Here is a 54,318-nt window from a genome sequence, read left to right on the forward strand (position 1 = left end):
GCTGCGATGACGATTCCGGCGCGAAGGGTTGCCGCCGCCTAAGGTCGTCGCCGCGATGGCGATTCCGGCACGAAGGGTCGCCGCAGCCCGAAGTTTCGTCCGCCGAACAGCATCAGAACGCCGGCATCCCGCCGGACTGAGGCCGACGGCCTGTGCCGGAATCGGTCACCGGCGCCCGCCCGGGTGACACGGGTCACACCGCCGGCCGGGCCCTTCAGCATGTTTCCCCAAAGCCCGTAATTTCCCGTATATTGGGGCGCATTGGACCCCGGCCTCGATGACATGACCGCTGAATTGCCGCCGAATTCGCAAGCGCCGCGTGCGTTCTCCCTCTCGATTGGCCAGCTTACGTTCGGCAGTTTCCTGCTGGTGCTGGCTGTGATCATCATCACATCCACGGCCAGTGTGATCGCGATTCGCCACATCGATACGACCTTCGCCGAGCTACAGCGGCTGCAAAGCGTCGGCGACATTGCCGAGGATATCGACCGTCGCACCAACGAGCTGAGGTTGGCGGCGCGGGACTTCGTCACCGAGCCCGGCAACCAGTCGGCCCAGGTCGCTCAGGCGGCCCAGTCGCTGAGCGAGATCCTGAAAAAGACCAGGATCGAGCTGGCGCCCGAGCAGCAGGACATGATCGACGGCGTCACCCAGCGGCTGGCGACCTATCGCAGCGGGATCGAGCGCATCTCGGCACTGCTCAGCCGCCGCGCCGAGATTGTCGCCGGGCTGCCGCCGCTGCGCGACGCCTTCGACAAGGCGGTCGCCGAGAGCAATGATGCGGCGCTGGCCAACACGCTGTCGCGGATCCAGAGCGGCATTGCCACCGCGCTGCTGGCGCACAACACGTCCGCAGCCGAGCATGCCGCGCAAAGCATGCGGGCGATGACCATCGCCGAACCGACCCTGCGCAGCGCGGTCGACAATTATGCCGAGGCGATCAGCGCGATTTCGGTGCGCGAGGGCCAGATCGCCGACATCGACCGCGAGGTGCTCGGCGCCGAGGGCCGGCTGATCCAGAAGGTCACCGAGCTGTTGCGCGAGCTCAGCTCCCGTCGCGGCCATGTGCTGTCGCGCGATTTTGCGCGGACGCTGGCTGAAGCAAAATGGCAGAGCATCGTGCTCGGCACGGCGGGCGTGCTGATCGGCCTGTTCGCCTCGGTGCTGGTGGTTCGACGCACCGTCCGTCCGCTCGCCAGGATCGCCGGCTCGATCCGCAAGGTCGCGGGTGGCGAGAAGAGCGCGTTCATCCCCGGCGCCGATCTCGACAACGAGATCGGCGACATCGCACGCGCCGCCGAAGTGTTCCGCCAGACCCTGGTCGACGCCGACAGCGCGCGCGAGGCCGCGTTGCGTGCGCTCGCCGAGCAGCGGCTCGCCGAGGAGAGCTACCACAAGCTGTTCGAGGCGTCGGTGGACGGCATCTACGTCACGACGCCGGGCGGCGCGTTGCTCAACGCCAATCCGGCGCTGGCGCGGATGATGGGCTATGCCACGCCACAGGACCTGATCAAGGGCATCGATGACATCGCCACCACCGTCTATGTCGATCCGGCGGCGCGGGAGCAGTACCAGCAGCTCATGCAGCGGGACGGCACGGTGCGCGACTACGAGTATCAGGTGCGTTCGCGCGACGGCACGGCGCTGTGGCTGTCGGATTCGGCGACCGTCGTGCGCAACGACGAGGGCGAGGTGATCCGCTACGAAGGCACGGTGCGCGACATCACCGACCAGAAGCGCGCCGAAGACGCGATCGCCGAAGGCCGGCGGCTGTTGCAGATGGTCATCGACACGGTGCCCGCCGTCATCAACGTCAAAGAGCGCAACCTGCGCTACGTGCTGATGAACCGCTACATGGCGGGGATTTTCGGCATCGAGCCGCAGGACGCGATCGGCCAAACCACCGCCGAGCTGATGTCGCGCTACGGCGCTGCCAAGACCGACGAGAACGACAAGCGCGTCCTGTCCGCGCGCCGCGAACTTGGTTTCTATGAAGAAGAGTACAAGGACGCCGCCGGCAACATGCGGCAATGGCTGGTCAACAAGCTACCGATCCTCGACGCACAGGGTGAGATCGAGAACATCGTCACCGTCGCGCTCGATATCGGCGACCGCAAGCGCTCCGAGCAGGAGATGCGCAAGGCGAGGGATTCCGCGGAGGCCGCGCTGCGCAATCTCCGGGAAACCCAGAATTCGCTGATCGAGGCCGAGAAGCTCGCCGCACTCGGCCGCCTGGTGGCCGGCGTCGCCCACGAGGTCAACAACCCCGTCGGCATCAGCCTGACGGTAGCGTCCACGCTGGAGCGCAAGACCGCGATTTTCGGCGCTCAGGTCGAACGCGGCGACCTCAGGCGCTCGAGCCTCAACGACTTCCTCAACACCGCGCGCGATGCCTCGTCGCAGTTGGTCGCCAATCTCAACCGTGCCGCAGAACTGATCCAGTCGTTCAAGCAGGTCGCCGCCGACCGCAACTATTCGGACCAGCGCACCTTCGATCTCGGCGATCTCACCGAGCAGGTGGTGATGAGTCTGCGGCCCGGCCTGCGCAAGCACAATCTGACGCTCAACGTCGATTGCGAGCCGAACCTGATCATGAATTCCTATCCCGGACCGTATGGCCAGGTGCTGACCAATCTGTTCCTCAACGCAGTCGCGCATGCGTTTCCGGACGGCAAGGCCGGCGAGGTCGAGATCCAGGTTCACGCGTCCGGCGGCGACAATGTCGAGGTGATCTTCGCCGACAATGGCTGCGGCATGAGCATCGATGTGCGCCGCCGCGCCTTCGACCCGTTCTTCACGACGCGACGCGATCAGGGCGGCACCGGGCTCGGCCTGCACATCGTCTATAGCATCGTCACCAACCGCCTCGGCGGGCGGCTCTCGCTCGATTCCGCGCCGGGCAACGGCACGCGGATCCAGATGATCCTGCCGCGGGTCGCGCCGCTGGAGCAGGCCGCGGAGTAGGCGGGCTGGGCTCAATCTCCGTTATCCTGACCCGGCGGTCCGACTATCGCTTTGTCTCGTTGGCAAGCAGGTTCTTGTAGACTTTTCCGCCCTTCATGATGACCACAAAGCTCTTCGCGGGATCTTCGATGAGCTTGATGTTGTCGATCGGATTGCCGTCGACGAGCAGCAGGTCGGCCAGCGCCCCTTCCTCCACGACGCCGAGCTTGCCGGGATATGGATTTCGCAGGCCGGATAGATTCAGAAGCTCGGCATTCGTCGATGTTGCCATGATCAATGCCTCGGCCGGCGTATACCAGCGAGTGAGGCTGGCCAGCATCGCGCCTTGCCGGTCCGCCAGCGCCTTCGAGAACAGGATGTCGGTGCCGAACGCGGTCTTGAGTCCGTATTTCTTGGCGAGCGCATAGACCCGGTCGGTTCCCGCAACCACTTGCCGCAGCTTCTCCTGCTCCGCGGGCCCAAGGCCGCTTGCGCCGGTCAGATCGAGAAAGGGTTGCGTGCTCAACCAGATTCCTTTCTCGGCCATCAGTCGGGCCGTCGTGTCGTCCATCAGGTGCCCATGCTCGATGCACCTGACACCGGCCGCGATCGACCGCTGGATCGCAACCGAGGTGTAGGCATGCGTGGCGACATAGGTACCCCAGTTCGCGGCGGCTTCGACGGCGGCCCGCAGCTCGGGCTCGGTGAACGTGGACACGTCGATCGGACTGAACGGCGACGCCACGCCACCGCCGGCGGTGAGCTTGACCTGAGAGGCTCCTTGCATGAGTTGCTCACGTGCCCGCACGCGAACCTCGTCCGGACTGTCCGCAATCATGCTGCCGCCAATCTTCTCCATACGGCTGAGCATGCCGCCGATCGTGCGTGGCAGATCAGACAATTGCCGGAAATCGCCATGGCCGCCGGTGATCGAGATCACCGCGCCGGATGGATAGATACGTGGACCGGCCACGAGATCCTCGTCGATGGCTCGCTTGAGCCCAAAGGTCGGTCCGCCCATGTCGCGAACGGTGGTGAAGCCCCGCATCAGCGTGTCGGTCGCTTCGGCGGCCGCCTGCAGATTGTTGTAGCCGACGTCGCCGGCGATCGCAGACGCCGGCGTCGGGCGCACCAGCATCGCATGCCAATGTGCGTCGATCAGCCCGGGCATCAGGACGCGTTCGCCGCCTTCGATCACCTGAGCATCGACCGTGATCGCCGCAGTCGAAATCTTCTCGATCTTGTTGTTCCTGACGAGGACATTGGACGGCGCGGAGAGCGCGCTGTTCTTCCCGTCGAAAATGCGGACGTTCCGGAACAGGATCGCAGAGTCCTGTTGCGCCTGCGCGGCAGGCCCGACGCCGAGACTGGTTCCGATCGCGGCGAGCAGCGCGAAAGCTCTGACGAGTCCACCCGGAATTCTCAAACCTGACATATCCGATCTCCGCTGTCGCAGTACCGGCGTCTATTCCACCTTCTTCCTGTGAAGGAGGGGCGGTCCGGTGTGTCACACGTTGATGAATTGGTCGGCCGCTACGCGGGTCTGGCGGCGGGCAGCCAGGCGTAGGTCAACCATCCGATGCCGTGGGAGAGGAGGTCGATGCCCAGCAGCATTCCGAGCACCCACAGCCCCGTTGCCGGAAATCCCGTCAGGATGATCAGGCCGGCCAGGATGCCGAACGCCCCTGACGCCATCATGATCCAGCCGGCCTGTTGCCGATGGCCGATGCCGATCAGCACGCGGACGAAGCCCGAGACGAGCAGCATCAGGCCGAGCACATAGGTCAGGATCAACGCGCCGGTCACCGGCTGGCTCAGGAGGACGATGCCGGCTGCAACATAAAGGGCGCCGAGCAGCAGCTGCCACATGAAGCCTCCCCATCCCTTGGTCCAGAAAGCGTGCACGATCTCGAAGCCGCCGGCGAAGATCGCTGTCCAGCCGATGAAGATGGCACTGATGACGGTGAAGAACACGACATCCCCGAGCACCAGGAGGCCTGCGGCGATCATCGCGATCCCGAGCAGAATACGCGCCCACAGAGGCGGTGTCGGCAGGCCCGTCAGGCCCGCCGTCGAACTGTTGTCATAGGTCGTCATGTCGTCCTCCTTGCGGACCTCCGCTCAGGCCGCTCGCTCGCGCTTCTCTGCCACGTCGTCGTCCGGAATCTCTCCCGGCCGATAGTTCGGCAAATGTCCGGCTGGAATGACTGCCAGCAGGGCCAGGCCGGCCATGATCAACAGCCCGATCTTCAGGGCCCGCAGCCGGGCTTCGGTGTTGACCCGAACGGCTTCCTCGACCTGCTGCGGCGTGCCGCTTGTGCCTTCCAGCACGCTGCGCAGCCGGTCATTGCTGACGAAGGTGATGTTGTTGAGATCAACCTGGCTCTGCAGCTCCTTGGTCAGCACCGGGCTTGCCGTGATCTTGCCGAGGGCGATCGTGCTCAGGAGACCCACGAGAAGAGCGCCGGCGACGGCGGTGCCGACGGCGGCCGCCAGGTTCTGCGTGGTTCCGCGCAATGACCCGACATCTCCAGCCGATGCCTTGGGCGAGGCCGTCACCAGGACGTTGAACAGCAGCGTCACCAGGGAGCCCTGGCCGATCCCGAACAGGATGAGGCCAAACAGCACGGGAACCTCGCTCCAGTCGTTGCGCACGACGAATGCGAGCCAGAGCAGCGCGACGGTGCAGAGCGCAAAGCCGAAGCGGCCGATCTGGCGCGGTGTCAGCCTGTCGTAGACATTGACGATGAGCATCGCCGAGAAGAAGACCGTAAGGTTGAACGGCATCATCGCGATTGCGGTCGCGATCGGCGAACGTCCCTGCACGATCTGGATGTAAAGCGGCACCGTGAAGTTCAGCGCCGCCTCCAGCGCGACCACTGCGAACAGCGCATAGACTGCACAGCGCTCTTCGGGCGATTCGATCACCTCCAGCGCCAGCAGCGGCGTCTTCCCCGCGGCCTGCTGCCGGTGCGTCCAGCTCAGGAAGGCCTGCCCGAGCACGACACCGAGCACGATCATGATCGGTGCCGGCGAAGCGCCCAAAAGATCGAACGGCGCGTTCGGCGTGGCGAGCGCCAACCCCCAACGGTTGAGATTGTTGAATCCGAAGCTGATGAGAATGATCGCACTTGCGGCAAGGGCGACGCCGACCAGATCGATCTGGACATCCGGGCGGCCGCGGTCGGCCCTCAGGCGGAAGCTGAGGACGAAGACGATCGCCGAAGCCGCGATCAGGATCCCGAACGCCGGGCGCCACCCGATATAGGTTCCGAACACGCCGCCGATAACGAATGCCAGCACGCCCGCCGCGGCGCGCGCCGAGCCGAGCGCACCAAGGGCGGTCGCCTGCTGGCGTCCGGCATAGTTCTCGGCGATCAGGGCGACCAGCGACGGCACGATCACCGCGCCCGCGGCCCCGCAAAGTGCCTGCGCGGAAATCATGACGGCGGCCGTCGGGCTGAACGTCATCGCGAGCTGCGATACGAGGAAGAGCACCACCGCGACGCGAAATACCTGCACAGCCCCGAACCTTTGGGCGAGCTTCGCGCCAAGCATGACGAACCCCGCCACAAGCATGGAGTAGGCCACGATCCCGGTCGCCACCGTGGTCGGCGGCACGCCGAAGCTCGCCACCATTCCCCCCAAGGCGACAGGCAACGATGCAACATTGTACGACATGATCATCTGACCAAGCGCGATCGCGATCATCGGAACCCATGATGCCCGCTCTTCGTGGTGGACGCCGTCGAACGACATTGTTTGTGTTGCCATCGCATCCTCCGACCTGATTGAGGTAGCGATCGGTCGGGCCGCGGCTCCGCCGATCCTGCGCGCATTCGTTCATTATTCCGGTTGCGATACGAACAGATCCATGCCCAGCCGCTGCGACAGGAATTTTGCAGCGAGCTGGCCCCTCACGCTGTTGCCGGCCGCATCCAGCGGTGGGGCGAACGTGCCGAAACCACCTTTGCCGGGGGACACCGCGACGATACCGCCGCCAATGCCGCTCTTTCCCGGCAGGCCGATGTCGTAGAGCCAGTCGCCCGATGTCTCGTACAATCCGGCGGTGACCATCACGGCCAGGACGTAGTGGCACACATCAGCGTCGACCACGCGCTGCCTGGTCACCGGGTTCACGCCGCCGTCAGCCAGCGTCGCGCCCATCACGGCCAGATCCCTGGCGCTGACATTCAGCGAGCACTGCCGTGTGTAGAGGTCGGTCGCCTGTTTGGCGTCGCTGTAGATCCGGTCATAGCTTTCCAGCAAGCGAGCGATGCTTCGATTGCGGAAATTGGTCTCGGACGCGGATGCGTAGACCTCCTCGTTGAGCGGGAGGTTGCGGCCGGCGAAGCGCGACAGCCCGTCGTGGATGAATTGCCAGCGCTCCTCGATGGACTTTCCCGGCGCGAGGCTCGTGGTCGCGATCGCGCCGGCGTTCACCATGGGATTGGTCCGCCCGTTTCCCTGCTCGATCGCCGCGAGCGAGTTGAATGCCAGTCCGGTGGCGTTGGCGCCGAGCTTTTCGCGTGCCGCCTCAGGTCCGATCGTCTCGCAGATCAGCGCGAACAGGAACGGCTTCGAGACGCTCATGATCGAGAATTCGTGGTCGACGTCTCCCGCGCCATAGACACGCCCGCTGGTGCCGACGACACATATGCCGAACAGCTCGCTCGGGACCCGGGCGAGGGCCGGATAGACCTGCGATGTGGTTCCGTCGGTGTTGGACTTGAAGCGTCGATGGGCGTCGTCGACAAGCGACTGCACCATCTCCGGGCCGGGCAGGTGGCCGGTCGAGATATAGGCTTGCTCTCGCTGATCGAACGAATGCGACGCCATCGCATCACTCCGTCGAACGGACTGAACTCCGATCGGCTCCGTTCTAGAACACGATGCGCTTGCGGGAAGTCAGCGCTTAAGTTTCGATCAAGTCAACGTACAACCAAAGCTTGGTTCTGTAACCCTGCCATCAAATATGTGCGAGGATTGCACTTGGGCCGATGCCGGCCGGCCCGATTGAGTGAGCCAGACTGACGCAATTGCGTTCAGTTTGAATTGAAACGGCCGATATCGGCGCGAGGTGCCATCAACGACAGATTGCAACTTTCCCGTCCGGGAGTAGCATCGTGCACATGAGCCGAGGCTAAGCGAGAACGACATGGGGCATCATTGGAAGTGAGGCATACCATGGTGACACAAACAAGTGACGGACAGTTGTTTCTGCTCAAGAAGCTTGGCGGCCTGATCTCAATCATTGTCGGATGCCTGCTGATCGCTGTTGGCGTGACATTCGAGTCCACCGATACGACCGTTGTCGGTGTGCTGCTCCTGCTGCTTGGCGCCGTCCTGCTGGTGCTCAAGATCATGAGACGAAATCAGGACAGCTCGCCCGGATAGCCCGGGCATCAGCGTCTCCCCGCCGGTACCAGCGCCCGAGTAGGGCACAATCGTTGCGGCGCGTCGCAGCCGCGGCCAAGATCGATATTGGATCAGCATGGATCGATGCCCGAACGGCATTGGACCGTCGGTGGCAACGCTCCCACGGCTCGCTCGGCCGACCCAGTGATCAATGGGGGCGACGAGCAGGGGAACGACAATGGTTTCACGGCGCAATCTGGTGGCCGGCATCGGCGCCAGCGTGGCGAGCACCGCGGCCAATCGCGCGATGGCGCAGTCGTTTCCGTTCAAGCCCAATCAGCGCTATCCGGATCCGGCGGTCGAGATCCTCGATCCCGGCTTTGCCAAATACCGGCTCTACAGAGCTACGCTGGAGCAGGTCGCGACCGGCATGCGTTGGGCCGAAGGGCCGGCCTACTTCCCCGAAGGCGGCTATCTCCTGTTCAGCGACATCCCCAACAACCGCATCATGAAATACAGCGAGAAGGACGGCAGCCTCAGCGTCTTCCGCAGCCCCGCCAATTTCGCCAACGGCAACACCCGCGACCGCCAAGGGCGGCTCGTCACCTGCGAACATTCGGTGACGCGGCGGATCACGCGCACCGAGAAGAATGGCAAGATCACCGTGCTTGCGGACAATTTCGAGGGCAAGCGCCTCAATGCGCCGAACGACATCGTGGTGAAGTCCGACGACACGATCTGGTTCACCGATCCGGTGTTCGGCATCGCCGGCGAGTGGGAGGGCTTCAAGGCCAAGCGCGAGCAGGACAACACCAACGTGTTCCGCATCGGCACCGATGGAAAGCTGACGGCCGTCATCACCGATCTGGTCAATCCGAACGGGCTTGCCTTCTCGCCGGACGAGAAGAAGCTCTACGTGGTCGAGTGGAAGGGCACGCCGAACCGCAGCATCTGGAGCTACGACGTCAATGTGGACGGCACGGTGGGCAACAAGTCCAAGCTGATCGACGCCGCTGACCAGGGATCGCTTGACGGCTTCCGCGTCGACCGCGACGGCAATCTGTGGTGCGGCTGGGGCAGCAACGGTGCGCTGCAGTCGGAGCCGACTGACACGGGCGGCCGCAAGGTCTATCAGCTCAAGGGAAGACCGGAGGATCTCGACGGTGTGATGGTGTTCAGCCCGCAGGGCAAGCCGCTCGGCTTCATTCGCCTGCCGGAGCGCTGTGAGAACCTGACCTTCGGCGGACCCAAGAACAATCGCCTCTACATGGCATCCTGCCACTCGATCTACGCACTCTATGTCGAGGCGCACGGCGCGACGTGAGACGGCGCTTTCAACGGCGTCATTGCGAGGAGCAATAGCGATGAAGCAATCCATGGCTCCGCTTGTCGCAGTATGGATTGCTTCGCTTCGCTCGCAATGACGTGGATCGGCCGATGCAGTATCCCCGTCATCCCCGCGCAAAGGCTTCGCCTTTGTCGCTGGAGGTGCGAGCGCAGCGAGCCTCGAAGGATGCACGGCCCGACTGGTGGCCGTCGACCCTTCGAGACGCGCGCAAGGACGCGCTCCTCCAGCGACAAAGGCGAAGCCTTTGCGCGGGGGTGACGGGTCAAGCAGCGAGTCTCGAACCGCTAATTGATATCCGCGAGCTTGTGCAGCGTTGCGCCGAAGATCAGGCTTGCCTTGCCGACCAGCGCGGTTCCACTCATGGTGCCGCGGGTATCGGTGAAGGTGCCGGAGACGCCGATGCCGACCGGCGTGGGTCCGCCGAACAGCGGGTTGTCGGTGTCGCGTGGCGTGGTGTGGCGTTGGACCAGGACCTCGCCCTTGAATGTGTCGCCCTTCACCGTGTAGCTGCCGGTGTAATACAGATAGGCATCGCCGCCGAGGATTTGCCCGTCGCGGAAAAGAATCACTCCGCTGCCCTTGCCGACGCGTCCATCCAGCAGGGTGACGTGGATTGAGTACAGCCCGTTTTTCATAATTTCCCATGGTCCCGGCTGCCACGCCCGCAGCAATCCGGATTGGTTTTTTATGCCAAAGCGAGCAACCTCGTGCAATGCGGCAGGTTGATTCCGGGGTGTCCGGAGTGACCGTGAACCCTCGGTTCCTGCCAGGCGGTGTGACGGCGCGATGACAGCGGACCGTGCGCGCGAATCGAACTGGCCCGCGAAATGCATAGCTCTGGTTGCACTGGCCGGTGAGTGCTGGAGCAACATACATGACAGACAGGACGGAAGCTGGCGGCCGTTTGGTGGGCCGGTATGACGATCCGGGAACCTTGGCTGGCCGTCGCGGCGGCCGGATGCGCGTGGCCCTGCTGCTTGGTCTGGTCGGGCTCTTGTCGGTCGGCGCTGCGCAGTTCGCGCAGGCGCGCGATCCCGACGGCCGCTACGCCAATTCGCCACTGAAGGAGTGGTTCGACGGCCTGCGCAGCGGCAAGGGGCCGTGTTGTTCGGACGCCGATGGGAGCGCGGTCAGCGATGTCGATTGGGAGTCTAGGAACGGACACTATCGCGTGCGCCTCGATGGGGCGTGGATCGACGTCCCCGACGAGGCTGTGGTGACCGAGCCCAACCGGGTCGGCCGCGCCATGGTCTGGCCGATCCCGAGCTACATGGGCGTGACGATCCGCTGCTTCATGCCGGGCAGCATGACGTAGCGCGTTTCGAGCGACGTGGAGAAAGCGCGCGTTCGCTCACGCGTACTTCTTGTCGCGCTCGAGCAATTCGATCGAGATGCCCTGCGGCCCGCGGATGAAGCAGATCCGCACGCCAGGGCGGATCGTGGTCGGCTCCTTGGTGAACTCGACGCCCTTGGCCTTGAGCTCGGCCGCGACCGCGTCGATGTCCTTCACCGCCAGCCCGAAATGATCGAGCCCCTGATATGGCGTCACCGGCGGCGTGTTGACGCCGTCGCCCTGCGTCACCTCAGCGATGAACACCTTGGCGCCGCCGAGCTGGACGTCGATGCGGCCGGGGCCGCGGATGATCTCGCCGCCGAGGATGTCGCGCAGCCAGGTCGCGGTGGCCTCGGGATCGGGACTGCGCAGATGAACGTGGTCCCAGGTGACGACAGGCATTGCGATCTCCTTGTTGTTCTCGCGCCGCTCAGGTGCGCGGCACTCGCTCTCGGGCGGCGCGAATTTAGCGAGCGGCCGGCCGTGATGCCATCCCTCCATGCCTGTCGCAAGATTGTCGTCCTGGAATGAAACCATTCCGGCGGTCGGCGATTGTTCTTGCGCGGACGCTCGACCTGCGGTCGTCCCGGAAGCCGCACGGAGCGGTGTTTGTGTGGCTCGTTGGTGTGTGGCGGCCTGACCGGGCTGCCGGGGTGAGGACACGACGATGCGGATCGGTTTGGCGTCGTTTCGAAGGCTGGCCGCCGGACGTCTCGGTGAGGGCGGCTTCTACGCCGGCCTGCTGCTGCCGCTGATCGCGATGGCCGGGATCGGCGCATGGTTCATGCTCCCCGAGCCCAGCGACGCCGGAGACCAGGATGTCTGGCCGGTGTCTTCCGCCGTCATCCGCACCGCGCAGAATGCATCGACCGGGACGCAGCCACAGTCCGCAAAGGACGCGCCGGGAGATGAGCCGGCCACGGTCGGGGTAGCTACCACCCCGCCGGCCGCAGAGGAGGCCAGGCCGTCCGAGCCCGCCGAAAGGTCGCCGCTGGACCGGCTGCGGATCGCCTCGCAATCCTGGCAGCGCGGCGGGCTGGGTTCGAAGGTGCTGGTCACCCTGACACTGCGTAATGCCAACGATTTCGCGGTCAAGGATATCGAGATCGCCTGCGCCTTCATCCGGCGCGACGGCAGCCCCCTGACCGAGCGCAAGCGGCTGATTCCGGACACCATCGCCATGAAGAGCCGCAAGACCTACTCGCGGATGTTGATCGGCTTCGTCAATGTTAACGCAAACAAGGCGAAATGTTCGCTCGTGACGGCGAGCCGGGTCTAAACCCTGCATCCCGAAAAAGTGACCGGGAATTGACTTGCCGGGTGAACCGTAACGGCCAGGCAGGAACTAACTAATAGGCCGACCGTTAGACACGACCCGGAAGCGCGGGATGGCGTCTGTCCGGGTGATCATGCGCAGACGATGAATTCGTCGCGCGATGGCTGATGTTGTCGCGCCGAGATGAACCGCGCCCATCGCGCGGGGGGAGCTACCAAGATGCCTGTGGCGCGTTATTTCCTGTTCGTTGGTGGCGTGCTGCTCGCGCTGCTTTTCGTCGTGAATGCCATCGTGCCGCAGGAGGCCGTGGTCGCCAGCCAGAACCAGAGCCTGTCGTCGCCCGCCGTCGACAACAAGACCGTGGTGCGGATCAAGTCGGTCCAGAAATTGCCGGAGCGGGTGGTATACGACACCAGCCTGCCGACCATCGTTCCGTCGCAGGTCAACGCGGTCGCCGCGGCCGCCCCGCCAGCTACCGGCGACGGGTCGGCGGAAGCCCGCGTCCGCAACACGTTCGCCCAGTTCATTCCGCCGGAGAAGGCTGACACGAACAAGGTCGTTGCCGAGGCGAAGCCGGCCGAGCAGCCCGCGCCGGCCCAGCCGCAGGCGCCGAAGAAGCGCAAGGTCGCGCACAACCATAACCATTACCAGCAGCCGATGCGCCTCGCGCAGCCCGGCACGTATCAGCCCTACCGCGTCGCCCAGCAGCAGCCGCGGATGGGCTTCTTCGGCGGCTTCGGCACCTGGTAAGCAGGGCCGCCACAGCCGGCAATCGATACGCCGCTGCAAGCACTTGCGGCGGCTTTTTCATGTCCGCGATTCCAGGGGGCAGCGTGCCGCCGGCCTCGCGCGATTAACGCGGCAGGCGCGGAATCTTGTCGGCGAAGCCGTTGTAACAAGTCAGCCGCTCGTCCTCTTCCTTCACGAAACGGCAATCGTTGACGCCCTTGGCGGGGGCGGCCTTCGGCTTGGGCTGCGGCTTGAAGATCTCGTCGTAGCACATCAGCCGCTCCTTGGTGGCGTCGTCGATGTCGCCACAGGCCTGGAGCTTCTGCGCGACCGACAGCGGCTTGCCCGGGGCGGGCTTCTCGCCCTTCTTGGCCGCCGACTTCTTGCCGACCTGGACCAGCGGCTTGTCGCCGACCATGGGCTGTGAGGCCGCCGGCTTGTCGGCGGCGGGTGGGGTGGCAGCTGGAGCGGTGGCTGGAGCGGTGCCTTGGGCAAGCGCGGCAGCCGGGCACAGGAGCGCCAGCGCGAGGATGATATGTCTCATGTTGAAAATGTCCGAAATGGCGTGATGACCGGAAGGATGGCGCCGGGGATCGGAAAAGCCCGGCAAGCGCCGAGGCTTATCGCAAGTTCTGCCCGAATCCTACCCCCAGACGTGGTCCGCACGGCACCGATCCACCGGCAAAAACCGGGCAATTCGTCGCCGGTTGGGCCGCAAGGGAGCGTGATTTGCCTTTGCCGGGCCGGGCGGCTATGACGGCGCCATCTGCGCGACTGGCGCTTGGATGGACCACCATCGGGGAGCGCAGAGACTGAACGCCGCGCGCCTGGGCACCGCTTCGAAACGGAGGTGCCATGACGGCGAACATTCTTGATGGGCATGCACATGCCCAAATTGTCATCGACAAGGTTGCTCACGAACTGGACCGGCTGCCCTGCGCGCCGGGGCTTTCGGTCGTGCTGGTCGGGGACGACCCGGCGAGCCAGATCTATGTGCAGAGCAAGGTCCGAATGGCCGAGCGGCTCGGCCTGCGCGGCGAGGTCGAACGGCTGCCGGATGATTGCAGCGAGGCCGATCTGCTTGCCAGGATCGAGGCGCTCAATGCGCGCGACGATATCGACGGCATCCTCATCCAGTTGCCGCTGCCGGTGCATATCGACGCCTTGCGTGTGATGGCGGCGGTCGATCCCGCGAAGGATGTCGACGGTCTGCACGCGCTGAACGCCGGCCGGCTGTTTCACGGCGACGATGCGCTGGTGCCGTGCACGCCGCTCGGCTGTCTCCGGCTGATCAAGTCGATCCGGCCAGATCTCACCGGCGCGCATGCCGTGGTGATCGGCAGCTCCAACATCGTCGGCAAGCCGATGGCTGCGCTGCTGTTGCAGGAGCACGCGACCGTGACGCAGACCCACATCCACACCCGCGGCATCAGCCAGATCTGCCGTCAGGCCGATATCCTGGTAAGCGCGGTGGGCAAGGCCGGCCTCGTGCGCGGCGACTGGATCAAGCCGCAGGCCATCGTCATCGACGTCGGCACCACGCGCGTCGAGAAGCCTGAGGGCGGTTACGCGGTGTGCGGCGACGTCTCCTTCGACGAGGCGCTCCAGGTCGCCGGCGCGATCACACCGGTGCCGCGCGGCGTCGGCCCGATGACCATCGCCTGCCTGATGGAGAACACCGTGAAGGCCGCAAAGGCGAGGGCGGCCCGGCTGCAATAGCGCGGCCTGCCTGCGGCGATGCGCGCGAGCGGCCGGTGCCGTTCGCACGCATCTCGCTCGCGCTTGGGCGTTCCGTGCGCGAACTTCATGACCCCGGAGGTAATGGAAAGCCAGCAGCGTTGGTCTATCGTCGCACCACAGACCGGAGGCGTGCGATGCTGTATGCGGAAGATCTAACCGAGGGCCAGACCTTCAAACTCGGCAGCTACACGATCGGCGAGGCGGAAATTCTGGAGTTCGCCGGCAAGTATGATCCGGTGCCGATCCATACCGATCCCGTCGCGGCTGCGGCGGGCCCGTTCGGCGGCTTGATCGCAAGCGGCTTCAATACCATTGCGATCTATCAGCGCCTCGTCGTGGAGGCGATCTGGACCAGGGTGGCCGGCATCGTCGGACGAAGCTTCGAGATTCGCCTGCCGAGCCCGGTTCGCCCGGGAGCGACGCTGACCGGCCAATCCCAGATCCAGAAGATTACCATCCGGCCGGAGCGCCGCGACGCCGTCGTGATCTTCAAGACGGAGCTCGTCAACGACGAGCAGCGCCCGGTTCTTGTCCTCGTGCTCGATGCGCTCATCCATATGCGGCCGGCGGAGCAGGGGCGGACGTAATCTCCGCGCGGGCCGGCGGCGCTTGATCTGGTCGTCCCCCAATGCTGCGGCTAATGTGGTGAGCCTGCTGGCCCGACGATGCGGTGCAGGGCATTGCTTTGGACGGGATGGGCGTGAAAAGCAGCAAGCAGAAGCGCAGCGAGATCGACGCCAAGCGGCGCAAGGCCGAGGAGTGGCGTCGCCTGCAAGCGCAACGCGCCGCTGAGCAGCGCCGGCTCCGCGAATACAAGCTCGCGCTGGCGCGCGGCGAGGTAGCCGTGGTGACCAGCGAGCTCGCGCCCTCGAACAGCTATTCGACGCCCGATTTCGTCTTGCGCGGAACCTACCGACCCGAGCCGTTCGTCTGCAAAGACTGCGGCGTTGCCGAGGTCTGGACGCCGTTGCAGCAGAAGTGGTGGTACGAGACCGCCAAGGGCGATGTGTTCACGATGGCTGTGCGCTGCCGGGCCTGCCGCACCAAGGAGCGCGCACGCAAATCCGCCGCGCGCCGGGTGCATCTGGACGGGCTCGCGAGGAAGAAGCCTTCTGCCACATGAGTGGCGGGCAGGCGTGACGTCGTGCCGCATTTCCTACATCGATGCACGGGAACCCCGCGCGCAAGCGGTCAATGCGTCGCGCGTGCGGAACGTTTCGTTGCCTGATCGGTTCGAGACTTCGAAGCCCCCGGCGAGGGGCGCGGGCGGGGAGGAACCAGCCAGGGAAACCAGCAAGGCCGGAACCAACGAGAAGGAGCAGCGGATGAAACTTAACTCGACGCAAGTCAAACAGACCATGACGCAATTGAACGCGCAGGTGCTTCCGGACGATCACCCGGCGGTGGCGCAACTGAACAGCGTCTTCGGCGAACATACTTTCTTCGTCGACACCAGCGGACTGAAGGTCCTCGAACCTGCGCAGAGCTCCGACATGCCGGGGCAGACGGGCGAGGTGGTGAGCCTCGCCGAGTGGAGCGATCCGGAGCTGACTTCGCTTCGGCCGCACGAGCCCGAGCCGACCGGCGTGCTTATCGCGCTTGAACCCAGCAAGCACTAATTGCCGCTTCGCCCGGCACGACGATCGGCTCGCTTGATGGCGATAGCCCCCAACGTCACGTCAAGAGGTGCCGAAAGTCACATGGCAAATCAGCGCCGCCTGCGTATGCATCGGATTGAGGTGGGTATCCAGGCGGTGAGGGGCAGATGGGGATCGTGCGGCGCTGGAGCTTTGACGAGGACGAGAAGCTCAGAGAACTCGCCAGGGCCGGCAAGAATGCTCTCGAGATCAGCAACGAACTGACCCGCAGCGCTTCGGCCGTGCGCCGTCGCGCCGAGGTCCTGTCGGTCCTGATCATGGCGAAGGCATTTCGCGCGCGCCCGTCGCATGTCGCCACCCATCTCGAGAGGGTCGCGATCGACGCGATCCGGACTCGCCGCTCGTTTCCCGCAGGCGTCGGCCCGAGCACCATCGCCGGAATGATCGAGAAGGGCTGGATTGTGCCGGAGATGGGGCGCAGATATCGCGTCACCGATGCCGGGGTGGAGGCGGTACGGCGGAAGATCCCGAGCGGCTGACGGCGCTGCGTGACGGCTCGTCCGGCGCGATTGGTGTTGGCACCGGACTGGCTTCCCGTAGATGCGCGGGAGGCGAGGCGGAATATTTGGACCCGGATGCGAGATTTTGCGCCCGAGACGGACGCGCGTCGCGTTCAACCATCGGGGACAAATGTCTGTCTCCGCGTGCCCTCCCCGTCCATCCGATGGTGCCAATGCTCAACGTCTCGCGATCTCAAGCCGACCGATACCAGCGTTTCGCCGCCCTTTCGGATTCCGTGGGCGAAGCCGTCGTTGCGATCGCCGGACTGAGCGCAGCCCAGCGCATCGACGTGGACTTCCTCGAGCGGGAGTTCATCCCTGCGCTGGGGCTCAATGACGAGTCGCTGCGCGAGCAGCCGTCGGAATTGTCGGCGAGCTTCGGCAAGGGCCTGCACATCTGGCAGTATCCGAGCCAGCTAGCGCCGTATCTGGCCTGGCTCTCGCGCAACGCGTCCGGCGTTTCGTCCTTCATGGAAATCGGCTGCCGCTGGGGCGGCATGTTCATCCTGGTTGCGGAGTGGCTGAGGAACGTCGGCGCCGATCTCAAGACCGTCATCGCGGTCGATCCGATCGATCCGACGCCGTTCATCACGACCTATTTCGATCTCCTGCGCGAGCGGGCGGAGATCGAGCCGGTCTATCTTCAGGCTTACTCCAACGCGCCGGTCGTAAGCGCCTATGTCGATCGCGTGAAGCCCGACTTCGTCTATGTCGACGGGGATCACAGCCTGCGCGGTGCGATGCTGGACCATCTGATGGTGCGCTCACACGCCAGCATCATCGTGCATCACGATATCCACTCGCAGGCCTGTCCGGACACGACGCTGCTCTGGAAGGCGCTGAAGGAGTTCGAAGCGCCGAGCTTCGATACGTTCGAGTTCACCAGCCAATATCCGTCCGTCAACGGCACGTTCCTCGGTATCGGCGCCATGAAACGCCGGCCCGTGCAAGCGTAGCAGCGCAAGCCAGGGTGATCGCAGCGATCACGAGGCCCCTGGCCGATCGCCCAGGTTCAACTTGCTCTTGTCGCCGCCTGCCCATGCCAAGGTCTTCGGGTCCATTACCCGGAACCAGAGCGGCGGGATCGCAGCCAGCCCGAACATGCCGGTGTAGCCGTTCGGCAGCCGCGGGATATCGTCGAAATCGCGCAGCGACTGATAGGGGCGCATCGGGTTGGCGTGGTGGTCGGAATGACGTTGCAGATGGAACGTCATCAGGTTCGAGACGATGTGGTTGGTGTTCCAGGAGTGGCGCGGCTCGACCGCTTGGTAGCGGCCGTTCGGCAGTTTTTCGCGCAACAGCCCGTAGTGCTCGACATAATTGGCCTGGGTCAGCGCGTACCAGCCGAGGAAATGATGCGCGACGATGAACGGCGCGACCTTCCAGCCGAACAGCGCAATGAGAATGGAGGCGACGATGAGCGTCAGCGCGAAACCCTGCAGGATCTCGTTGTTGACCGACCAGACCGGTTCGCCGCGCCGGGTCAGCCGTTCGGCCTCGTTGCGCCAGCCGCGCTTGAATGCGCCCGGCAGTTCGCGCGTGGCGAACGCATAGATCGATTCACCGAACCGCGCGCTCGCGGGGTCTTCGGGTGTCGCGACCCAGGTGTGATGGCCGCGATTGTGCTCGACGCGGAAATGGGCGTAACCGACCGCACAATTGGCGAGCATGCCGAAGAAGATGTTGAGCCTGTCCGCCTTGTGGCCGAGCTCGTGCCCGATCAGCAGCGCGCCGCCATTGATGGTGCCGACGCCGAGCAACAGGGCGACATAGGACCACCACGGCAGCTCCTGCGTGCCGAAGAAGGCGATCAGCGCGACGTAGTTGATCCAGGGAAACACCACGGTGATGCGCGCGAGCCGCAGGTAATAGGGATCGGCCTCCATCGCCGCGACCACTTCCGCCGGCGGATTGTGCGTGTCTTGGCCGAAGAGGACATCGAGCAGCGGAATCAGGATGAAGATGAAGACGAAGGGGATCAGCGTCACCAGCGGATTGTGCGTCCGCAGGAACAGCCAATAGGACAATAGCGGAATCAGCGGTGGGATGAACGAAAGCATCCACAGATAGCGTTTGCCGTCCCGGTAGGTGATCGTCTCGCCCGCAGCATTGGTGCCCGTGAAGATCATCATATTCCTCCAGCGTCTCCTCGAAGCGGCGTTCGCCGTCATTGCGCCAACCATGCCGCGACGCGGGCCTGCGCCGCCAGTTCCCAATAGGCCAATTTTGTGGCATTTTGCGCCAAGCCTGTTCGGCCGGACGTTCGCGAGGGAGGGGCGCCGACACAATGCAGGGATCGGAGGCAGATGCGCTTCGCATGCCGGTGTCCGCGGCCTACGCACGGGCGCTGGTGCGCACATTCGGCAAGACGCGGAGCGAGCGCGACGAACTGCTGAAGGGCACCGGAATCCAGCAGGACACCCTCGACCAGCCCGGCGCGCACATGCCGGTGTCGTCGCTGGTGGTGCTGGCCGCCAACATCACCGGTCGACACGGCGAGCTGTGGCCGTTGTCGGCTGCGGCGGTCTGGTCGACATCGTTGCAAGGTGCGCTCGATGTTGCGACCCGGACGGCGCCGACCATCGAAGATGCATTGAGCACCGGCGCCCGCTTCGGGTCGACCCGCGCGCCGTTCGTTCGCAACCGGCTGCGCCGAACCGCGCGCGCGATCCAGATTGAGATCACTCCTGCGGTGGCCATGGAAGGCGCGCTGTGGCGCGCCGTGGCGCTGGCGGTGAGCCTCAACGTGCATGCGGTGTATGTGCAGCTGCTCGAGGATGCGATCGGCCAGGCGACGCTGCAATTTCCCTGGCCGCCGCCCGCCGGCGCGGAGCGGCTGGCACAGCACTATTCCTGCGACGTGAAATTCAACGCCGCCGCCTTCATCTTCGAGGTGCCGAAGGAGTTGTGTGCGCGGCCGTCGCCGTTTGCCGATCCGGAATTGCACGCCAAGGCGATCGAGGCGCTGGAGGCGATCGAGAAGCCGCGCTCGGACACCGCGGCGCTGGCGCGTATGGTCGAGAGCCTGATTGCGGCGCGGCTGCCGCAGCGCCTCGGCGAGGAGGAAGCCGCGCGTCTTGTCGGCACCTCGCGGCGGACCTTGGTGCGGCGGCTCGCGAAAACCGGCAGCGCCTTCCGTCCGCTGCTCGACAGCGTGCTGCGCGAGCGCGCCCGCACCATGCTCGCGGCGGGCAGCCAGTCGCGCGACGAGATGGCGGCTGCGCTCGGCTATACCGATGCAACGAGCTTCAGTCGCGCCTGCCGGCGCTGGTTCGGCGATAAGAGCTTGCGCAGCTAGTCTAGCTCAGCGGCGCGCTTTGGCGTGGCTGTGCAGGCTCTTCACCCTTCGACCGCGGGGCGGTCATCTCGACCAGATTTTTGGCGCCATGAATGGCTTGATGTGTAGATCGACGTGCTGCTCATCGCTGCATGTGCGCTACCCTTGGCCAGCTCCTAGCCTTAAGCCAGATCTCGACCAGCAGGTGGCCCCATTTGGGGACGCGCAAGGGGGCTCGGCTCTTTGTCCCGGATCGTCGCAAACTCCGCCAGATGCCTGCGGCGGATCCAAAGTCCCATGCAGCCGACGACCACTAGCAGTGCTCCGGCGATCATGAGCCAATGCGGCAATTGCAATGACAGCAAGAAGTCTTTTGCCATTGTCACTCTAGGACGTCGTACTCAAATGCTACGCCCTCAGGGTCGTTTTCCTCTAGCCATTTTTCAGCGACCTCGATCGTTGCGAAGACCTTGATGTGGTTCTCGTCGCCGACCTTTTTCGCTGCGTCCGTGTAGATCCAGACAGTTTTCATCGCATCAACGGACCTCGCTCAACCGCAACTTGGTGCCGACAATGTGCTGCAGCAGCATATGTCGGGTGCCAACTGTGATCCGGTCTCGTTGGATGGTCGTCCTGCCCGGCGTGGTAGGCCTGCATGTCGGCACCAAACTGCCGGGCGACCGTCGGCGGGATCTCGATCGGCTTTCGGGGAACGGGCATGGCAGAGATAGTGACCGTGGCTTTCGTCGATGGTCGCGCGTGAGCGGTGAAAGTTGTTGTGGCTCGCCACAAGACCAACCGTGCCAGATCTATCTGCCGGTCAGTGCATGAAAGCCACCATCAGCGCAATCGTGACCAAGACGTATGTGCTGGTAACGGTGATGCCCAGGTATAAGCGCTCCATAACGGCCTCGCTGCCATTCAAGGTGAGGTGCCGCCCCCTCGTCGTTCATCGTAGCGTTTGCTGCGCGCCGCGAAGTTGGAATTTCGACTTACGGTGGCTGTACGGGAAGAACCATCGGGATTAGTCCTTGTGGGCCACCCCGGTTTTGCGCCGATCCCGCCTGTCGCTGACGCGCGCGATGGGCTAATTCAGCGACGGTGCATCCAGGGCACCGCGACTTGGAAATCGTTGCTTGCTAGCATCAAGGATCAGAACGTTCGGAATGGTCATTGGCTGGTTGGCGCTGGCCTTTATTGCGTTTGCCACACTGTCTCCAATCGGAGACCGTCCCTCGTTTGCTGCTGATCCGCACGTCGAGCATTTCGCCGCGTTCGCGGTGATGGCATTGGCCTTTGTGGTAGGCTATCCCCGGCGCGCCATACTGGTCATGCTCTTAGTCGTTTTCAGTGCGTTCACGCTCGAAACAATGCAATTGCTAACCCCTGACCGGCACGGCCACCTGGCCGACGCAATCTTCAAGGTTGCAGGAGGCCTCGCCGGCATCGGAGCGGGCCAGCTTCTACTGCTCGTTCTGCGCAACCAGTCCCGCCGGTGACTTCAACCGATGAACTTCGCGAACGGCCAAGCAGCTTCTGCATGGGGAGAAAAGGCGCCTTGCTGAAGCGAGCACGACAGTCAGACGCTGACGGCCACAGTGATGATGGAGGTGTCTGGATGACCATGCCCTCCCTCTCGCCACCGTCAACTGGCCCATGGCGTACGCTTCCACCATACAGCGCATGCCAGTTCAAATGAGGCATTCGTTCGGGAGTTTGATACCGTGCCTCCGCTCTTCCTAGCTTCGCTTCAGACGAGCGATCCTCTTGTAGTCGATCCACAACTCGACGAATTCGTGTTCGTCCAAAAAATCCTCAGCTCGGCGCTTTGCCTCTTCGTCGTCATTGCAACGAAGTTCATACGTTGCGCGTGCGACGCCGGCCGGGTCTACTCCAAATGCCACGTAAGGTTTGCGTTCTTCAATCATTTTGTCCCCACGACCTAATGGCAGTCCGATTGACGCAGCTCGGCGTCGGAAGATGTCATTGCAATCGATGAATTTCAAAATAACGAAAGAGGCCGCTGGCCGCTGAACAGCGGCCTCCTGGACCCCGATTTCAAATGAACGTCTTGGAATAAAATCGCCGCCGGAGGTCCGATATCAGTAGAGGGCAAATACGCAACGCAGTGAAGTCCAAACACGCCCATCCACAAGGGGAACTGTTGTGACGTTGCGAGCACGACACACTTCTGTGACCTCGGAGCGAAGTGGAACGTTCGAGGTCTAGCTGCGCAAGGCGAGATGATAGTCGAGTTCGACGATGATGATTACTACGCGCCGCACTATGATTGATCGGATCGGACTCCGCGTAGAAGGACCTAAATCAGCAGCGAACTTGCATAGCGAACCTCGGCGGGATCTCGAGCGGTTTTCGGGGACGGGACATCGGTCGAAATATCGACATGGGGCGTTCGGCGCGTGTGTGTAGGTTCACAGAAGCGTCGAAGGCCAAGTGCTATACTAAGAAGATATTGCGGTCGTTCATATTGCTGGCGGAGTCTCCGATGAATTGCACGGCACCGATGCAGCCAAGGTTCCTCGTTCGAAAAGGAAGCACCGACTGGATGGTTTACGACCGACAACGCAAGGGGGCGGCCCAATTGAACGATTACAGTTTGGCTGAGAAACTGACGAAGGAACAGGCCGAGCAGATTAAGCAGAGGCTGGCGACTTGGAACCCTCAGCCTGCTTGAACTAGCCCGAAACGCCCTTCGCGAAGTTGATTACCTCGCCCCGTCCGGCCGAGTATCGACTAACCAAGCGTGCCGCAGGAAGCGCATTTGAGGTGCGCCGAGATTTCGTACCAGTCTCTGTCGGGAAGGTCGGAAGGCTTCACCCGGCCGTTGTGGTGTTGGCAGCCGACGCAGAACACCAGCACCGCGGCCCAATCGTAAAGGCTATTCGCGGGGTGCAAGAGGCGGACGAGGCCCTCGAAGCGTCTTTCGATGCCCAATGAGGACAGGGACGAGCGGCCCGAATATATAGAGAGGAGCCGGCGCCAGGGCCCGTACGCCAGCTCCTCCGAAACGGAGACCGTAAGACGTTCCCCAAACCGGTCCCGTCCCCCCGAGAAGCCTGCGCCGACCTGCTTGCTGATTTGCTAACGGCCTCGCTCGGCTAGCGCTCGAGAGGCGGCGAATAGATATCGTTTTCCGGCAGGCTGGGCGGGAGTAGCCCTTAGTGGCGTTGCTTAGGGGCGGAATGAGCAGCGGTATAGTCTGTCGGCTCCCGATCCTTACACCCCCACCCGGTTGGGAGTTGACAGAATGGCGACCTCGGCGCCTCAGGGGCGCTCCTCATTTTGCACATCGCATTTCAGAACAAGCGCCAAACCGCCTCGTTGCGCAGAGTGAGTTGAAGCGGTTGGAATGTCTTGATTTTGCTCGCAGCGTTGAGCTTGCTCGCAACACGAAAACGATCATCCAGAAGGAAACCGGTTCGTCCTAAGTCATTGTACAATCGATGAAAACGATGGCGCGCTCGGAGAGATTCGAACTCCCGACCCTCGGAATCGAAATCCGATGCTCTATCCAGCTGAGCTACGAGCGCGTTGCGGGTCGATTATCAGACTTGGGCTGTCGGGGCCAGCAGGGACGGCGCGGCGGTCCGCGCGTCCCGCCGGCCTTCCTTTGAGCTCAGAAGCAGGGATGCCGGCGGTGGTCCTGGCCGATATAGGCGGACGCGCTCTGGTAGCACTTGTTGCGCGTCGGGCCGTCGTAATAGGCGAAGCTGCCGGCGGCCGGGCCCGGGCCATAATTGTGCAGGTAGCTGATGTGGTAGGGCAGGCCCCAATGGGTGTGGCGGTGATGCCGGTGGTGGCGCGGAGTGGCCGAGAGATCGGCCGCGGCCGCCGGGGAGAGGGCCGGAACGGCCAGGGAGACAGTCACGGCGAGGGCGGCGAAAAGCTTGGTCTTGGTCATTGGCGGCCTCCGGGCATTCGCGCTGGAATCGGCCTGTCCAGCCGATCCAAAGTCCTTTAGCAGTTCATTTAACCCGGAATCGGGCCGAAAGCTGCGGGAAATCAGCCACAGCGCGCCAAATTTTGCCTTTTTGAGGATGCTTAACGGATTGCCAACACAGTCCGGCCAGAGTCTTGGGGTCAGGTCCGCCCGGGCCGCCTTTCCCTCGGTTTAGAACATTTCATGCGCATCACGCCCCTTGTCGCCTTGCTGCTCTCGGTTCTGGCGGTCACGCCGGCACGAGCCGTGCTGCACATCACGCGCGACCATGGCGGCTATGTCGAGGAGTACAAGGCCAAGTACAAGCAGATCCGCGACCGCCGCGAGCGCGTCGTGATCGACGGCGTCTGCAACTCGGCCTGCACGCTGGTGTTCGGCATCGTGCCGTTGAACAAGATCTGCGTGACGCCGAAGGCCAGCATCGGCTTCCACCAGGCCTATTACGACAAGGCCTTCACCTTCGGCATCAAGGTCACCAGCCTCGAGGGCACCTCCGATCTGATGTCCTACTATCCCGACACGGTGAAGGACTGGATCCGCCGCAATGGCGGGCTCACCACAGAGATGAAGAAGATCAAGAACGGCATCGATCTCTGGAAGATCGTCGATCCCTGTCCGGAAGAGTGGTAGGGCGCAGCGCCGCTCGCGTCTTCAGCATCAGGTCTTGAGCATCAGGTCTTGGGCCTGACGTCGCCGTCCGACACAAGCAGCACCGACGCCTTCGACTTGCCGAGCACGGCGGCTGCGACGCTGCCGAAATTCAGGCTGTCGCCCTGGATGCGGTCGACCCCGATCACGACGAGGTCGGCCCGGCTTGCCGCGATCTCCTGCAGGATCGCGACCTCGGGCGCGGTGTTGGCGCGCAGCCGCGTCGCGACGTTGATGTCGTAGCGCGCGGCGGTCGCCGCGATGTCCTTCAGGATCGCTTCCTCTGGTGCCAGCGACATGCTGGGGCTGGAGCGGCGGGCGCCCTTGTCGCGCGTGGTCGAGACATAGACTACCTGCAGCGGTTCGCTGGCCAGGCGCGCCAACGCGATCGCGACCTCGGCGCCGCGCCGCGACACGTTACTGCCCGACACCGACACCAGGATCTTGCGCGCATTCGCCGTCGGCTCGCTCGCGTGCAGGCCCTTGGCGGCGGCAATCGCCAGCGGGCCATCGAAGCCGGAGGTCAACTGGTCGATGCGCCGGTCGAAGCCGCCATCCGGGCCTGCGACAGCGCCGATGCCAACCACGAGCAGGTCAAAGCCCTTCTTGGCTTCCTCGGCGATTGCCTCCGCCGCGGTCTCCTCGCGGGCGCGGCTGATGACGTCGACATTGCCGCCGCCGTCGGCATCGGCCTCGGCGCTCGCCTTGGCGGCATTGATGACCGTCGCCTCGGGGCTCTCCTCGTCGGCACGGTTCTTCTCCTGCAGCTTTGCATTCGCCCCGACATGGAGCACGGTGATCGGCAGGCCGCGTCCGCCGGCGAGCAGCCCTGCGAGATGCGCGGCAAATTTGGCATTGCTGCTTTCGTCGACCGCGAGCAGCAGCCGCTCGAGATTGGCAACGAAGCCGCGCTGCTCAACCTCCTCGCGCTCCAGCCGCTCTTTTTCCTCCTTGCCGAGCGGCAGCCGCGCCAGCGCGTTGCGCAGCATCGGCGGCATCGCCATCGTGGTCAGGATCGCCATGGTGACGATCATCGAGAACATGGTCTGGCTCAGCACGCCCATCGACAGGCCGATGGTGGCGATGATCACCTCGGTCGAGCCGCGCGCATTCATGCCGCTCGCCAGCGCATAGGATTCCTGCCGCGTCAGCCCGCCCAGCGCGCCGCCGGCAAAGGCGCCGCCGAACTTGCCGATGCTGGCGATCAGGATCAGCGCGGCGGTGAGTCCCAGCACCGACGGATCCTTCAGTACGGTGAGGTCGGCGCTAAGACCGGCGAGTCCGAAGAACACCGGCATGAACAGGCTGGAGATCAGCCCGCGCAGCCGCTCGTCGATCTGCCTGGTCAGGATCGGGGATTCCCCGACCAGCACGCCGGCGATAAAGGCGCCGAGCACGGTGTGGACGCCGATCAGGTGCGTGATCATCGCCATCGCGCTCATCAGGAGCAGGATCACGGTGATCACCGCAGCCGAAGAGACCAGATTGTCGTTGGCCCAGCGGATCAGCCGGAACACCAGCCGGCGGCCGATCGTGAAGCTGACGGCGAGGAAGGCGAGGGTGCCGAACAGTGCCTGCGCGACCGAGAGGACATCAAGCGTGCCGCGCGAGGCGAGGCTGAAGATGACGGCGATGATGATCCAGCCGATGGTGTCATCGATGATCGCAGAGGCGACGATGATCTGGCCGACATTGCGGCGCATGAAGTTCATCTCACGCACCACGACGGCGACGATCTTCACCGACGAGATCGACAGCGCGGTGCCGAGGAACAGCGCGGCGATCACCCGCGCTTCCGGATGCGGCAACAGGCTCTGCGGCAAGAATTCGCCGAGCGCAAAGCCGGAGGCGAACGGCACCGCGATGCCCGCGACCGAGATCGTAATCGCCGCGCGGCCGACCTTGCGTACCAGCTTGAGGTCGGTCTCCATGCCGGTCAGCAGGAGCAGCAGCAGGATGCCGAACTGCGCGATACCGTCGATCAGCGCTTTCTGCTCGCCGGACGGTGGAAAGATCACGTCATGGGCCGACGGCCACAGCCAGCCGAACAGCGACGGGCCAAGCAGCAGGCCGCCGAGCAGCTGGCCAATCACGGAGGGCTGGCCGATCCGCTGCATCAGTTCGCCGAGGCCGCGCCCGACCGCGATCAGGAGCGCAATCTGGACGAGCAGGATGAACTCGGAAGGCTTGCTCGCTTTGTCGCCTTCGGCGTCGGCTGCCGTGACGGTCGCAAGCAGGATAAAGACCGCCCAGATCGTCGGTTGAAGCCGCCCCCAGCGGATCACCATTGTGTCTCCGATCGCCAAATTCCAGCGCGGTTCGGCCCGCTTGTCGTGTGCAGTCAACGCCCGGGTTCCAAAAGCGATCCACGAGCTCAGATTTTGGAACCGAGACGCCGGCCGTTCGTTTCACTCATGATGCGTTCATCCTCGTGATGCGACTGTCCTCATGAGCGAGACTGACCGCCACTGCGCGGCGTCTCGGCTCGCACGCACAGGAGGTTGTGATGGCAACCAGATCCAATCTTTCGAAGGCTGAACTCGCGCGGAGCGTTGCCGGCGCCACGTCGGCGTTGGTGCTGAGCGCGCTTGCTCTGTTCGCCGTTGCTCATCATCTGAGCGGCGGGTAGGGCAGGCGGCGCGTCCGCCAAGCGGATTTCACCAAGTCAATTTCAGCAAGCCAGACATCAAAGCAGGAAGGTCCCGATCAGGAGGCCGGCCGCGAATGCCCAAAGCCCGAGGGTACAGGCCGAGATGACCCGGACCAGATTGCGCAGATCCACGTCCTGCCAGTTGCTGTGGGATCGATAGGTCAATTGCAGGCACCCCCTGCGGCGGCCGCCTTTGCTTCCGGCCGGCAGCCTGTTCCCGATCAGTGCCCAAATGAAGGCAACCAATGGTGGTGCCTGATCACGCATTTGCGAGGCAAGCCTCAGGCGCCCGGGGTTGCCGCTCGCCGGACTTGCCCATGGTGCGACCGGGGGCTGGGAGGTTGCGCCGGCATGTTGTGCCGGTGCGGCAGTGCTGATGGCAGGCCTTGGCAACTTCGCCGGACGCGCGACGACGATCTGATGCCCGTCGGTTGTATGCGATGGGGACGCGGGTTACAGAAGGCTGGCTTGGCAAGGCAACAGCCCGGGGAAGTGTCGTTGAGCATATCTGCCAATACGCGCATCGTGATCGGAACGACGCTCTTTGCGTTGGCGTCGAGTGCATTCCTTTATGCGCTTCCTCCGAGCCCGATCGACAGAGACCTGCTCCGCGGCAGCTTCTACTGGTTGCAGGGATATGCCTACCAAATTCCCGTCAAGTATCTGAACGGCGAGCTCAACGCTGCTCGATTGTATGAAGATGACAAGCTGCTCGGCCCGGCAAACAGCGACCGGGAGGAGATCGCCACCAAAGGCGGCGGCCGATTCCAGCTCTTCCGGGACAGCAAGAGCTTTTTCGGCCCGGTGTTGCTGCTCTCGACGAGCGACAACACCAATCCGAACACGAACGGCCGGAAATATCACCTCAAGTGACGGCTGACGCGATGATCGAACAAAGACCCGCGTCGGTCACATGAAGCCCGGGTTGCGCGGCAGATACTGGGCCCAATTGCCGAATTCTCGCGACGACATCAGCAGCATCGGACACTTGATCCGCATTCCCAGCGCCATCGCAGTATCAAGCGCCGCCTTGCTCGCACCGGGCAGGAATGCCGATATCCGTGAGGCGCCGCTCTCGGCCGCCAGGTAGAGCGCTGTTCTCAAAGCGGGAGCGACCGCGTGCGGCTCCGTGACTGCGAGCGGCCCGATATGACCACTGGGGTCCACGTAGGCATAGCCGATCCAGTCGTTTCCATCGTGAAGACTGAACCCGGTCGCCGCGCCGTCATTGATCAGATAGCGATGATGCTTTTCGCGTGAGACACCAAGGATCCGCTGGTCCGCTTGGGTGAGGCGGCGTAGGGTCGAGGCCTCCGGCTTGAGCGGCGTGACGTCGTATCGTGGACCGTGCAAATGACCCATCAACTGCTCGCGCGATACAATGACATTGTAGATCGGAAATCGCGGAAGCAGGCCGTGACGAATGTACAGCCCCTGCGATACCGCGTTGAAGCTGAAGGTGATGAGCACCCTGTTGGACGCGCCGGATTTCTCGGCATGCGCCATGGTGCGCTTGATCAGTTCGTTGCCGATGCTCCGACCCTGCTGATCCGGCGACACGAACAGCTGTGCCAGAAACCACATGTCGCCGCAGACCCAGCTCCAGGCGAAGCCGAGGATCCGCTCGTCCTCCTCCGCCACCCAGAGACCGTCGGGATCGTCCTTCAGCGAAAACAGCTGGAACCTGGGCGGAGACGAGACCGCCATCGGGCCGAAGCCGTGCCGTTCCGTGAGATCGTTGATACTGGAGACCACAAGCGCGTCGGCGCATTCCAGATCCTGCGCGCGTGCCGGACGGCAAACTACTGACATGGGCAACTCCGTTGCTCGCCGGACAATCCTCAAAACCTCGTGGTGCCGGGATCGAGCCCAAGCGCCAGCCGGCCGGCGGTGATGTAATTGCTCGGACTCATCGCGATATGCTTTGCCGCGGCGCGTACATCGCCGACTGCACGCTCCAGGGCGCAGGTCTCGAAGATGGCGACGGCGCCCGCGCCGGCAGCCAGCATGTCGGTGATGGACGTCGCAGTTTTCGCCGCATGTGCGTTGGCGATCCGAATGTCCGCGCGTGCCTCCACCAGCCGTTGGCCGCCGATGTCGGTCGCGGCCATCAATTCGGTCATGGCGTCGATCAGAAAGGCGCGGGCGGCGCAAAGCATCGCTCTCGTGCGCCCGACCGTCGCCTGAACGATTTCGCGATCGCGGAGCGCGGCGCGGTTTCCGGAGCGGCCCTTGGCCAGTTCCGTGAACGAGGTCATGGCGCCGGACGCGACGCCGAGCGGCACCCCGCAGATGCTCCACGCGAACACCGATGAAGGCGGCATGCGATAGAGCAATCCGGGCTGGGTCGATTGCAGCCCGAGAAAGGGATGGGCGTGCGCAGCCGGCACGAAAACATCCTGCGCCTCGAAATCGCAACTGCCGGTGCCGCGCAGTCCGGACACATGCCAGTTGTCGAGGATGGTTACATCCGCCCGCCCGGGATAGCAGCAGAGAAGCGGCGAAGCCGGGTCGCCGGGTCTGGTACTGGCCAGCACCATGAAGCGCGTCGCGTGATGCGCGCCGCTGCCGAACGGCCAGCGCCCGGACAGGCGATAGCCGCCTGCGACGGCGGTCGCGGTGCCGACCGCACCGGTCGCGCTTGCGACAAATGCACGCGGGTCGGCATACCACTCACGTACGACGGCCTCATCGAGGTAGCCGCCGATCCGGCTCATGCCGGCGCCATTGCCGACCAGCCAGCCGACGGAGCCATCGAGGGCCGAGCAGGCTTCGACGACGCGCATGAACGCGAAGGCGGACAGTTCAGGCCCGCCAAGTGCTTGCGGCAGCCACAGGCGGAACAGGCCGGCATCGGCCAGCGCGGCGAAAATCGTGTCCGGTAACCGTCGTCCGCTGTCGAACTCGTGGCGTTGCGCAGCGATGCGCGGAGCCAGCGTCTGGACGACCTCGAGCAGGCGGCAAACGTGGGCCGGCTCACCTGCATTCACTTCCGGATCGGGGCGGGCGATCGGACCGTCCGCTTTTGCCGCATAGCCTGGATCGTGCATCGGGCTCTCCTCGAGGTTCGCCACCGCCGCAGCATGATCGTGCGCTTCCCGCAGGTCCTGAATCCGTTCCGAAAAAGTTGCAAAAAAATGTAGTCTCCGAAGCCATGGCGACGATCCACCAATTCGGTCCCTTCCGCCTCGACGCCGGGGCCGAGATGCTGTTGCGGGAGTCCGAACCGGTCGCGCTCGGACAGCGCGCGGTGGTGCTGCTCCGGCTGCTTGTCGAGCGGGCCGGATCGCCGGTTTCCAAGGATGCGTTGATGCAGGGGGCCTGGCCGGGGCTTGCGGTCGAGGAGAGCAACCTGACGGTGCAGATCGCCGCCTTGCGGCGGGTATTCGCCGGCATCGAGGGAGGCGCGACCTGGATCGAGACGTTGCCGCGTCGCGGCTATCGCTATGTTGGTCCCGCGGTTGCGACCGTATCCGAACCGAGCTCACCCGTAGCGCCGACGCTGTCCGATAAGCCGTCGCTCGCGGTGCTCCCGCTGTCGAATCTGAGTGGCGATCCCGCGCAGGATTATTTTTCCGACGGGATCACGGGAGACATCATCGCCGAACTGTCGCGGTTCAGGTCACTATTCGTCGTCGCCCGTCACTCCAGCTTCGCCTACAAGGGTAAGACACCCGAGATCAAACAGGTCGGCCGCGAGCTCGGCGTCCGGTACGTGGCCGAAGGAAGTGTGCGCAAGATCGGAAGCCGGGTGCGGGTGGTCATCCAGCTGCTCGATGCTGCGAGCGGCTTCAATCTCTGGGCCGAGCGCTACGACCGCGAGATCGACGACATCTTCGTCCTGCAGGACGAGATTGTCCGGGCGATCGTTGCGGCCCTGCCGGGCAGGCTGGAGGATGCCGGTCGCGAGATCGCCAGACGCAAGCCGACCTCGAGCATTACCGCCTATGACCTGGTCCTGCTCGGAAACGAGCGATGGCGCCAGCTGACCGTGAAGGCCATGGCGCAGGCCAGGGACTATTTTCGAAACGCCGTTGCGCTAGACCCGCACTATGCCCGCGCCCGCGCCAACATCGCCTGGACCATCGTCTGTGACGTGTTTCTCGAATCTCCCACCACCGCTACCCTGGACGAGGCGCGGCGCGAGATCGAGTACGCGCTCGATATCGAGGACGGCGACGCCTGGTCTCATGGCGTCATGGCTCAGCTGCTGTTCCTGCTGAAAGATGATGCCAAGGCCGAAATCCACTTCGGCCGCGCGCTCGCGCTCAATCCAAACGATGCCGATGTCGCCGCCGTCTTCGCCAATATCCTGGTCTACTGGGGACGATGGCGCGAGGCGCTGATGTGGATCGGGACGGCCAAGCGGCTCAATCCGTTTCCGCCCAACCTGTACCATTGGTATCACGCGCTAGCGCTCTATTCGGGACGCGAGTACGAGCAGGCGGTCAAGGCGGTGTTGGAGGCGCGGTCGTTCGACAGGTGGTCGCACGGCCTCCTTGCAGCCTGCTATGCGCAGATGGGACGCCTCGGCGAGGCGCAGGCCGAGGCCGACATGTTCGTCAGCCAACGATGTCGCGAATTGACTGCGAACGGCGAAGCCGTACCCGCGAAGACGCTCCAACTCGCTCGGGTCCGTGCCGAAAGATATCGCGATCCCACCGACCGCGACCATTTCCTCGACGGATTGCGCAAGGCGGGTCTCACCGATTGACGGCTCATAGCTGCCGCCTGCTTCTCGACGTCCCGAGTTGACTTGCGTCATCTCCGGGCGCACTCACGTCGTGCGTATCACACCGATTTCCCTCGAGAGCTGGATAAGCGTCGGCCGGTAAGGCGGGGAGGGGTTGTCGTCATCCGGAATGGCGCAATGGCCGAACTCCTGCTGGATGCGGTGGATCTCCATGACGCGATCGTTCAACCGCTGCAGGTGCTCGAGCGACCTGGCCTTCCAGTAGCGGAAAGTATCGAAGGTGATTGGTACGAAGGCGGTGCCGAACAGCGTTGGATCGGGCACGATGGTCCGCCCGAGCAGCAGGTAGCGGTCGTGACCGACGATGACGAGGGTTGCATACGGCCGCCCCTCGTGTACCCGAAGGCCTTTCAGCGAGAGTTCGCACAGTTTGCTGAAATAGGGTTCCTCGCGCCAGCGGTCGGGATCATCGAGATCAACCTGCACATTCAGCGTGTCGATCCCGAAATGCGGCACCATGCCCGTGGTCTCGGGAAACCAATCATCCTCGAGATAGCCTTGCAGCCAGGCGCAGCTGAACGAGCGGCACTGCCGGGGACGATCATGATAGATCTCGCATCCGCCGCCCGCCAGGATGTCGTTGCAGATGGTGTTGACCGGTTTGCCCAGATCGGTCACCTCAAGCACCTTGCAGCAGAGGGTGCACGATCCGCACTCCCGGATCGTCTGCACCACTGGAAAACCGAGGGCCCACGATCCCTGGCGATCGCGAAAGAGCAGCTTCTGCTTCTCCAGTGCGCCCAGCGCACGTTCGACCTTGAGACGAGACAACCCGGTCGCGCCGACAATTTCTTTTGTCGTCGTCGAGCCGCTCTCGACTGTCCGAACGACGAGCAATGCCACCTGGTCCATTGTTTTTCTTCTTGTCCGGCTCGTGGCCGGTTCTTCTTCTGTTGTGTTCTTGGCCGCCGGTATCCGGCGGCGGCAGTCCCGGTGATATCCGGAACACGCCGCCCGACGGCTGCGAAATTGTGCGGAGCGTATCCGCGAGAACAGGGTGCTGCATCCGACAAACGCGCATGGCATCCCTGAGGACAAATGGTCGTGATTGCAGCGAACTGGCGCGACGGAATGCGAATGTGTGACTCACTGGCTGCGCAACATATTCGATGTCGTCCCGGCCTTGAGCCGGGGCCCATCACCAAGAATGGGATTTGGCTTGCAGCGTCGTGACCACGGCTCGCTTCAACAACGGGATCCCGTGGTCATGGGTCCCTGCTTCGCAGGGACGACAGTTTGGGCGGCGATTCCAGCAAGATTCACGATTGCCGACTGCCTCATCTTCGGGCAATGACGACCTGCAATGAACAAGAGCTTCGAGGAAACTGCCGCTCGTCTGGCGCCGGCGATCTTTGTCGTGCTGTGGAGCACGGGATTCATCGGCACCAAATACGTCATCAACAATGCGGAGCCGCTGACCTATCTGGCGATCCGGATGGCGTTCGTCGTGGTGGTGATGGCGGTGATCGCCGCGGTCGCGCGGCCGAAATGGCCGGACCGGACAGGCGTCTTCCACAGCGCGGTGGCCGGCATCCTGGTGCACGGCTTCTATCTCGGCGGAACCGCAATCGCGATCGCACATTCGATTCCGGCCGGGCTCTCGGCGTTGATCCCGGGCCTGCAGCCGATCCTGACCTCGACCATCGCCAACCGCTGGCTTGGCGAGCGCGTCACGCCGCTGCAATGGGGCGGGCTCTTGCTCGGGCTCGCCGGCGTCGTGCTGATCCTGCACAACCGGCCGATGACCGGCGAGGCGGGATGGGGCTGGCTCGCCTCCGGCGTCTCACTGATCTCGATCACGCTCGGCACGCTCTATCAGCGCCGCTACTGCAATGCGATCGACTGGCGCGCCGGCAATCTGGTGCAGTACATCGCGGTGACGATCTTCTTCGGCATCGGCGCCTGGCTGTTCGAGACCAATGTCGTGCATTGGACCAGCGAGTTCGTGCTGGCGATCGCCTGGCTGGTGTTCGCGCTGTCGATCGGCTCGATCGGGCTGCTGTATTGGCTGATCCGTCACCATGCCGCGACCTCAGTCGCGAGCCTGTTCTATCTGGTGCCGGCAGTGACCGCGCTGATGGCCTACATCCTGTTCGGCGAGCGGCTGGATTACGTCGCGATGGCCGGCATGGCGGCTTGCGCCGCCGCGGTGCTGGTGGTCAACCGCCGCGCTTAATTGCTGCGACGAATCTTGGCGTAGGCCGCAAGCGCGCGTTCGCGGCCTTGCTTGTGATCGACGATCGGCTGCGGGTAGGTCTTGCCGAGCTCGACGCCGGCGCTGGCGAGCTCGATCGGTGTCGCGGTCCAGGGCTGATGGATCAGGTTGTTGGGGAGCTGCGCGAGTTCAGGCACCCAGCGCTGGACATAGCCGCCGTCGGGATCAAACTTCTCGCCCTGCAGGATCGGATTGAAGACGCGGAAATAGGGCGCGGCATCGGCGCCGGAGCCCGCGACCCATTGCCAGTTCGCCGGATTGGAGCCGGCATCGGCATCGACCAGCGTGTCCCAGAACCATTGCTCGCCGCGCGCCAGTCGATCAGCAAGTGCTTGACCAGGAACGAGGCCACCACCATGCGCACCCGGTTGTGCATCACGCCGGTGTGCCAAAGCTCGCGCATCCCGGCATCGACGATCGGGTAGCCGGTCAGCCCGCGCTGCCACGCCTTCAATGCACGCGCGTCGCGCTTCCACGGAAAGGCGTCGAAATGCTGCTGCAGATTCCGATCGGCGAGGTCGGGGACGTCGAACAGCAGATGACGGAAGAACTCGCGCCAGCCGAGCTCGCTCAGAAACTTGTCGATGTCGCCGGCAGAGCGCGGGTGCTCGGCGGCGGTGAAGCGGGCGGCGTGCCAGAGCTGGCGCGGGCTGATCTCGCCGAAGCGCAGATGCGGCGACAGCCGCGAGGTGCCGTCGCGGTCGGGCCGGTCGCGGTCGTCGCTGTAGCCGCCGATGCCTTCATCGAGGAACGCGTTCAACCGGGCCTGCGCGGCGGCTTCGCCCGGGATCCAGGTCTCGCGCAGGCCGCCGGCCCAATCCGGCCTGGCAGGCTCGAGCCGCCAATCGTCGAGCGCCTCGCTCGCGACGCCGCGCATCGATGTAAGCTTCTTCGGTGCCGGCAGCGGCTTGGGCGGATCGCCGAGCCCTGCACACGCCGCCAGAACGGCGTGAAGACGCGGAGGCCGCGATTGTCCTTGTTGCGGATGACCTTGGGTTCGACGAGCAGGTCGCCGGGGAAAATTTCCGAGTCCACGCGGTCACTTGCGAGCGCGGATTCAACGTCTCCCGCAATCGCCTGATGCGGCGCCTGCGCGATGTCGTTCCAGAACACGGCGCCTGCATTGGTTTCGCGCGCCAGGCTGGCGATCACGGAAGCGGCCGGTCCCGTCCGCAACACCAGTCGTCCACCAATCGCTTCAAAGCTCTTGCTGAGCGCGCGCAGTGACTGTGCCAGCCACCAGCGCGTCGCGCCCCCGAGGGGGCGCGCGGCTGGAGGTTTCAGGGCGCGGCTTTGTTCGTCGCGGACATAGAGGCCAACCACGGGCGCGCCGCGGCTGGCCGCTTCATGCAGGGCCGGGTGATCCGACAGCCGGAGATCGTCGCGGAACCAGACGATAACAGGCTGTACGCGGGCCACCCGGACGCTGCGTGCCGGCCGTTACTTCGGCTGCGGTACGATGCGGATATAAGGCTTCGGCTCCTTCCAGCCCTGCGGATAGATCGTCTTGGCCTCATCGTTGTTGACCGAGCCCGCGATGATCACGTCCTCACCCTGCTTCCAATCGGCGGGGGTGGCGACGCGATGCTTGGCGGTGAGTTGCAGCGAGTCGATGACGCGCAGGATCTCCTGGAAGTTCCGGCCGGTGGTCATCGGGTAGACCAGCACCAGCTTGATCTTCTTGTCAGGGCCGATGATGAAGACGTTGCGGACGGTCTGGTTGTCAGCCGGCGTACGGGTGAGGGGATCGCCCGAGGTCGATGCGGGCAGCATGTCGTAGAGCTTCGACACGTTGTAGTCGGTGTCGCCGATCATCGGATAGTTCGGTGCGGCGCCCTGGGTCTCCTTGATGTCCTCGGACCATTTGGCGTGGCGGTCCACCGGGTCGACCGACAGGCCCATCAGCTTGACGCCGCGCTGGTCGAATTCAGGCTTCAGCCGGGCGAGCGTACCGAGCTCGGTGGTGCAGACCGGGGTGAAGTCCTTGGGATGGGAGAACAAAAGCGCCCAGCTGCTGCCGATCCAATCGTGGAACTTGATCTTTCCTTCGGTGGTCTCGGCTTCGAAGTCGGGGGCGACGGCGCCAATCTGAAGTGCCATGATTTTACCTCATCTATTTGATGTTGCAGATAAATTTGTATTTGAGGTGGTCTGTTTCAGTATAGGGCGGGGAAAGGTTTAAGTGAACGGGTTCTGAAAAAAGGTGAAACATTTCTCCTTGAGGCTGGAATTCCAAACAACTTGTTTTGATCCAAACCCCTGCGACGAAATATCAGCTGCGGCACAAAAGCTTGGAAATGCCCAGATAAAGCCGCTTATCGCCGTCATGACGCCCGCCCCGGCTGCTATAGGACTGAACCGTGACAGCTTCCAAAGCGACCAAATAGCAACCATCTAAAAATCTCGGAACCCAAGTTCCGAGTCATTAACCACTCGTTTACGCCCGCATGGAAAAGCTGGCCTGAGATAGGAATTGAAAGCTCCCACAATGTCTACCCCAAGTACCAAGACCGCTGAGGCTCTCAGCGGTGCGTTGCATCCATCCTGCCGCAAGACCGCTGCCCATGCGCTGACCATCGTGCGCGACGGCGTGATCACCGGCGAAGGCCCGACCACCAAGGGCCGCATCCATTTCTCCCGGTCACTCGATGCCGATGACGCTGCCTGGTGCGCGCGCATCCTGACGGCGGCCGCGGTCGAGCATCAGCCGGTCAGCCGGGCCGAGATCGAGGCGCTGTTCGCGATCAACGAGGCTGCTGCCGAGCGCAGCGATGGCGGCCGGTTCGACGATCTCCTCGCCAAGGCGATCGCCCATCATGCCGCGTCCGAGTCCGGCCTGCCGGTGCCCCCGCGCACGGTGGCGCTCTCGGCGGACACCGAGATAGATCGCTGGGCACCGACGCAGGGAACCAAGATCGACACCAAGGTTCTGGAGTGGATCGCGGGCCGGATGCGCGGTCAGCGCCGCACCGGGCGTGCGCTGGCGGCGATGGTGGCGACGCTGGTCGGCGCGGCCGCGCTGCCGCTCGCGACCCAGCTGCCCAACGTGTTCGACATCGGAATGATGTGACCGTCCGGGACGATGCCTGCATCGTCCCGAACGAAACGGCTTCAGGCGAGAGCGGCGGGGATCACTTCCCCGCCGTTTTCTGTTTGCCGTCGGTCTCCTCGAGCCCGAGCGTCCGCCCCGGGAATCCGGCAACGTCGAAATAGCGGGTCGAGAGCACGCGCTGGAATTTCAGCACGGTGCGCAGGCCATTGGCCGACGGCTTCTTCGACATGATGGTGCCCTCGGCCATCTTCGGCACGATGCCGTTCGGCAGCGCCTCCGACATCACCCGGCCGATCAACCCGCCATTGTTCGGCGCGCGCAGGCCAAGCAGCTGGGCCGCAGTCATGCCGACATCGGCGTTGCTGACCGGCAGCGGATCGACATAGCCGGCCTTGAAGTCGGGGCCGATCGCCGCGGTGAAGTTGTAGGTATCGCCGCGGCTGAAGCTGCCATGCATGCCCTGGCCCTGGCGCAGCACGGTGTCGGCGATCTGCACCGAGCAGTTGGTCGGGATCGGGCAGCCGCTCGACCAGGAGCGGAAGTTGACAACGATCGACGGGTTCGGCGTCACCGCCTTGCCCTTCAGATTGAGGTTCGACATCGGCAGCGTGCCGGGGAAATTGCCGAGCTTGTCGTCGACGAAGAGGCCGCTGACATAGTCCTGCTCGAGCAGCGCCTTGATGACGCGGTCGGCGAGCTTCTTGTCGCGGTTCGGCAGATAGATCAGGTCCGAGCCGCCATTGGTCGCGATCACGACGTCGGGCTTGGTCGGGTCCTGGCCGAGCACGCCGTTGCCGGCCTTCGGGTGGGCGTTGTCGGCGACCTTGGCGTTCTTGTCGTTGGGATCGAACAGCGGTAGGTTCAGCGCCTTGGCGAGATCGATCGCCAGGAAGCCCATCGGCAGGAAATCCTTCGGCGTGTCGTCATAGCCGATCTTTGCCGAGGGGCTGGTCTTGCTCTCCTTCGAGATCGTCGAGAAGCCGTGGTCGGAGGAGATCATGATGTTGGTGTTGGCGGACAGCCCGAGCTCGTCGAGTGCCTTGCGGAGCTGGGCGAGGTTGTTGTCGGCGTTCTTGATGCCGGCCATGGAGGTCGGACCGTTGATGCCGGGCGTGATGGTGTTGAGGCTGTCGCCGGTGTTGTGCTGGCTGCCGTCCGGATCGCGCGACCAGAACACCAGCACGAATGGCTTGTTGCGAGCCTTGAACATCGGCAGCACGACCTTGGTCGCGACGTCGGCCATGTAGGCCTGCTGCGCGACGTTGGCGACCGTCGTGCCGGGCGTCTTGGCATCGCCCGCCTTGGCGTTGTCGCCGCGGCTCGGGGTGGCGAGCGGGAGGCCGGCCTTGGTCAGCGCGTCCTTCACCTCGTCGGAGAGCGGCACGCCGGCCTTGCCGCCGGTGGAATCGTCGACCACGATCGTGTTCTTGCCGCGATCGGTGTGGTCGAACAGCAGGGTCGGGCCGAGCTTGCCGATGGCGGCGGTGCTGAAACCCTGGCCACGGGCCATCTTCAACAGCGTCTCCTCGTTGAGGTAGTCGCCGTTGAAATGATCGTCGATGTCGGCGAGCACGGCGTCATTCTCGATGAACGGCACCACGGTGTCACCGGCCGGCGCCGAGGTGTAACCGGTAAAGATCGTGTTGGAGAAGGTGCCGGTGTCGCCGAGATAATGGCCGGTCGACAGCGCCGAGCTGTTCGCCATCGTGAAGGTCGGGAACAGCGAATGCGAGTTCTTGAAGTGGACGCCCTTGTCGCGGATATCGGCCATCGCAGGTGCCGTCTCCGGCGTCACAATGCCGCCGCGCAGGCCGTCGGGGACGAACAAGATGAGGTTACGGGGTTTTGCATTTTGCGCGGAAGCGGCGCCGGCTGAAAGCGCGATCATGCTCGCGGACAACAATGTAATGGCACGACGCATTTTGCTATTCCCCCTGATGAAGCCCCACGGCAGCCCGCCGCTGCCTTCGTTTAGTTTTGCCATATGACAGAAATGTTACAGCGCCTGTTCGGCGCTGTAACTGCCGGATTTTTCATGCGGACTGCCAGCCGACGAGCCGTCATTCCGCAGGCTGAATCGCGGTTTTCTCACTGCGCGCAGCACTGCCGGCATGCCCGTACCGTGCATAGAGCGCGGGCAGCACGGCGAGCGTCAGCAGGGTCGCACTGATCAGGCCGCCGATCACGACGGTCGCGAGCGGCTTCTGCACCTCGGCACCGGTGCCGGTAGCGAATGCCATCGGCACGAAGCCGAGCGAGGCCACCAGCGCGGTCATCACCACGGGCCGGAAGCGGGTGAGGGCGCCTTGCTCGATGGCGTCGCGCATCGGCACCCCTTGCTCGCGCAATTGCCGGACGAAGCTCAGCATCACGAGCCCGTTGAGCACCGCAACGCCCGACAGTGCGATGAAGCCGACCGCCGCCGAGATCGAGAACGGCATGCCGCGCAGCCACAGCGCCGCGATGCCGCCGGTGAGCGCCAGCGGCACCGCGCTGAACACCAAGAGCGCATCGCGCGCCGAGCCCATCGCCGCCAGCAGCAACAGGAAGATCATCGCAAAGCAGGCCGGCACCACGACGGCAAGGCGCTGGCGCGCGGCAGCGAGATTCTCGGACTGTCCGCCCCAGGTCATCCAGTAGCCGGGCGGCAGCTGCACCGATTGCGCGACTTTCGTCTGTGCTTCCTCGACCACCGAGCCAAGGTCGCGGCCGCGGACATTGGCGGTCACCACGATGCGGCGCTTGCCGTTCTCGCGGCTGATCTGGTTCGGACCTTCGGTGAAGGAGAACTGGGCGACGCGGTTGAGCGGCAGGCTCTGCACCGGCGAGCTCGGCGTCGCCTTCGGCAACGCGACGGGCAGGTTGCTCAACGCCTCGAGATCGGAGCGCACGCTCTCCGGCAACCGCACCACGATGTCGAAGCTGCGATCGCCCTCGTACACGACGCCGGCATCCTGGCCACCGACCGCGGCGCCGATCACGTCCTGGACCGCCGAGACGCTCAACCCACGTCGGGCGATCGCGGCCTTGTCGATCTTGATCTCCAGCACGGGCAGGCCACTGGCCTGTTCGACCTTGACGTCGGTCGCCCCCCGCACGCTGCGCAGCGCGGCGGCAATCTGGTTGGCCGCCTTCTGCATCGGCTCGAACTCGTCGCCGAACACCTTGACCGCGATGTCGCCGCGAACCCCGGCGAGCAGTTCGTTAAAGCGCATCTGGATCGGCTGGGTGAATTCATAGACGTTGCCGGGCAGCCGCCCGACCGCCTTCGAGATCTCCTCGATCAACTGCTCCTTGGTCAGCGATGGATCCGGCCACTGCGCGCGCGGCTTGAGGATGATGAAGGTGTCGGATGCGTTCGGCGGCATCGGGTCGCTCGCCACCTCGGCGGTGCCGGTCTTCGAGAACACGAACGACACCTGCGGGAAGCGGCTGACCGCCTTCTCGACCGAGAGCTGCATCGCCTGCGATTGCGACAGCGCGGTGCTCGGAATCCTGAGTGCGTGCATCGCGATGTTCTTCTCATCGAGCGAGGGGATGAACTCCTGGCCGAGGCGGAAGAAGGCGAACAGGGCGCTCGCGAACAGCACCACCGCCACCGCGATGACGGGGATGGGCGTTGTCACCGCGCGCCGCAGCAGCCGGCTGTACCAGCGCTTCAGGGCGGCGACGAGCCAGTTCTCCTTCTCCTGCACGCGGCCGGTGATGCCAATCGCGATCAGCGCGGGCACCAGCGTCAGCGACAGCACGAAGGCGGCGGCCAGCGCGAGGATCACGGTCAGCGCCATCGGCTCGAACATCTTGCCCTCGACGCCGGTGAAGGTGAGCAGCGGCACATAGACCAGCAGGATGATGGCCTGGCCGTAGAGGCTCGGCTGTACCATTTCCACGGCCGACGCGCGCACCGTCGCCAGCCGTTCGTCGCGCGTCAGCACGCGGCCGAGCGCGTGCTGCTTCTCGGCGAGATGACGCAGGCTGTTCTCGGTGATGATGACGGCACCGTCGACGATCAGGCCGAAATCCAGCGCGCCGAGGCTCATCAGATTGGCGCTGATGCGGCCCTGCCACATCCCGATCGCTGTCATCAGCATCGCGATCGGGATCACCAGCGCGGTGATCAGCGCCGCGCGGAAGTTTCCGAGAAGGACAAAGAGCACCGCGATCACGAGCAGCGCGCCCTCAGAGAGGTTGCGCGCCACGGTGCCGATGGTCGCATCGACCAGCTGGGTGCGGTCCAGCACCGTCTCGACCTTGACGCCTGCCGGCAGGGACGGCGTGATCGCACGCAGCTTGGCGTCGACCGCGGCCGACACCGTGCGGCTGTTGGCGCCGATCAGCATCAGCGCGGTGCCGACCACGACCTCGCGGCCGTTCTCGCTGGCGCTGCCGGTGCGCGTCTCGCCGCCGATCGAGAGCGTGGCGAGGTCGCGGATCCGGACCGGGACGCCGCCGCGGGTGGTGACGACGACGGCGCCGAGTTCATCGATGTTCTCGAGCCGGCCGCCGGAGCGGACCACGAAGCCTTCGCCGTTGCGCTCAATGTAGCGCGCGCCGCGGCTGACATTGTTGCTTTCGATCGCCTTGGCGACATCGGCAAAGGTGAGGCCGAGCGCGATCAGCTTCGCGGCATCGGGATGGACCTGATACTGCTTGAGGTATCCGCCGATCGAATCGACGCCGGCGACACCCGGCACCATCTTGATCTGCGGCTTGATGATCCAGTCCTGCACCGTGCGCAGATAGGCGTCCTTCTCGACCTCGCTTTGCAGCACCTGGCCGTCCGCCGTCAGGAAGCGGCCGTCGCTTTGCAGGCCCGGCGCGCCGTCGGTCTCGACCTTCTGGCCGGAGTAATGGACGGTCCACATGTAGATCTCGCCGAGGCCAGTCGAGGTCGGCCCGATGCGCGGCTCGATGCCTTGTGGCAGGCGGGCGCGCACTTCGGTCAGGCGTTCGCCGACCTGCTGGCGGGCGAAATAGATGTCGGTGGATTCGCTGAACACTGCCGTGATCTGCGAGAAGCCGTTACGCGACAAAGACCGCGTGCTCTCCAGCCCCGGCGCGCCGGCGAGCGCCGTTTCGATCGGGAAGGTGATCTGCTTCTCGATCTCCGCCGGCGACAGCGCCGGGGCCACGGTGTTGATCTGCACCTGCTTGTTGGTGATGTCGGGCACCGCGTCGATCGGCAGCCTGGTCAGCGCGATGCCGCCGATGAACATCAGGACCGCCGCCAGGGTGACGACGACCCAGCGCCGCTGGATCGCAAGAGCGATGATGCGCTCAATCATGGCCGTGCTCCGCTTCGTCCTTCTCGACCTCTGCCTTCAGCGTGAAGGTGTTCTGCACCGCGATGGTCTCGCCGGCGGCAAGGCCGGTGACGATCTCGATGTCGTCGTCGTCCTCGCGGCCGGTGCGTACCGACCGCGCCTCGAAGCCGTCGGCATCGCGGACGAACACGGTCGGCGTCCCCTTGATGGTTTGGATCGCCTTCTTCGAGACGATCACGGCCGATGCCGCACCTGACAGCGGGACCTCCGCGGTGACGAAGGTGCCCGGCTTCCAGCGGTGATCCTTGTTGGGCATGGTCGCGATCACGCGGGCGTTGCGGGTCTCGCGGTCGAGCAGGGGGCTGACGAAGATCACGCCGGCGTTGGCTTCATCCTCGGTGCCGATGGCACGGATCTTGACCGAAACGCCTTCGCGCACCGCGCTGATGTCTTCCGGCGAAACCGCCAGATCGACCCAGATGTCGTCGAGATTGACGATGACGTAGAGCTCGCTTTCCTGGCCTTCGCGCCCGATCAAGCCGCCGAGATCGACGCGCCGTTCGGACACCCGGCCGCTGATCGGTGCGCGCAAGAACTGCGTCCGCAGGCTTTCCGGGGGCTGGTTCGGCAGGTCGGCGATTTCGCCCTCCGACAGACCCAGCGCAAACAGTTTCTGCCGCGCGCCGTCGAGCTTGATCTGGGCGTCGTTCGCGGTCAGCCGCGTGCGCAGGAACTCGTTTTCCGAGACGATGCGGGTCTCGACCAGCGTCTTCTGTCGCGCGTAGAGCGTCTGCTGCAGGTCGTTGGTGAGCCGCGCGGCGAGGTATTCGCTCTTGGCGTCGGCCACCTCGCGGCTTTCGATCGCAGCGACAATCTCGCCTTTCTCGACCACGTCGCCGAGACGCTTGCGCAGTTCCGTGACCGTCGCGAGCACGCGCACCGAGACGCGGCCGATGTGGTCGGCGTCAGGGATCAATGATCCCGGCGCGAGGAAATGCCGCTTCAGCATGCCGCCGCCGGCTTGCGCGAGCGCGATGCCGGATTCGCGAATCTGGTCTTCGCTCAGCTCGATATGTCCCGGGGACTCATGCTTGGCTTCGGCCTTCTGTGGACTCTCGGACGCGGTCTGCTGCGTCGTGGCCGGGAACTTGACCGGCCAGCCGATGCCTCCGGCTGCCAGAAAGACCAGTGCAATGCCGGCGGCTACGCCGGCGAAAAATAGAACAACCCGTTTCATGTGCGCCTCTCCGCAGCGCCGGCCGATGGCCGTGCGCTGTCGCGACATCGATCTGTGCGGAAGCGTGCGCGCCGCCGAATGGCAGTCGCGCACGGCCGGTCATGCCGACCGGATCAGGCGCGGGGTGGTTTGAAGGGAGAGAGGCGCTCGGCCGATGCCGTCAGCGCGATGCTGCTGTCGCCATAGCGATGCGGCGCATAGGCGATCGGGAATGCGGTTTCCTGCGGAGCGACCGAGGCGACGAGCGTCAGGCAGTGATCGCCATGCAGTGAGGCCGGATGCGCGGGAGCCTTGCCGCCGGTGTCGTTGATCGACTGTGCGATTGCGAAGCCGGGAGCGGCATCGTCATCGCCGTCGAAGGCCCAGCCGTGGAAGAACGACAGCACGAGCGCAAGCGAGATCAGTCCCGCAAGCAGGCTGCGCCAGCGGCGCGGTCCCGTTGCGTGAGAGGAAGACTGAATCATGCTGCGCGAAGCGGCCATGGCGCCTGCTTAGCGCCGTAGCCGCGTGCATTCAAGTTCCTCGCCGCGACAGATTGGCCGCGGATGCTATAACGTTACACGCCGTCGGCGGCTCGGCGCAGCAACCACCGGCGCGCGGCGACGACGGCCCAGATCGCCTCGACCAGGCCGAACGGCCAGGCGCCTTGCAGGAAACCGTAGACCGAGCCCAGCGCGCAGGAAACCGCGAAGGCCAGGATGAACCAGGGGCTGCGATCTTCGGCCGCGTAGCAGACGAGCATCGTGGTCACAGCGAACAAACCGAACAGCGCAAGTGCGTCCATCGCGTGGTAGAACCCCGTCACATCGATGTTGATATCTGAGCATGCTTGGGATGGAATATCCATCCAGCGTCGCCGCCCGAAAGGAATGCCTCATGAAGCGCATGCATGTTCACGTCGCCGTCAAGGACATCCCGCAGTCGGTCGGCTTCTATTCGGCGCTGTTCGGCGCCGAGCCAACGGTTGTCAAATCCGACTATGCCAAATGGATGCTCGACGACCCCCGTGTCAACTTCGCGATCTCGACCCGCGGCCGCGAGCCGGGCCTCGATCATCTCGGCATCCAGGTGGAGAGCGCCGAAGAGCTCGGCGAGGTCTATGGACGGCTGCGCAAGGCAGGCGGCGAGGTGATCGAGCAGGGGCATACGGTGTGCTGTTACGCCAAGTCGGAGAAGTCGTGGATCGACGATCCGGCAGGGATCGCCTGGGAGACCTTCCACACCACCGGCGAGAGCATCGTCTATGGCGACGGCAGCGGCGAGCGGACCGCGCGCGTGGCGCGTGAGGAGCAGGACGGCAAGCAGAGCGCATGTTGCGCGCCGCAGCCGCAGGCCGCGCCACCCGAGGCTTCGGCTTGGTGCAAGCCGTGAGCTTGAGCGCCCGCGCACTCGAATGCCAAGGGGGCGAGGCTCTTGTAGCCCGGATGAAGCGCAGCGAAATCCGGGAGCGCGCTAACCGTTGAAACGGCTCCCCGGATTGCGCGGAGCCTGTCATCGGGCGCGCATTCGCGCGACCCGTTGGCTTCATCCGGGCTACGCATCACCAGTGGAGCGTCCCGTCGACGCAACCGATTACCGCTGTAAGCAAAGGCTTAATGCCTGCGACATATTATCCCGGCGTCGACTCCCCCTCCGTGCTAACAGCCCCTTAACCATGCGGCTCTTGCCACTCAAGGATCCTGAGCGGTCCTGGCGTCACATCAAGGCACAATGGAAGAAGGACGCTGAAGGCGTCGGAGAGGATTTTGCCACTTTTGGCGGCATCGCCGCGTTCGAAGCGCTGACCGCCAGGGAGGGGGAGAGTCAGGGTCTGTATCATCTGACAGATGGAGAGCGGGTCCACGCGGTCTGCCAGGTCCGGCGTCTGTTGATGAGCCGATATACGGCGCCGGCCCTCAGCGCGCGCTTCGTCAACGTGTCTCCGATTTACGATCTCGGCCTCGCCGATACCGCCGATTACGCGCAAATGCTCGTGGCGCTGTTCTCCGGCGTCGTCTGGCTGTCGCGTGACGCATTGTCGGCCAACCACATCCGCTTTCTCCTGAAGTCGCCGGGTGACTCGCAATTCTTCGCCGCGCTCAAGGCCGTGACGCCGTTCTCGCCATTCTCGAAATTCACCATCGACGGCGCATTGATCGAGTGCAGCCTGAAGGAGGCGACGGCATAGCCTGTGGCGGTCGCCTCCTGACGATTGCGTGCCGATCGCGTCCGTGTCCGCATTCCCCTTAACCGCTCGATAACTGATTTTCCTAACGACCCCTTGGGTTGTGCTCCAGTAGAAGGGCACCCACAGGGGCAGGAAAATGTCGGTTGTCGAAACGAACAGCGTGATGCCGGAACAGCGGCAGCTGTCGAACAAGGGTGTGTCGCGCGCCGCGAGGATGGGCGCCATTCAGTGGCTCGTTCTGAGTGCCGCGCTGCTGGTGCTCGCGATCACGCTTGGCACCGGTTACCTCGCGCTGCAGTTCCGCGAACGCGCGCTCGAGGTGTCGGAGCGCGAGCTCAACAATACCGCGCTCCTGCTGTCGCGGCATTTCGACCAGCAGCTCAGCGATCTCCAGCATGTCCATGACGACATCCTGAATCATCTGCGGTCGGAGCAGGTCGAGACCGCCGATCAGTTCGAGAAAAGCATGTCGCTGCTCAGCGCGCACGAGATGCTGCGCACGCGGCTGGGCGCGCTGCCGCATGTCGGCGGGCTCAATCTGTTCAACGCCAAGGGATGGCTGATCAACTCGTCCGAGATGTGGCCGGTGCCCGACATCAGCATCGCGGACCGGCGCTACTTCCAGGAGTTCACGTCGGGGCGGCCGACATCGCCCGTGATCGTCGAGCCCGCGATGAGCAAGGTGACCGGCAACTGGACCACGGTCTTTGCCCGCAAGATCACCGGGCGCAATGGCGAGATCATCGGCTTTGCGAGCCGCGGCGTCGAGCCCAGCCATTTCGAGGATTTCGTCGCGTCGCTGGCGCTGAACGGCGACACCGTGATTTCGATGATCCATCGCGACGGCACGATCATCGCGCGCTATCCGCAGGATCCGAGCGTGGTCGGCAGCAACATCGCCGACCAGTCGCTGTTCCGCAAGATCATCGGCCTGGGCGGCAACACGTCCGGGCGGTTCATCGGCGCTGCCGGCGAGGAGAATGTCGGCGCGGTCAGGTCGCTGTCGCACTTTCCGATCCTGATCCTGGCCACCACGAAGACCTCCAGCGCGCTGGAGGATTGGCGCGCCCAGACCAAGCTGCAGTTCTGCGCCGCGGTGCTTGCGGTGCTGATCGTGATCATGATGGTCTTCCTGATCGTCCGCCAGTTGCAGCGGCAGCACGATGCGGCGCAGCGCCGGCTGTCCGAGAAGAGCCAGCACCTCGACACCGCGATCAACACCATGACGCAGGGGCTGCTGCTGTTCGACGCCTCGGCGCGGCTCGTGATCTGCAACCAGCAATATATCGATATGTTCGGCCTGTCGCCCGACATCGTCAAACCCGGATGCCATCTGCGCGACCTGATCCTGCATCGTCAGGCGCTCGGCTCGTTCATCGGTGATGTCGATGCCTACTGCGTCCGCTTCACCGATCCCAGGGGTGACCAGGTCCGGGACTCGTTGATCATGACGCCCGACGGCCGCAGCATCCGCCTGATCTACAAGCGCGCGCCGGACGGCGGCTGGGCCACGACGCTCGAGGACGTCACCGACGGGCGGCGTGCGCAGGCGCGGATCGAGTATCTCGCGCATTACGATGCCCTGACCAATCTGCCGAACCGGACGCTGTTCCAGCGCCACGCGGAAGAGCTGTTGCGCGAGGCAGTGGTGCGCGAATTCGCGATCCACTATATCGATATCGACGAGTTCAAGCGGATCAACGACACGCTCGGCCATCCGATCGGCGACGAATTCCTGCGCCGTGTGGCCGAGAAGCTGCGGCAGTCGGTCGGATCGAACGACTTCATCGCGCGCCTCGGCGGCGACGAGTTCGCGATCGTCCAGCACGATATCACCTCGGACGACGACGTCAGCGATCTGGTCGCGCGCGTCTATCAGTCGCTGCGCACACCGTTCGACTGCCTCGGTCATCGCCTGTCGAGCGATGCCAGCATCGGCATTGCGATCGCCCCGCGTCACGGCTCCGACCTGTTCGGCCTGCTCAAATGCGCCGACCTCGCGATGTACGCGGCCAAGGCCGCCGGCCGCAGGACCTATCGCTTCTTCGATCCGGCGATGGAGAAGCAGGCCAATCTGCGCCGTGCACTGGAGGCTGACCTGCGAACCGCGCTGGCCGAGGGCGGCTTCGAATTGCATTACCAGCCGCTGGTCGACCTGCGCAGCGACGAGGTGACCGGCTGCGAGGCGCTGCTGCGCTGGCGGCATCCGGCGCGCGGGATGATCTCGCCGGCGGAGTTTATACCGGTTGCCGAGGAAACCGGGTTGATCGAGGAGATCGGGCAGTGGGTGTTGCGCACCGCCTGCATCGAGGCCGCGACCTGGCCGGCGCATGTACGCCTTGCGGTCAACGTCTCCCCGATCCAGTTCAAGTCGGAGACGCTGGCGCTGAAGGTTGCAAATGCGCTTGCCGAGAGCGGGCTCGACCCGCGCAGGCTCGAGCTCGAGATCACCGAAGCCGTGCTGATCGCCGATGACGATGCGGCACTGGTCACGCTCGGCCAGCTCCGCGAGCTCGGCGTCCACATCGCGCTCGACGATTTCGGCACCGGCTACTCGTCGCTGCAATATCTGCAGCGCTTCCCGTTCGACAAGATCAAGATCGACCGCAGCTTCGTCAAGGAAGTGACCCGCAACTCAGGCTCGGCCTCGATCATCCGCGCGGTGGTCTCGATCGCCGCCGACCGCAACATGATCACGACCGCGGAAGGCGTCGAGACCGATCAGCAGCGCGACACTGTGCAGATGCTCGGCTGCACGCAGATGCAGGGCTACTTGTTCAGCAAGCCGGTTCCTGCGCAGGATGTCCGGACACTGCTCGCGGCCGATGGCGTCGAGGACGCCGCCTGAGCGAGCCGCCATCGCCCAGGCCCTAAGCGTCACGCCCGCGCTTTCCGCAGAGAAAGTTCCAAAAAATCCACCTGCCGATGCGACGGATGCGGAACCGAAATCGTGGAACCGCGTTCCATTGCGGGGCTCGACCGGCAGGCAATCAATGAAAACCGCAATAACGTCCGCGGCCATGCTGCTGTTTACCTCGTGCATGGCGAACGCAGAGAGTGGCCTTGCGTCCTATTATCATGGCATCGGCAGGAGCGGCGAGATGACCTGCGCGCATCGCAGGCGGCCGTTCGGCAGCATGGTCACCGTATCCTATCGCGGGAAGTCGATCCGCTGCCGGGTCAACGACCGCGGCCCGTTCATTCGCGGACGGATCATCGACGTCTCGACCACAGCGGCCCGGGCACTCGGCATCCTGCAGCTCGGCGTTGCGCATGTGGTGATCGAGTAGGGCGCGCCGGACCCGCGGTCAGGACTTCGGAGCGGTCGCCCGCTGCTCGGCGATCGCCTTGCGGAGCGTGCGCGACAGCGCCTCGACCGAATAGGGCTTCTGGATCAACTCGAAGCCGCTGTGCGCGTTCTCGGCGAGCACGTTGCTGTAGCCGCTGGTCAGCACCACCGGCAGCCCGGGAAACCGATCGCGGATGACCCCGGCAAGCTCGACCCCGTTCATGCCGGGCATGATCACGTCGGAGAACACGAGGTCGGCGGCGAACTCGTTCTCCGAGAGGATCGAGAGTGCAGCATTGGCATTGGCCGCGCGCTTGACCGAGTAGCCGAGATCCTCGAGCAGCTCGGTGGAGAACTGGCCGACGTCGTCATTGTCCTCCACCACGAGGACACGATAGCCGCGGCCGATCGAGGTTTGCTCGGTGCCCGCGTTGGTTGCGATCTTGATATCTGCTGGACGCATCGCCTGCGGCAGATAGATGGTGAAGGTCGCGCCGTGACCGGGCGTAGAGGTGACCTCGATGTCGCCGTCGGATTGCTTGACGAAGCCGAAGGCCTGACTCAATCCGAGGCCGGTGCCCTTGCCGACCTCCTTGGTCGTGAAGAACGGTTCGAAGATCGCGTCGAGATTTTCCGGCGAGATACCGGTGCCGGTATCCTGGATCGACACGGTCACGAAATCGCCGCTGCGCGAGGCCTGGGCGCGCAGGGCAGGGATGTGCTTGACCTTCCTGACGCCGATCGTCAGCAGGCCTTCGCCGTTCATGGCATCGCGGCCGTTGACCGCGAGATTGATCATTGCCGTCTCGAACTGCCCGATATCGGCGATTGCGAAACAGTCGGGATCTTCGATCCTGACCTCGATGTGAATCCGTGCGCCGACCAGCGGGCGGATCAGCTGCGTGACGCTGTCGACCTGCGTCCCGACATTGAATACTTCGGGATTGAGCGGTTGCCGGCGCGCAAATGCCAACAATTGCGCGGTGAGCTTGGAGGCCCGCTCAACGGTCTCAGAGATCGCGTCGATGTAGCGGCGGCGGCGTTCGTCCGGCAGCTCGCGGCGGCGCAGGAAGTCGGTCGCGGAGCGAATGATGGTGAGCAGATTGTTGAAGTCATGCGCGACGCCGCCGGTGAGCTGGCCGACCGCTTCCATCTTCTGCGATTGCCGCAGCGCTTCCTCGCCGCGGCGCCGTTCGGTGATGTCGACAGCCTCCGGCACCGCGCCGACGATCGTGCCGTGCTGATCCTGCAGCGGCCGCATCGCGAAGTCGAAATAGCGCTCGCCGATCGGCAGCTGCAGTTGCAGCTCGATCTTGACCTCTTCGCCACGCATGGCAGTCGTAAAGGCATTCTGGATCACGCGCGGCATGCCATCGGTCGCGGCGAACCACGGCGTGTCCCAGAATGGCTTGCCGACGACATCGGCGGCATCGGCGCGAATTCCGGCCAGCGCGGTCTGGTTGGTGTAGAGCAGGTCGCCGTCGCGGTTGAGCAGCATCTGATATTGATGGCTGGTTTCCAGGATCGCGCGGGTCTGGGCTTCGCGGGATTCGAGCTGCGCGGTGCGCTCCAGGATGCGCCGTTCCAGCGATTCGTTGAGCTTGCGCAGCTCGATTTCGGCTTCCTTGGCGGCCGTGATGTCATGGGCGACGCCGATGAAGCCGATATGCTTGCCGTTCGGATCCCAGCGCGGCTGCGACTCCGAACGCAGCCAGCGCCAATCGCCGGTCGCGTTGCGATAGCGCGCCTCGAGCACGAACGGCTTCAGCGAGAGCTCGCCGGTGATCTGCTCCTGCAGGATGTTCGGTAGATCATCCGGATGCAGCGCCTTGCGCCAGTCGAACACGACCGCTTCTTCGAACGGCAGCCCGAGGAAGTCGAGATAGGCCTGGTTGGCGAACGAGCGGGTGCGGTCGAGCTTGGTCACCCAGATCGGCACCGGCGCGCTGTCCGCGATCAGGCGGAAGCGCTCCTCGCTCTCGCGCAGGGTTTCCTGCGCCAGCATCTGATCGGTGACGTCGAGATCGGCGCCGACCAGCCGCAGCGCGCGGCCGTTGCGATCACGGTCGATCTTGGCGACGACGCGGATCCAGCGGCTCTCGCCGTCGTTCGGGCGGATGATGCGGTATTCGGCCGTGTAATCCTCACCGCCGGCCTTGAGCACGGCGAACAGGTGCTGGATCGTTCGCTCGCGATCGTCGGGATGGATGCGCGCGACCCAGTTCTCATAGGTCTCGTTGACCTCTTCGGGCGGCAGGCCGTGGACCAGCAGATATTCGGGAGAGCGGCGGTTGCGCACGCCGTCGCGGAAGTCGATCTCGAGCCCGCCGACCCGCGCGATGCGCTGGATCCGCGCCAGCTCGGCCTCGCGCTCCTGGAGTTCGCGATGGGCACGATCGCGTTCGCGTGCGATCTCCTCAAGGTGCTGCCGCAGCCGTTCGGCTGCCGCAGCTTCGGGAAGCACATCAGAGGGATCGGGAGGGGTCATACGCGCCGGCAACCTCTAGGCGCAGTGTCACACAGGACGAGGCGGCTTTGCCAGTGTGATTTGTCGCGATCAATTGCCACCGTCATTCCGGGGCGATGCGAAGCGTCGAACCCGGAATCTCGAGATTCCGGGTTCGCTTCGCGCCTCGGAATGACGATGCAATCCGCTTGCCCGTCACTTGTTCTTGGGCGGACGGCAATTATACGCCCGGCGGAACCCGGCGGCCTGCGCATCCTCCTCGGAGCAGAACCAGCGATCCGGATTGCCGAGGCCCGGGTAACTGCGGCATACCTGCAAATGATAGATGCCGACATTGCCGGTGACGCGGGCGCGTACGGCGTACTTGCCCTTGATGTTGCAGCTTGCCGGCATCGGCAGGTCGCTGGGAAAGAGTGCATCGCGGATCTGCGTGTCGCGATCGGCCGGGCAGGCGTTGCCGAGCAGCGCGCCATCCTTCTTGGCGTTGCGAAAATCGCGCGGCGCCACGAAGCAGCCTTTCCATAGCCCGGCACGGTTGTCCTTGGCGGTGGCCTCATCCGGCTTGAATCGGCCAGTGGCCGATCCTTCGACATTGAGGGCGTAACCCTTCTGGACCAGCACCTGGCTGAGGCTGGTCGGGTCACCCTCGATCTTGCAGACGCCGAGGCGGCGCTTCTTGAAGGTCGGATCGACGCCGATATCGTCGCAGTGAATTGGCTTGCCGCCGATCAGCTTGGTGAGCTGATCGCGCGCTTCGATCCCGCAGGTCCAGACGTCGGCATGCTCGTCGATGCAGAGCTGGTCGACCGCCGGCGCGTCGATGCCGTCGAGCCGATAGGTCGTGTTGCCGAGCTGAACGGATCCGGCGTCCTTGATGACCGCCGTGGCGGAGGGGCCAGCGCTCGCCGCCAAGGCTGCGGTCGCAGACAGGACAGGGCTCGCGGACAGGAATGTCAGGAGAAGCGTCGTGATGACGGGATTTCGAAACCGCATTTTCTCACTTCAGATATTTGGCGGGCAGCCGGACTTCTAGCACAGGCAGGTACGATCCAACCAACGACTGTTCGCGAGAGGTGCGTGCGCGCCGTCACATCCCAATCGGCATTCCGCGGCGTAGAACGGCCGGACATTGCCATTGAAGCGATGCAGGCATGGCTGAGTTCATCGTCAACGTCCTCGTCGAGGTCGTCACCGGCATCTGGACCCTGCAATGCCTGGCGCGCTGGCGGCGGAAGAAAAGGGCGGCGCGGGAGATGGCGTCCGATCAAAGATCCGATTGACTTGATGAGAACAAAATAGGAACATGATGCACCACCTGAATCCCGGATACATCATGATGTCTGCACGGCCCGAATCTGACGACGATGACGGGCTGGAAGCGGCTGTCGATCAGGCGATTTCCGCCTGCGGCGGGAATCTACGCGCAACTATCCGGGCGCTGATCGTGGCCAATGAATTTCTGGAGAATGAGGTCAGCGAACTGATGAAGGCCGTTGCGAAGGCCCATTCCCGCGGCCGCTTCAAGACCTATTCGGGCTGAAATCTCCCTCGGCTACCGCCAAGGACTGACCGAGCATTGGCCAGGCACGGGGCAGGGTCTGCATTAGACCGTTGCCTCCGGGGCAATTTGCTGTACCAACGGAGTGGCCCGTGCCGGATTGCGCGGGGAGGAATCCTGCCAAAAAGCCCAAGTCCAAGAAGCCAAGTCCTAAGAAGCCCAAGCAAGAAGAGCATGTTCAAACGAATCCTGATCGCCAACCGCGGCGAGATCGCCTGCCGGGTCATCAAGACTGCGCGCCGTATGGGGATTGAGACGGTCGCCGTCTACTCCGAGGCCGACCGCGACGCGCTGCATGTCGAGATGGCCGACGAGGCCGTGTTGATCGGCCCGCCTGCCGCGGCCGAGAGCTATCTCTTGATCGACAAGATCGTCGAGGCCTGCCGCAAGACCGGCGCGCAGGCCGTGCATCCCGGCTACGGCTTCCTCTCCGAGCGCGGGGCGTTTCCGCGCGCGCTGGAAGCAGCCGGCATCGTCTTCATCGGCCCGAACCCCGGCGCGATCGCTGCGATGGGCGACAAGATCGAATCCAAGAAGGCGGCTGCGAAGGCGAAGGTCTCGACCGTGCCGGGCCACCTCGGTGTGATCGAGGACGACAAGCACGCGGTCCAGATCGCCGACGAGATCGGTTATCCCGTGATGATCAAGGCCTCCGCCGGCGGCGGCGGCAAGGGCATGCGCATCGCGCATTCGAAGGGAGAGGTCGCCGAAGGCTTCAACCTCGCCAAGGCCGAGGCGAAATCGTCGTTCGGCGACGACCGCGTCTTCATCGAGAAATTCATCGTCGATCCCCGGCACATCGAGATCCAGATCCTCGGCGACAAGCACGGCAACGTGATCTATCTCGGCGAGCGCGAGTGCTCGATCCAGCGCCGCAACCAGAAGGTCATCGAGG

The 54,318-nt window shown here is 64.3% G+C and carries 50 protein-coding genes, 1 tRNA gene, 1 pseudogene and 1 riboswitch; of the genes and pseudogenes, 27 read left to right on the plus strand and 25 right to left on the minus strand.

Annotated elements, in window-relative coordinates; all coding sequences use genetic code 11:
• The first annotated feature begins 282 nt into the window (after positions 1-282).
• Positions 283-2,964 (plus strand): PAS domain S-box protein, encoded by a 2,682-nt coding sequence (locus H8A95_RS12965; protein WP_229183529.1) that lies wholly within the window; start codon positions 283-285, stop codon positions 2,962-2,964.
• Positions 2,965-3,007: 43 nt separating this feature from the next.
• Here H8A95_RS12965 and H8A95_RS12970 read toward each other — a convergent pair whose 3' ends face one another.
• The 4 genes from H8A95_RS12970 to glsA all read right to left on the minus strand — a co-directional run bounded on the left by H8A95_RS12970 (position 3,008) and on the right by glsA (position 7,782).
• On the minus strand, positions 3,008-4,378 hold the full coding sequence (locus H8A95_RS12970) for a metal-dependent hydrolase family protein (RefSeq protein ID WP_229183530.1): 1,371 nt from the start codon (positions 4,376-4,378) through the stop codon (positions 3,008-3,010).
• A 98-nt stretch (positions 4,379-4,476) separates the two neighbouring features.
• Positions 4,477-5,040 carry an HdeD family acid-resistance protein gene (locus tag H8A95_RS12975; protein WP_229183531.1) on the minus strand — a complete coding sequence of 188 codons (564 nt, stop codon included), beginning with the start codon at positions 5,038-5,040 and terminating at the stop codon, positions 4,477-4,479.
• A 24-nt stretch (positions 5,041-5,064) separates the two neighbouring features.
• A complete protein-coding gene (locus H8A95_RS12980) occupies positions 5,065-6,717 on the minus strand; it encodes an MFS transporter (protein ID WP_229183532.1) in 1,653 nt (550 codons plus the stop codon).
• Positions 6,718-6,789: 72 nt separating this feature from the next.
• Positions 6,790-7,782: a glutaminase A gene (gene glsA, locus H8A95_RS12985; protein ID WP_229183533.1), complete on the minus strand. Its 993-nt coding sequence runs from the start codon at positions 7,780-7,782 to the stop codon at positions 6,790-6,792.
• A 348-nt stretch (positions 7,783-8,130) separates the two neighbouring features.
• Between glsA and H8A95_RS12990 the strand changes: the two genes are divergently transcribed.
• Entirely contained in the window at positions 8,131-8,340 is a 210-nt protein-coding gene (locus tag H8A95_RS12990; RefSeq protein WP_229183534.1) for a hypothetical protein, read from the plus strand.
• A 199-nt stretch (positions 8,341-8,539) separates the two neighbouring features.
• The gene (locus H8A95_RS12995; RefSeq protein ID WP_229183535.1) at positions 8,540-9,625 is read left to right on the plus strand and encodes an SMP-30/gluconolactonase/LRE family protein; all 1,086 of its coding nucleotides are present in this window, start codon (positions 8,540-8,542) and stop codon (positions 9,623-9,625) included.
• 308 nt (positions 9,626-9,933) lie between these two features.
• Here the strand turns inward: H8A95_RS12995 and H8A95_RS13000 are convergent, their stop codons facing one another.
• Entirely contained in the window at positions 9,934-10,284 is a 351-nt protein-coding gene (locus tag H8A95_RS13000; protein WP_229183536.1) for a GrlR family regulatory protein, read from the minus strand.
• A 323-nt stretch (positions 10,285-10,607) separates the two neighbouring features.
• On the opposite strand from H8A95_RS13000, the gene H8A95_RS13005 reads away from it, so the two are divergent.
• Positions 10,608-10,964 carry a hypothetical protein gene (locus tag H8A95_RS13005; protein WP_163153416.1) on the plus strand — a complete coding sequence of 119 codons (357 nt, stop codon included), beginning with the start codon at positions 10,608-10,610 and terminating at the stop codon, positions 10,962-10,964.
• Between the two features lie 36 nt (positions 10,965-11,000).
• Here H8A95_RS13005 and H8A95_RS13010 read toward each other — a convergent pair whose 3' ends face one another.
• Complete coding sequence (locus H8A95_RS13010; RefSeq protein ID WP_229183568.1) at positions 11,001-11,384, minus strand: VOC family protein; 384 nt, start codon at positions 11,382-11,384, stop codon at positions 11,001-11,003.
• Between the two features lie 265 nt (positions 11,385-11,649).
• Here H8A95_RS13010 and H8A95_RS13015 point away from each other — a divergent pair, with 265 nt between their 5' ends.
• Together H8A95_RS13015 and H8A95_RS13020 are read left to right on the plus strand one after the other, a co-directional pair.
• A complete protein-coding gene (locus H8A95_RS13015; RefSeq protein WP_229183537.1) occupies positions 11,650-12,261 on the plus strand; it encodes a hypothetical protein in 612 nt (203 codons plus the stop codon).
• A gap of 216 nt (positions 12,262-12,477) precedes the next feature.
• The gene (locus H8A95_RS13020) at positions 12,478-13,008 is read left to right on the plus strand and encodes a hypothetical protein (protein ID WP_229183538.1); all 531 of its coding nucleotides are present in this window, start codon (positions 12,478-12,480) and stop codon (positions 13,006-13,008) included.
• A 103-nt stretch (positions 13,009-13,111) separates the two neighbouring features.
• Here the strand turns inward: H8A95_RS13020 and H8A95_RS13025 are convergent, their stop codons facing one another.
• Complete coding sequence (locus H8A95_RS13025; RefSeq protein ID WP_229183539.1) at positions 13,112-13,531, minus strand: hypothetical protein; 420 nt, start codon at positions 13,529-13,531, stop codon at positions 13,112-13,114.
• Between the two features lie 216 nt (positions 13,532-13,747).
• Positions 13,748-13,827: riboswitch (ZMP/ZTP riboswitch) on the plus strand.
• Positions 13,828-13,842: 15 nt separating this feature from the next.
• Here H8A95_RS13025 and H8A95_RS13030 point away from each other — a divergent pair.
• The 6 genes from H8A95_RS13030 (at position 13,843) to H8A95_RS13055 (ending at position 17,841) form a co-directional block, all read left to right on the plus strand.
• A complete protein-coding gene (locus tag H8A95_RS13030) occupies positions 13,843-14,706 on the plus strand; it encodes a bifunctional 5,10-methylenetetrahydrofolate dehydrogenase/5,10-methenyltetrahydrofolate cyclohydrolase (RefSeq protein ID WP_229183540.1) in 864 nt (287 codons plus the stop codon).
• A 155-nt stretch (positions 14,707-14,861) separates the two neighbouring features.
• The gene (locus H8A95_RS13035; protein ID WP_229183541.1) at positions 14,862-15,314 is read left to right on the plus strand and encodes a MaoC/PaaZ C-terminal domain-containing protein; all 453 of its coding nucleotides are present in this window, start codon (positions 14,862-14,864) and stop codon (positions 15,312-15,314) included.
• Positions 15,315-15,397: 83 nt separating this feature from the next.
• Entirely contained in the window at positions 15,398-15,850 is a 453-nt protein-coding gene (locus H8A95_RS13040; protein ID WP_229183542.1) for a zinc-ribbon domain containing protein, read from the plus strand.
• A 202-nt stretch (positions 15,851-16,052) separates the two neighbouring features.
• Positions 16,053-16,346 (plus strand): hypothetical protein, encoded by a 294-nt coding sequence (locus H8A95_RS13045; RefSeq protein WP_229196369.1) that lies wholly within the window; start codon positions 16,053-16,055, stop codon positions 16,344-16,346.
• A 146-nt stretch (positions 16,347-16,492) separates the two neighbouring features.
• Complete coding sequence (locus tag H8A95_RS13050) at positions 16,493-16,864, plus strand: hypothetical protein (protein ID WP_229183544.1); 372 nt, start codon at positions 16,493-16,495, stop codon at positions 16,862-16,864.
• Between the two features lie 257 nt (positions 16,865-17,121).
• Positions 17,122-17,841, plus strand: coding sequence for a class I SAM-dependent methyltransferase (locus H8A95_RS13055; protein WP_229183545.1), 720 nt, complete (start codon positions 17,122-17,124; stop codon positions 17,839-17,841).
• Positions 17,842-17,868: 27 nt separating this feature from the next.
• Here the strand turns inward: H8A95_RS13055 and H8A95_RS13060 are convergent, their stop codons facing one another.
• Complete coding sequence (locus H8A95_RS13060) at positions 17,869-19,014, minus strand: alkane 1-monooxygenase (RefSeq protein ID WP_229183546.1); 1,146 nt, start codon at positions 19,012-19,014, stop codon at positions 17,869-17,871.
• Positions 19,015-19,202: 188 nt separating this feature from the next.
• Here H8A95_RS13060 and H8A95_RS13065 point away from each other — a divergent pair, with 188 nt between their 5' ends.
• A complete protein-coding gene (locus H8A95_RS13065; protein ID WP_229183547.1) occupies positions 19,203-20,183 on the plus strand; it encodes a helix-turn-helix domain-containing protein in 981 nt (326 codons plus the stop codon).
• Between the two features lie 361 nt (positions 20,184-20,544).
• Here H8A95_RS13065 and H8A95_RS13070 read toward each other — a convergent pair whose 3' ends face one another.
• Positions 20,545-20,694 (minus strand): hypothetical protein, encoded by a 150-nt coding sequence (locus H8A95_RS13070; RefSeq protein ID WP_165445659.1) that lies wholly within the window; start codon positions 20,692-20,694, stop codon positions 20,545-20,547.
• 634 nt (positions 20,695-21,328) lie between these two features.
• On the opposite strand from H8A95_RS13070, the gene H8A95_RS13075 reads away from it, so the two are divergent.
• Complete coding sequence (locus H8A95_RS13075) at positions 21,329-21,661, plus strand: VanZ family protein (RefSeq protein ID WP_229183548.1); 333 nt, start codon at positions 21,329-21,331, stop codon at positions 21,659-21,661.
• 1,975 nt (positions 21,662-23,636) lie between these two features.
• Here the strand turns inward: H8A95_RS13075 and H8A95_RS13080 are convergent.
• Positions 23,637-23,713, minus strand: a tRNA-Arg gene (locus tag H8A95_RS13080).
• An 86-nt stretch (positions 23,714-23,799) separates the two neighbouring features.
• A complete protein-coding gene (locus H8A95_RS13085) occupies positions 23,800-24,084 on the minus strand; it encodes a hypothetical protein (RefSeq protein ID WP_229183549.1) in 285 nt (94 codons plus the stop codon).
• Between the two features lie 222 nt (positions 24,085-24,306).
• Here H8A95_RS13085 and H8A95_RS13090 point away from each other — a divergent pair, with 222 nt between their 5' ends.
• The gene (locus H8A95_RS13090; protein ID WP_229183550.1) at positions 24,307-24,753 is read left to right on the plus strand and encodes a hypothetical protein; all 447 of its coding nucleotides are present in this window, start codon (positions 24,307-24,309) and stop codon (positions 24,751-24,753) included.
• Between the two features lie 41 nt (positions 24,754-24,794).
• Here the strand turns inward: H8A95_RS13090 and H8A95_RS13095 are convergent, their stop codons facing one another.
• Complete coding sequence (locus H8A95_RS13095; protein ID WP_229183569.1) at positions 24,795-27,059, minus strand: cation:proton antiporter domain-containing protein; 2,265 nt, start codon at positions 27,057-27,059, stop codon at positions 24,795-24,797.
• A 218-nt stretch (positions 27,060-27,277) separates the two neighbouring features.
• Between H8A95_RS13095 and H8A95_RS43780 the strand changes: the two genes are divergently transcribed.
• Complete coding sequence (locus tag H8A95_RS43780) at positions 27,278-27,400, plus strand: hypothetical protein (protein ID WP_274617409.1); 123 nt, start codon at positions 27,278-27,280, stop codon at positions 27,398-27,400.
• A 57-nt stretch (positions 27,401-27,457) separates the two neighbouring features.
• On the opposite strand, the gene H8A95_RS43785 is transcribed toward H8A95_RS43780, so the two are convergent.
• On the minus strand, positions 27,458-27,586 hold the full coding sequence (locus tag H8A95_RS43785) for a hypothetical protein (RefSeq protein WP_274617410.1): 129 nt from the start codon (positions 27,584-27,586) through the stop codon (positions 27,458-27,460).
• A gap of 303 nt (positions 27,587-27,889) precedes the next feature.
• Here H8A95_RS43785 and H8A95_RS13100 point away from each other — a divergent pair, with 303 nt between their 5' ends.
• Positions 27,890-28,294 carry a hypothetical protein gene (locus H8A95_RS13100; RefSeq protein WP_229183551.1) on the plus strand — a complete coding sequence of 135 codons (405 nt, stop codon included), beginning with the start codon at positions 27,890-27,892 and terminating at the stop codon, positions 28,292-28,294.
• A gap of 36 nt (positions 28,295-28,330) precedes the next feature.
• Here H8A95_RS13100 and H8A95_RS13105 read toward each other — a convergent pair whose 3' ends face one another.
• Both H8A95_RS13105 and H8A95_RS13110 read right to left on the minus strand, forming a co-directional pair.
• Positions 28,331-29,233, minus strand: a complete 903-nt coding sequence (locus tag H8A95_RS13105) for a GNAT family N-acetyltransferase (RefSeq protein WP_229183552.1) — start codon at positions 29,231-29,233, stop codon at positions 28,331-28,333.
• 29 nt (positions 29,234-29,262) lie between these two features.
• On the minus strand, positions 29,263-30,471 hold the full coding sequence (locus H8A95_RS13110) for an acyl-CoA dehydrogenase family protein (RefSeq protein WP_229183553.1): 1,209 nt from the start codon (positions 30,469-30,471) through the stop codon (positions 29,263-29,265).
• A gap of 104 nt (positions 30,472-30,575) precedes the next feature.
• On the opposite strand from H8A95_RS13110, the gene H8A95_RS13115 reads away from it, so the two are divergent.
• Entirely contained in the window at positions 30,576-32,135 is a 1,560-nt protein-coding gene (locus tag H8A95_RS13115; protein ID WP_229183554.1) for a winged helix-turn-helix domain-containing tetratricopeptide repeat protein, read from the plus strand.
• Between the two features lie 63 nt (positions 32,136-32,198).
• Here H8A95_RS13115 and H8A95_RS13120 read toward each other — a convergent pair whose 3' ends face one another.
• Positions 32,199-33,026, minus strand: a complete 828-nt coding sequence (locus H8A95_RS13120) for a YkgJ family cysteine cluster protein (RefSeq protein WP_229183555.1) — start codon at positions 33,024-33,026, stop codon at positions 32,199-32,201.
• A gap of 451 nt (positions 33,027-33,477) precedes the next feature.
• Between H8A95_RS13120 and H8A95_RS13125 the strand changes: the two genes are divergently transcribed.
• On the plus strand, positions 33,478-34,350 hold the full coding sequence (locus tag H8A95_RS13125; protein WP_229183556.1) for a DMT family transporter: 873 nt from the start codon (positions 33,478-33,480) through the stop codon (positions 34,348-34,350).
• On the opposite strand, the pseudogene H8A95_RS13130 reads toward H8A95_RS13125, so the two are convergent.
• Positions 34,347-35,760, minus strand: a pseudogene (locus H8A95_RS13130) (cryptochrome/photolyase family protein). The gene H8A95_RS13125 and the pseudogene H8A95_RS13130 overlap by 4 nt on opposite strands.
• 69 nt (positions 35,761-35,829) lie before the next feature.
• A complete protein-coding gene (locus tag H8A95_RS13135; protein WP_163159923.1) occupies positions 35,830-36,489 on the minus strand; it encodes a peroxiredoxin in 660 nt (219 codons plus the stop codon).
• 388 nt (positions 36,490-36,877) lie between these two features.
• Here H8A95_RS13135 and H8A95_RS13140 point away from each other — a divergent pair, with 388 nt between their 5' ends.
• Entirely contained in the window at positions 36,878-37,459 is a 582-nt protein-coding gene (locus H8A95_RS13140; RefSeq protein WP_163159924.1) for a hypothetical protein, read from the plus strand.
• A 61-nt stretch (positions 37,460-37,520) separates the two neighbouring features.
• On the opposite strand, the gene H8A95_RS13145 is transcribed toward H8A95_RS13140, so the two are convergent.
• From H8A95_RS13145 to H8A95_RS13165, 5 genes are all read right to left on the minus strand, one after another.
• Entirely contained in the window at positions 37,521-39,362 is a 1,842-nt protein-coding gene (locus tag H8A95_RS13145) for an alkaline phosphatase family protein (RefSeq protein WP_229183557.1), read from the minus strand.
• 139 nt (positions 39,363-39,501) lie between these two features.
• Positions 39,502-42,726: an efflux RND transporter permease subunit gene (locus H8A95_RS13150; protein ID WP_229183558.1), complete on the minus strand. Its 3,225-nt coding sequence runs from the start codon at positions 42,724-42,726 to the stop codon at positions 39,502-39,504.
• Positions 42,719-43,942: an efflux RND transporter periplasmic adaptor subunit gene (locus H8A95_RS13155; protein ID WP_229183559.1), complete on the minus strand. Its 1,224-nt coding sequence runs from the start codon at positions 43,940-43,942 to the stop codon at positions 42,719-42,721. The genes H8A95_RS13150 and H8A95_RS13155 overlap by 8 nt, the downstream gene beginning before the upstream one ends.
• A gap of 113 nt (positions 43,943-44,055) precedes the next feature.
• The gene (locus H8A95_RS13160; RefSeq protein WP_229183560.1) at positions 44,056-44,424 is read right to left on the minus strand and encodes a hypothetical protein; all 369 of its coding nucleotides are present in this window, start codon (positions 44,422-44,424) and stop codon (positions 44,056-44,058) included.
• A 74-nt stretch (positions 44,425-44,498) separates the two neighbouring features.
• A complete protein-coding gene (locus H8A95_RS13165; RefSeq protein WP_229183570.1) occupies positions 44,499-44,726 on the minus strand; it encodes a hypothetical protein in 228 nt (75 codons plus the stop codon).
• 92 nt (positions 44,727-44,818) lie between these two features.
• Between H8A95_RS13165 and H8A95_RS13170 the strand changes: the two genes are divergently transcribed.
• From H8A95_RS13170 to H8A95_RS13185, 4 genes are all read left to right on the plus strand, one after another.
• Positions 44,819-45,313 carry an ArsI/CadI family heavy metal resistance metalloenzyme gene (locus H8A95_RS13170; RefSeq protein WP_229183561.1) on the plus strand — a complete coding sequence of 165 codons (495 nt, stop codon included), beginning with the start codon at positions 44,819-44,821 and terminating at the stop codon, positions 45,311-45,313.
• Between the two features lie 88 nt (positions 45,314-45,401).
• Positions 45,402-46,109 carry a hypothetical protein gene (locus H8A95_RS13175; RefSeq protein WP_229183562.1) on the plus strand — a complete coding sequence of 236 codons (708 nt, stop codon included), beginning with the start codon at positions 45,402-45,404 and terminating at the stop codon, positions 46,107-46,109.
• Between the two features lie 136 nt (positions 46,110-46,245).
• On the plus strand, positions 46,246-48,957 hold the full coding sequence (locus H8A95_RS13180; protein ID WP_229183563.1) for a bifunctional diguanylate cyclase/phosphodiesterase: 2,712 nt from the start codon (positions 46,246-46,248) through the stop codon (positions 48,955-48,957).
• A gap of 145 nt (positions 48,958-49,102) precedes the next feature.
• The gene (locus H8A95_RS13185) at positions 49,103-49,399 is read left to right on the plus strand and encodes a septal ring lytic transglycosylase RlpA family protein (protein ID WP_229183564.1); all 297 of its coding nucleotides are present in this window, start codon (positions 49,103-49,105) and stop codon (positions 49,397-49,399) included.
• An 18-nt stretch (positions 49,400-49,417) separates the two neighbouring features.
• Here H8A95_RS13185 and H8A95_RS13190 read toward each other — a convergent pair whose 3' ends face one another.
• Together H8A95_RS13190 and H8A95_RS13195 are read right to left on the minus strand one after the other, a co-directional pair.
• Positions 49,418-51,886: a PAS domain-containing hybrid sensor histidine kinase/response regulator gene (locus H8A95_RS13190; protein WP_229183565.1), complete on the minus strand. Its 2,469-nt coding sequence runs from the start codon at positions 51,884-51,886 to the stop codon at positions 49,418-49,420.
• A 174-nt stretch (positions 51,887-52,060) separates the two neighbouring features.
• Positions 52,061-52,858, minus strand: coding sequence for a thermonuclease family protein (locus H8A95_RS13195; protein WP_229183566.1), 798 nt, complete (start codon positions 52,856-52,858; stop codon positions 52,061-52,063).
• 158 nt (positions 52,859-53,016) lie between these two features.
• Between H8A95_RS13195 and H8A95_RS43790 the strand changes: the two genes are divergently transcribed.
• The 3 genes from H8A95_RS43790 to H8A95_RS13205 all read left to right on the plus strand — a co-directional run.
• A complete protein-coding gene (locus H8A95_RS43790) occupies positions 53,017-53,145 on the plus strand; it encodes a hypothetical protein (RefSeq protein WP_274617411.1) in 129 nt (42 codons plus the stop codon).
• Between the two features lie 53 nt (positions 53,146-53,198).
• Positions 53,199-53,405: a hypothetical protein gene (locus H8A95_RS13200; RefSeq protein ID WP_016840474.1), complete on the plus strand. Its 207-nt coding sequence runs from the start codon at positions 53,199-53,201 to the stop codon at positions 53,403-53,405.
• A 192-nt stretch (positions 53,406-53,597) separates the two neighbouring features.
• The coding region (locus H8A95_RS13205) for a biotin carboxylase N-terminal domain-containing protein (RefSeq protein ID WP_229183567.1) at positions 53,598-54,318 on the plus strand (721 nt) is incomplete at its 3' end.

This window comes from Bradyrhizobium oropedii (assembly GCF_020889685.1).
Taxonomy (GTDB): domain Bacteria; phylum Pseudomonadota; class Alphaproteobacteria; order Rhizobiales; family Xanthobacteraceae; genus Bradyrhizobium; species Bradyrhizobium oropedii.

Excerpts from the sequence above, each read along its gene's own strand:
- H8A95_RS13095 (WP_229183569.1), bottom strand. The coding sequence starts at position 27,059 with ATGGTGATCCGCTGGGGGCGGCTTCAACCGACGATCTGGGCGGTCTTT.
- H8A95_RS13075 (WP_229183548.1), top strand. The coding sequence starts at position 21,329 with ATGGTCATTGGCTGGTTGGCGCTGGCCTTTATTGCGTTTGCCACACTG.
- H8A95_RS13030 (WP_229183540.1), top strand. The coding sequence starts at position 13,843 with ATGACGGCGAACATTCTTGATGGGCATGCACATGCCCAAATTGTCATC.
- H8A95_RS43780 (WP_274617409.1), top strand. The coding sequence starts at position 27,278 with ATGGCAACCAGATCCAATCTTTCGAAGGCTGAACTCGCGCGGAGCGTT.
- H8A95_RS12995 (WP_229183535.1), top strand. The coding sequence starts at position 8,540 with ATGGTTTCACGGCGCAATCTGGTGGCCGGCATCGGCGCCAGCGTGGCG.
- H8A95_RS13010 (WP_229183568.1), bottom strand. The coding sequence starts at position 11,384 with ATGCCTGTCGTCACCTGGGACCACGTTCATCTGCGCAGTCCCGATCCC.
- H8A95_RS13180 (WP_229183563.1), top strand. The coding sequence starts at position 46,246 with ATGTCGGTTGTCGAAACGAACAGCGTGATGCCGGAACAGCGGCAGCTG.
- H8A95_RS13110 (WP_229183553.1), bottom strand. The coding sequence starts at position 30,471 with ATGCACGATCCAGGCTATGCGGCAAAAGCGGACGGTCCGATCGCCCGC.
- H8A95_RS13195 (WP_229183566.1), bottom strand. The coding sequence starts at position 52,858 with ATGCGGTTTCGAAATCCCGTCATCACGACGCTTCTCCTGACATTCCTG.
- H8A95_RS13035 (WP_229183541.1), top strand. The coding sequence starts at position 14,862 with ATGCTGTATGCGGAAGATCTAACCGAGGGCCAGACCTTCAAACTCGGC.
- H8A95_RS12970 (WP_229183530.1), bottom strand. The coding sequence starts at position 4,378 with ATGTCAGGTTTGAGAATTCCGGGTGGACTCGTCAGAGCTTTCGCGCTG.
- H8A95_RS13200 (WP_016840474.1), top strand. The coding sequence starts at position 53,199 with ATGATGTCTGCACGGCCCGAATCTGACGACGATGACGGGCTGGAAGCG.
- H8A95_RS13060 (WP_229183546.1), bottom strand. The coding sequence starts at position 19,014 with ATGATCTTCACGGGCACCAATGCTGCGGGCGAGACGATCACCTACCGG.
- H8A95_RS13135 (WP_163159923.1), bottom strand. The coding sequence starts at position 36,489 with ATGGCACTTCAGATTGGCGCCGTCGCCCCCGACTTCGAAGCCGAGACC.
- H8A95_RS43790 (WP_274617411.1), top strand. The coding sequence starts at position 53,017 with ATGGCTGAGTTCATCGTCAACGTCCTCGTCGAGGTCGTCACCGGCATC.
- H8A95_RS13065 (WP_229183547.1), top strand. The coding sequence starts at position 19,203 with ATGCCGGTGTCCGCGGCCTACGCACGGGCGCTGGTGCGCACATTCGGC.
- H8A95_RS13025 (WP_229183539.1), bottom strand. The coding sequence starts at position 13,531 with ATGAGACATATCATCCTCGCGCTGGCGCTCCTGTGCCCGGCTGCCGCG.
- H8A95_RS13015 (WP_229183537.1), top strand. The coding sequence starts at position 11,650 with ATGCGGATCGGTTTGGCGTCGTTTCGAAGGCTGGCCGCCGGACGTCTC.
- H8A95_RS13050 (WP_229183544.1), top strand. The coding sequence starts at position 16,493 with ATGGGGATCGTGCGGCGCTGGAGCTTTGACGAGGACGAGAAGCTCAGA.
- H8A95_RS13190 (WP_229183565.1), bottom strand. The coding sequence starts at position 51,886 with ATGACCCCTCCCGATCCCTCTGATGTGCTTCCCGAAGCTGCGGCAGCC.
- H8A95_RS13185 (WP_229183564.1), top strand. The coding sequence starts at position 49,103 with ATGAAAACCGCAATAACGTCCGCGGCCATGCTGCTGTTTACCTCGTGC.
- H8A95_RS13090 (WP_229183550.1), top strand. The coding sequence starts at position 24,307 with ATGCGCATCACGCCCCTTGTCGCCTTGCTGCTCTCGGTTCTGGCGGTC.
- H8A95_RS13145 (WP_229183557.1), bottom strand. The coding sequence starts at position 39,362 with ATGCGTCGTGCCATTACATTGTTGTCCGCGAGCATGATCGCGCTTTCA.
- H8A95_RS13005 (WP_163153416.1), top strand. The coding sequence starts at position 10,608 with ATGCGCGTGGCCCTGCTGCTTGGTCTGGTCGGGCTCTTGTCGGTCGGC.
- H8A95_RS13115 (WP_229183554.1), top strand. The coding sequence starts at position 30,576 with ATGGCGACGATCCACCAATTCGGTCCCTTCCGCCTCGACGCCGGGGCC.
- H8A95_RS12965 (WP_229183529.1), top strand. The coding sequence starts at position 283 with ATGACCGCTGAATTGCCGCCGAATTCGCAAGCGCCGCGTGCGTTCTCC.
- H8A95_RS13085 (WP_229183549.1), bottom strand. The coding sequence starts at position 24,084 with ATGACCAAGACCAAGCTTTTCGCCGCCCTCGCCGTGACTGTCTCCCTG.
- H8A95_RS13045 (WP_229196369.1), top strand. The coding sequence starts at position 16,053 with ATGAAACTTAACTCGACGCAAGTCAAACAGACCATGACGCAATTGAAC.
- H8A95_RS13105 (WP_229183552.1), bottom strand. The coding sequence starts at position 29,233 with ATGTCAGTAGTTTGCCGTCCGGCACGCGCGCAGGATCTGGAATGCGCC.
- H8A95_RS13070 (WP_165445659.1), bottom strand. The coding sequence starts at position 20,694 with ATGAAAACTGTCTGGATCTACACGGACGCAGCGAAAAAGGTCGGCGAC.
- glsA (WP_229183533.1), bottom strand. The coding sequence starts at position 7,782 with ATGGCGTCGCATTCGTTCGATCAGCGAGAGCAAGCCTATATCTCGACC.
- H8A95_RS13020 (WP_229183538.1), top strand. The coding sequence starts at position 12,478 with ATGCCTGTGGCGCGTTATTTCCTGTTCGTTGGTGGCGTGCTGCTCGCG.
- H8A95_RS13150 (WP_229183558.1), bottom strand. The coding sequence starts at position 42,726 with ATGATTGAGCGCATCATCGCTCTTGCGATCCAGCGGCGCTGGGTCGTC.
- H8A95_RS12980 (WP_229183532.1), bottom strand. The coding sequence starts at position 6,717 with ATGGCAACACAAACAATGTCGTTCGACGGCGTCCACCACGAAGAGCGG.
- H8A95_RS13125 (WP_229183556.1), top strand. The coding sequence starts at position 33,478 with ATGAACAAGAGCTTCGAGGAAACTGCCGCTCGTCTGGCGCCGGCGATC.
- H8A95_RS12975 (WP_229183531.1), bottom strand. The coding sequence starts at position 5,040 with ATGACGACCTATGACAACAGTTCGACGGCGGGCCTGACGGGCCTGCCG.
- H8A95_RS13160 (WP_229183560.1), bottom strand. The coding sequence starts at position 44,424 with ATGGCCGCTTCGCGCAGCATGATTCAGTCTTCCTCTCACGCAACGGGA.
- H8A95_RS13120 (WP_229183555.1), bottom strand. The coding sequence starts at position 33,026 with ATGGACCAGGTGGCATTGCTCGTCGTTCGGACAGTCGAGAGCGGCTCG.
- H8A95_RS13170 (WP_229183561.1), top strand. The coding sequence starts at position 44,819 with ATGAAGCGCATGCATGTTCACGTCGCCGTCAAGGACATCCCGCAGTCG.
- H8A95_RS13165 (WP_229183570.1), bottom strand. The coding sequence starts at position 44,726 with ATGGACGCACTTGCGCTGTTCGGTTTGTTCGCTGTGACCACGATGCTC.
- H8A95_RS13140 (WP_163159924.1), top strand. The coding sequence starts at position 36,878 with ATGTCTACCCCAAGTACCAAGACCGCTGAGGCTCTCAGCGGTGCGTTG.
- H8A95_RS13000 (WP_229183536.1), bottom strand. The coding sequence starts at position 10,284 with ATGAAAAACGGGCTGTACTCAATCCACGTCACCCTGCTGGATGGACGC.
- H8A95_RS13155 (WP_229183559.1), bottom strand. The coding sequence starts at position 43,942 with ATGAAACGGGTTGTTCTATTTTTCGCCGGCGTAGCCGCCGGCATTGCA.
- H8A95_RS12990 (WP_229183534.1), top strand. The coding sequence starts at position 8,131 with ATGGTGACACAAACAAGTGACGGACAGTTGTTTCTGCTCAAGAAGCTT.